This window comes from Gracilibacillus saliphilus (assembly GCF_010994085.1).
Taxonomy (GTDB): domain Bacteria; phylum Bacillota; class Bacilli; order Bacillales; family Amphibacillaceae; genus Gracilibacillus; species Gracilibacillus lacisalsi.
On the sequence record NZ_WJEB01000021.1, the window covers coordinates 1 to 56,197 of the forward strand.

Consider the following 56,197-nt stretch of genomic DNA (forward strand, 5'->3'; position numbering starts at 1 on the left):
ACGAGTTTTCTGGTGAACATTTATAAAATTAAATCACAGTATCAAAGCATTAATGAAAATTAGCATATTTTTAAAGTGAACCAGATAATATATTCTAAATGATCCCTCTAGGGGACTTTTTTAAAATAAGTGGTTCATCCTTCACCTATTAAATGTAGGATCAACCGCTTTGGCTTCCTTTGATTAAACTGACCCTTTTACTTAGAATCTTCTTGATTTTGTTGAAGCTGTTGTTGCCCCATCTTGACTAATTCTTGGACCATATTACCACCTATGTGTCCACCTATTTTTCCAGCATCTTTAGCCTTAATATTCCCATTATAGCCTTGCTCAAGTGATACATGTTGTTCTGCTGCCACTTCATACTTTGCTTTTTGGGGATCATTTGTATTAGCTATTTTTGCTTTTAATTGGTCTAATCCTTCTCGAGCTTCTGGAACAAGTATTTTATTCCTTTTTGCCATTTTATTCATATCCTTTCCTGGAATAGTTTCCACCAGCATGACTCGTTAGTTTATCATTTTTATTTTTTCATCAATCGTATTTTCTATCATCAGAATCCGGATTTTTTACATTTATTCGCTACTTTTCACTATCCTTCATTGTTTTCATTTACTCATTACCATATTGTAACCCTCTCTTTAATATTATGTTTTGCATTTAACCAGAATTTATGAGTATCATTTGGCTACATCAAGGTTAAAATAAGCTCTATAGAAGAGGAAAACAAGAAAAGCGCAGAGCGCCCGCTTAAAAACGTAGCGGCTGGAGCTAATCAACTGAGATAAAGGAATCACGGGGAGCTTGCGAACCGATGATGACTTATCGTAGTGCGATTCGTGAAGTCGCCTAGTTTTTGGGCGCTCGGAGCTGGACATCTGCGCAAATTTTATACTCTCCATACAAATAAGAAAAACCGGCAAACATCGCCGGTCATTATTAAATACTATTTAGATGTCGATTACTTTGGTAGTAATGATGGAATATTGGAACAGCTTGTGCTCCTTCTCATAGCGGAGAATAACGAATTTTTCTATTCCTTACACAGCAATCTCGCAAGTAGTCACGAAACCGTTCTGCTTCTTGTTTAGTTAAGAGTCTCCTCTTATCATTCAAAATGGCTCCGGCACCTTGACTACTATATTCATACAGCCGTGCTTCCATTGGAGAAAATCCACCCATCTCTGTCCATCCCTGAGCTTTGATATGAGCTTCCATGTTACAGTGATAAAACAATACACTAGCCTGGGCATCTGGATCTCCACCAGGATGCCATGGCCTTCCTAGGTATACTGTGTCATCTGCCATATCCGTTGATTCTTTTAATAGCTTACATGACTCAAATAAGTAACCATACGGAACATCAATGGAGGTGCTCGCAGCGGTAATAAAACCATTGTTTTCCGTTTCACCTCGATCTAATGACACAATATCACACGCTTCAAATACAGTCTGACCACTACCAAAAATAAAATCAACCGCACCTTCAATTACACAATTTGTAAAGTAATGTGTACCGGCATCTACAAGCAACGTATCTTGGTAACCTCGAAAGCAGCAATGTTCAATCATCACATTATCACTTTCATCTGTGGTACGAAAGGCAACTGCTTGGATATGAGAAACTTTTGTTGGATCATCATCTCTTTTTCGATATTCATTTATGTAATCAAAACTATTCTCAAAGGTCATATTAATCGCAGTAAAATTCGGTTCTCTAACGGTGACACTAGCACTGCCAAATGTGCCATATGTCGTACCATCATTTTTTTCTGTACCACTTGCCACATCATACGTTACAACGGTTTTGTCTCGGCCCTCACCTATTAATGTAATCGAAGGCTTTTCTATTACTATTTTTTCATAAAACACCCCCTCGGAAATAAATATGGTTGCAGAATCTTCTTTAACACTGTCTAAAGCCTTTTGTATAGAGGAGTATACTTCTTTTTCCTGATACTTTTCCTCTTCTTTTTCTGAATAATGTTGATCTACGACATAGTCGATTTGCAGACTATAACGCTGTTCTATAGTTTTTATTTTATTATTCATTCTTTTTCCACCTATCTTAATTAGTGTTGAAAGTTAATTGATACAACTGATCCTTTTTTGCATCAAACTCAACCAAACCTGTTTCCAGTTGAGAGATTTCTCCTTTATCAATGCTGACCTTAAATGGATGACTTATCCTAAGACGGCAGACCCTTGATTGTGACGCTTTTATATGGACATACATTAATTGATGATCCTGCCATTTGATTTCTAGCGTAAATCCACCTCTGGCTTTTATCCCTTTCACATAACCAGTTCTCCAATCATTAGGCAAAGCTGGTAATAGATGAATTTCGTTTTGATGACTTTGGACGATCATCTCAACGATTGCTGCTGTACCGCCAAAGTTCCCATCAATTTGAAACGGCGGGTGGTTGTCAAATAAATTCGGTAGAGTAGATGATTTTAACAACTCCTTAATATTTTCGTAGGCGTCCTCTCCTTTAAATAAACGTGCCCACATATTGATAATCCATGCTCGACTCCAACCTGTATGCCCACCGCCATGCTCTAATCTACGATTTAATGTCACTTCGGCTGCCTTCGCCAATTTCGGTGTCGTAATTGGCGATATTTGATTACTGGGATGTAAAGCAAATAAGTGAGAAATATGGCGGTGACCTGGTTCCGCTTCCTCATAATCTTCCAACCACTCTTGAATTTGACCATACTTTCCGATTTGAATTTCAGGTAGCTTTGACCTTAGATACAATAGGTGATCACGAAATTCATTGTCAGTTTCTAAAACCTCACTTGCTGCGATACAATTAGAGAAAAGTGCATGGAGAATTTGACTGTCCATCGCCGGTGCTTCACACATTTTCCCGATCTCTCCACTTGGTAACTTATATGAATTTTCTGGTGATACCGAAGGGGTGGTGATCATGTATCCGTCTTGATTTTCTACTAGGAAATCGACGAAAAATATAGCTGCTTCTTTCATCGCATCATAAGCTTTTGCTAAAAAATCTTTGTCACCGTTATATTCGTAATGCTCCCATAAATGAAGACAAAGCCATGCGGCTCCCATTGGCCAATAACTTGCTGGTGGGTAGATATCTTGCGGTGCGGTATCTCCCCAAATATCGGTATTATGATGAGCGGTAAATCCACGACAGTCATACATCTTCTGAGCTGTTAATCTCCCGGATTCCCGCATTTTTTCAATTTGTTGAAATAATGGCTCATGACATTCTGATAAATTACAAACTTCTGCCGGCCAATAATTCATTTGGGCATTGATATTTAGCGTATACTTACTATCCCAAGGCGGAAGCATGTTATCATTCCAGATTCCTTGTAATGTCGCAGGCAATGAATTTGGTCGACTTGATGAAATCATTAAGTAGCGACCAAAATGAAAATATGTATTGATCAAGTCGATATCTGTTTCCCCTTGTTTCATCCTTTCTAATCGCTCATTTATTGGCAATGATGTTATCCGCTGTTGATCCTCTAATTCCAGCTCCACTCGATGAAACAGGGTTTGATAATCCTTTATATGAGCTGACTTTAAGTCTTGATAGCTTTTCTTCTCAGCTGATGCTATTATATCTAAGCACCGCTTTTCTGGATCAGGGAATCGATAAGTCGTCGCAGCCGATAACAAAATAGTCACTGCACTCGCATTGTTCACACAAATACGATTACCAAGCGTTTGAACAGTCCCATCATCAGCACTCACCCTCATAGCGGCTGAAAAAGCAATGCCATCCCTTCCACCTGTTTCTCCATTCATTACTATACTATTAGAGAAAAGAGGTTTGGTAGAATCTAAGTTCCTTGTATTCCCTCTATCTATATTTGCTTGTAATGAAATGGCACTTTCCTCCGAAGCAGTAATCCTCATGATCATTACTTGATCTGGATAACTCGTAAACACTTCCCTTTGAAACTTTATGCCTTCCGATCGGTACTTTGTTTTTACTATTCCATTATTCAAATCTAATTCTCTATAATAATCAGTGGTATCTGCATTATTAAATTGGATGATTAGCTCACCTAATGGTTCATAATGACGTTGAGATTTTGGAATTCCAGAAAAACAAAGCTTTGCTAATTCTTCTGCTTCCGTTAATTTCCCTTGAGAAAGCAATTCTCTTACTTTAGATAGGTTAGGAAGCGCATCTGGATTAATTCGATCACGTGGTCCTCCATACCAAACCGTATCTTCGTTTAACTGTACTTTCTCTTTTGTCACTTGCCCGAAAACCATGCCACCAAGCCTGCCATTACCAATAGGTAACGCCTCATTCCAGTTCTTTGCCGGTTCTTTATACCACATTATTTTTTTCTGATCAGTCATACTTAACACCTCGTTTAATTTCTATTGTAAAATTTTAAAATATAATTAGGGTTCTTAATATTATTGTCTCAAGAACCCTAATGAATCTTGAATGGTTAAAGCTTATTGAAGAGCTTAGCTACTCACTCTGAAGCATTAAATTCTTTAATAATGTCATCACCACCTTGAGATCTCCAATCCTCTACGGCACTCTCAAAATCCTCTTTATCTATTTGGTCTAACATATATTGATAGGTTGCATCTGTTATAATCTCTTGCAACATAGAATTATCCTGTACAAACGTTTCGGAATACAATGGCTCGGTAGGATTATTAATTAAATAATTTTCATTATCCTTTATCAATTCTTCTGATTTTGCTTTCACATCATAGTCGATTAAGGCTTCATAACTACCTCTGGTTTCGGGCTCACCGATTAACAATGCTGCATATGGTTTGACTTCTCGATCAAACACACCCGAATCTACTATTGTTTTTGCTAAACCGTCTACAACTTCATAATGTTCCCCCTCTATTCCCCAATTAGCCAAATTGGATACTTCAGGTGTCATCATTTTATCAAAAAAGGAAAGAATTTTTTTCAAGTCATCTTCTGTTTCTACTGAGCTCTTTGGAAAAAGCATTAAGCTTCCATATCCAGGTAAAGACCACACACCATACTCTCCATCCGATCCTTCTACATAGTTATGCACATCAAATTCCACATTAGGATCATTAGCGACCGCATCATTGTATAGACTTCCTACATCACCCATTGCACCTATATACATACCTGCTGATCCATTTGTTATGAATTCTCTCTGATCAGTTTTACTCGTTACCGGAAAGTCTTGATTGATATATCCGTTTACACGTAGTTCTTTAAAAAAGTCCATTGTTTGCATATATTCATCAAACATAAATTCTGGTAATAACTCCCCGTCTTTTTCTCCCCAGTAGTTTGGTGTACCAAACCATGAAGAGACCGTTTTAAATGCACCATAAATTAAGTCTCCTCTGTCAGCTAAACCAAACGTGTCATCTTTTCCATTTCCATCTGGATCCTCCTCTGTAAAGGCTCGAGCCATTTCCATTATTTCATCGGTAGTTGTTGGTTTCTCTAACCCAAGGTTATCTGCCCAATCTTTACGATAAATTAATCCTTGTCTAGATAAAGAAATGCCATTGTATAGACCATACACTTTCCCATTAATTTTTGTGTTTTCTATAATATCATCTTTTAATTTCTGTAAGTTTTCATATTCTTCAAGGTATGGACCAATTTCCCAAAACTGATCATCTTCAATAGCATCACGATATTGGGTAAGTTCTTGAGAACCAACATTAATGACATCTGGCAATGAATTAGTTGCAAAAGATGAATTCAAACGATCATAATAGTTAGAAGCTGGAATCCATTGAACATCTATTTCCACATTCGTTTTTGCTTCAATCTCCTCTAACACCTTTTCCTTTGGTACTTCCGGGGTGTGAAGCCCCGCAATTATAGAGAATGAAAATGCTTCATCATCTCCGCTGCTGTCAGAAGTGTTATCACTACATGCTGAAATAATTAACAGGAGAGGTATCAAAAATACTCCTCCTAAATATCTCTTCCATCCTTTCAAGTGTATCACCCTCCAAAAATTATTTTATAATATTGCTTTGTACAACTTTCATGTTAAGAATGATTAATATCAATGTACATAATCATTTGTCTATGACTTTAAAACACGTTTAATAAAGCGTTTTCACGATAGTCTGGAGGGGGAATGATCATGAGTCAGCACTATATAACAAAATGATTATATTTTATATCTGATGATAGTTAAAAATAGAAGATTAACTTTATTACAAGTAAGACTATGATCAGTGGGGTTCTTACAGACGTTTAGCACCATAATAAAAACCCCACAGAATTAGATTTACTAGCTAAGTATTGGCGGTATTATTTTCCTTCGTTTCTTTTCTATATATAGCTCTATACCTCCCAGGTGTTACACCTTCCATCTTCTTGAAAGAACGGATAAAGTTCTGGGGATTATTATACTTTAGTTCTTCCGCAATATGCTTGACAGGCTTACATGTTGTTATCAGCCACTCTTTTGCTTTTTCCAAACGATAATGTAACAGGTATTCACTAAAGGTATATCCGGTTTCTTTTTGAAAAATGCTACTTAAATATTTTGCATTATAATGTAATTCTGCAGCAATAGCATCGAGATAGATCTCTTTATTGTAATTTTCATGTATCATTCTCATAATTGTATCCGAAATTTTTCTATCTTTATTATCATTTTTATATTTTAACTCTTCAATTAAAGGAAGCGTGATATCATATAGCACCCAATCCCTTATTTCCCTTAAGGAGCTTAAATGTTGATAATGTGTAATTTCCCTTGTGGAATCAAAGTGTTCTATCTGAACGCCAAGGAGTTCTTTTAATTCAAACAAATCATACAAAAATCTAGAAAGAATTACATCAAATTGGAAATCGTAAACATCATGTTGATCTATATATCTAAAGAAATCTATAACCAATTGGATGGCCTTTTCTTTATCAGTCATTTTTATAGCATCAAGAATTTGATGATTGATAGCAGCAGGGAATGGCACTAGATTGATAGGTTCTCGATTCAAATTATCATAGAATATAATAGAGCCTGGCCCCATTTTCAATCGATATTTTAGTGCTTCATCACTTTCTCTATAGGCTTTTTTCGTTTCATGAAGATACTTGTAGCGCCTGCTAATACCTATGCTAATAGTTAATTGAAAAAGCTCGTTCACCTTTTTTTGGATAAACTCTGCTTTTTGATTGATAAACCTTGTATATTCTGCTTCATTTAAATGATCTGTTAAAAGGATGGTTGATTGCGTATCATTCACGACAATAGGCGTAAATCTTTCATGCGGCGAAATAATATCTTCCATCAAATTATTTATAGCAAATAAAATTAACTCTTGGTCCATTTTATTAAATTTTTTATCTCCCATTTCTGTAAAATCAATTTTCAATGAAAATATCGTTAACCATGTCCACTCTTTTTTATATTGCAATGATCGTAATTTTGCAGAGATTTCATCCTCTTTTACCTTTCCTTGTATTAACCTTATCATAAACAATTGCTTTAATTGGGGCACATAATATTGTACGCGTTGTTCCAATTGATTATTTTTATTTAATAATTGCTCCAAATGCGTTTCAATAAGATCAAATTCGTCGTCTATTTCTTCTAATGATTGTTCTCCTTGATTAGAGTGAACTATTCTTTTCAACTTTTTCACCGGTTTGTATAGATGTTTACTTCCTAAAATAGCAAAAAAGATCGAAATACTGAGTAATATCAACAAAACAAGTATCGTAATAATAGCAATAGAACTAGATTTTTCGTGTATTTCACTTAATTTGACAAAAGATAAATATGTCCAACCATTATAATTAGATTTTTCATAATTTATTTGGTAAGTAACTCCATTTAATTCGTATTCAAATTGTCCATCAGAATCATTATGATTGATCTCATCCAGTAAAGAATTTGGAATACGTTCACTCTCGTTAATTTGCGTATTCGAAGTATTCTGAGCGATAATTTGATTATTTTCATCTAGTATTAAGTATGAATCAGTTTCACTTCGCTGATCAATTATTTTTGTTAACTCACAAGTAGGAATAAGTACTCCTATAATTCCAGAAGGTTTACTTGTTAATATAGGTAATTTCTTTACAAGGTTAATATAATGAGAGCAACTTTTTTGGGGGGCATTTGGAAACTTTATTTCATCTGCTTCCTCTAATATCCAATTTGTTTTTCCAGAAATTTGCATGTAACTTGTTCTTATATTTCCGTAGGTACTGTCATTTAAATGGGTTAACCCGTTATTATTGATTAACCATTTTTTGTTAAAATTAATAAACACAACATCTTCAATACTCTTTTCTAATGTTTGGATATGGCTTAAGTCACGCTTTAAATTACGTAAATCATTATAAGATGTTGCATCCATATTAGTTCTTAGAATACTTGATGTTTGGGAGGGACGCACAAAATAACTGGTAGATAAATCAATATACTGTAGGGCCTGTTCAATATTTGTTTTGACCTGGTAAATATTTTGCTTTTTTTCATCATTAGAATAATCGATGATAGCTTTAGATGATTGCCAATAAGAAAGAGTACCAGTAATAATAACTGGTACTGTGCTTAAAATAATGAGAAGAGCAATCAGTTTATAGTAATGATTATTAAAGATTTTACTCATAGGCATATATCCCCTTTTTCAAAATACCTTTATACATTGACCTAAGCGGATTAGTGAAGGTATTAACACATTTTGGATACGATTTATGTCACTATCGATTCTAAACTTCACTAGCCCATTAACAGGCTAAGACTTTTCAATTACTAATATCTATAGGTCTCATTTGCTTAGTTATAAAGATTATTCCAGTTCCAAGCTTCACTTTGGCATTCTTCAGTTAATTTCATCCCTTGATTCATTGAATTCTGCAATAATATCGTTCCCACCTTCATTCTTCCATCGTTCCACTGCATCATTAAAACCGTCTAAATCAATTTGACCTTGCATATATTGGTAGGTTGCATCGTCAATTATTTGTTGCAATCTATCCCCATCTCTAACATAAGTCGCAGAATCTAGAACAATCGTTGGATCATGGATTAAATAATCATTATTCTCACGAATTAATCGATCCGCCTTGACTTTCGGTTCATAATTTGCCACCAATTCGTGACGTCCATTTGTTTCAGGTTCCCCGATTTCTAAAGAAAGGTAAGGATGTACTTCTGAATCGATTTTGTGACGGTTTTCTTCTATAGGAAGAGCGCCACCATCAACCACTTCATAATGCTCTCCTTCTACCCCCCATATAAGAAGGTTAGCCACTTCTGGCGTCATTAACTTATCATAAAATGATAGAATGTTTCTCAAATCCTCTTCGGTTTCAACTGCAGCTTTAGGAAATAATATAACACTTCCGTAACCTGGGATTGCCCATATACCAAATTCACCATGTGGCCCTTCAATATGATTATGGACATCGTACTCTATATCCGGGATAATATCTTTTGCATCATTATACGTACCCATTACATCTCCCATAGAACCTACGTACATACCTGCAGTGCCATTTTTAAATAAGGCTGATTGATCCGTCTTACTTGTTACGGCAAAATCTTGGTTCATGTAACCATTTGAGTGCAGTTCTTTAATAAAATCCATAGTTTGAATATATTCATCAAACATGAATTCTGGTAGCAATTGGCCATCTTTTTCTCCCCAATTGTTAGGAGTTCCAAACCATGAGGATATTGTTTTAAAAGCTCCATAAATTAAGTCATTACGGTCCGTTAAACCAAATGTATCATTTTCTCCACTTCCGTTTGGATCATCCTCTGTAAACGCTCTTGCCATTTCAAAAAACTCATCGGTAGTTGTTGGTGCTTCAAGGCCTAAGTTGTCTGCCCAATCTTTACGATAAATAAGTCCCTGTCGAGATAATGGTCTACCCTGATATAGTGAATATATCTTTCCATCGACTTTTGTATTATTAAGTATATCTGGATTTAATTTGCTCAAGTTCTCATATTCCTCGAGATAAGGTCCAATTTCCCAGAATTGCCCTTCTCGAATGGCCTCCTTATATTGATTAAACATATTAAAACCCATCGGCAAAACTTGAGGTAATGAGTTAGTCGCAAAAGCCGCATTTAATCTTTCTTCATAGCTCGAGTCTGGAACCCACTGGATATTTAAGTTTGTGTTGGTAGCATCTTGAATTAGTTCTAATAAATATTCACTAGGAGTTTCAGGAGTGTGAAGATTAAACATTGCTTCAATTGTATAACGCTCCTCTTCTTTTTCTTCATCATTTTGTTTGATATTTTCGTTTCCTGTATTACCGTTGTTATTATTTCCGTCATTGTTTCCTTCACCACTTGTTGAGTCATTTTCAGTACATGCTGCTAATAATACAAACATGAAAAGAGCAACTAAAACAAATAAAAATTTACTCGATTTCATTAAAAGTAATCCCTCCTGTTTTCTAATTTCTTGATAAATTCTAATAATGTAACCATCCTCTCTTGAGATAACGCTTTCATTTTCAGAGATTTCAACTAGCTAGATTAAAAATGCTTTTCCTTCTTGCAATACCAAACTGATATCAAATTTCGGCACCCTCCAAAACAATTGCTAGCTATTGCTTTATATAACTTTATATTAAGAATAATTGCGATCATTGTATATAATCATTAGTCCACAACTTTAAAATATTGTATGACAACGTTTAAAAACTAATTTGATGAACCAATGATCACTAGTTCGGCATTTTGTTACTTAATGATTATTTTCAATTCTCAATGATAATTATCCTAATAGAAGGACATTAGACAATATCGGAAATAGGAAAATGCTTTTATCAAGCTTCATTTGGAAATGGTATTTGCTCACAATATTTCTTTAGTTAACGGCTATTTCCATTATATAGACTTTATCACATCTTATATTTTCTTACTTTTAGGCGGCTCGGCTACTTGTAAAAAGAAGGGTACCGTCCACTTATCCGGTACCCTTCTATCGACATTATATTAATTTCACAAGTATTCTCCCTCTAACTTGTCCCTTCAATAAGGTTGGCAAAATGTCTGGAAGTTCTTCTAAGCTAACTTCTTGAGAAACAAACTCCTCTAAATTAGCTAATTTTACATCAGTCGCTAAACGTTCCCATATTTTCAAACGTGTTGCCATCGGACAATAAACAGAATCAATCCCTAGCAAATTAACCCCTCTTAAGATAAATGGAAAAACAGTAGATGGCAGTTTTGTCCCAGCGGTTAACCCACTGACAGCAACCGAACCTCCATATTCGATTTGACTTAAGACAGAAGCTAGTGGTTCGCCACCGACTGGATCAACGGCTGCTACCCATTTTTGTTTTGCTAAAGCTCTTATTTTCCCGTCATATACTTCTTCACGAGAAACGATTGTATTCGCCCCAAGTTTACGCAAATAATCACGCTCAGATTCCTTCCCGGTACTAGCCTCTACTTGATAACCGAGTAAAGAAAGAATGGCTACCGCAAAACTGCCAACACCACCAGTTGCACCTGTGACAAGCACCTTTCCTTTTTCTGGTGATAGATTATTTTCTTCTAAACGTTGAACAGATAATGCCGCAGTAAAACCAGCTGTCCCGATAATCATGGCTTCTTTAAGAGAAAGCCCTGTTGGAAGTGGAACAATCCATTTGGATGGAATACGTGCATACTTACTGTACCCTCCATAATGGGATACGCCTATCTCATAGCTAGTCGCGATCACCTCGTCTCCCTCTTTAAACTGTGGATCATCAGATGAAACTACTACACCTGCTAAATCAATCCCAGGTATCATCGGATAATCGCTGACAACATTGCCGTTTGGAATCGTTGCGAGGCTATCTTTATAGTTTATTCCGGAATAATGAACACGGATTAGCACTTCTCCCTCCGGTAAATCCTGAAAGGTTAGCTCTTTCATATGAACTGAAAATTCTTCATCCTGTTTATTTACAACTAATGCTTGAAATTTTTCTGACATCATTAGTCCTCCTTGACAAACATATGCGAAATTTATCCAAAGCATATCATTTGTTGTGGTTGACATCAATTATGAGGGACCGTGATAAAGTAATGTATATTTTTTTAGAAGGAATAAACAATATGAACAAAAGGAGGAATTTGCATGAAACATGTAAGTGCTTTGTTGATTAAGTTTATAGCTTCTCTAGTTCTTCTATATCTTATCCTTGGATTAATGTATGGAATGACTTTCGGTGAGGTTTTCCTTTTGACTGCCGTGTTAGGATTAGCTGCTTATGTAATCGGGGACCTATTGATATTACCTAGAACAAATAATACACTAGCGACTGTAGCAGACTTTTTCATAGCATGGTTAATTATATTTATGTTTGTTGATGGTATGGCGGTAACTGATAACATTTTTACAGCTACTACGATTGCAGCATTAGCTGTTGGTGTATTTGAGGTATTCTTCCATCGCTATTTAGCTAATCAAATTTTGCCCGATAATGATAAAGGGCCAATGGATAGAAAGTTACAGTACCAAACTGAGATATCTGATGAGCTAGGAGAACAACCACCAAAAGATGAAAAATTCGATAAGTAATTAGGAAAACCTTAAGCATTTAAACTATAACTGCACAACAATGGTCAGACGATTCGATGGTTATCCCCAAGTATATACAGCCTGATTCACTTAGAAACTTAGGGTGTGTTTTACAGAAAATAGTAATATTATGTATTAATACATATTTTCTGTATTAATTACATTTTTCGACTTTAATCTGCAGTTTTTCTAGAGAAATCATCCAAAAATAAAACTGTCTAGGAAAGTAGCTCGCACTCTCACTAGACAGTTTATTATTTCTCTCGAAGTGTTCTATTTTATTTTGAAATGGATTCCCCTTAAAAATTAATGAGCAAAATGTACTTCCATTGGCGGATAATCTTCTTTGCTTCCCCAAGTAGATGGCATCCGTAATTCCAACTCACCATCTTCGAATTTGTCTAATATTTCTTTTTTCGTTGTCATCATGAAATAACCTTCTACTTTTTCATGCGAATCTAATGAAGCACGTTCTCCATATTCTATTAAATCATATTGTTCTGCTAAATCTAATGGAACCCCGTCATCCTCGTCTGCCAAGTGATGCGTCTCAAACATAACGTTTGGTACTTCACCTTCCGTATCCAGAATCTCTTCACTGTCAATATGAGCTAATTGCCATGGAATCAGTGATACATCTTCTTCATCTGTTAAATTTTCAATTTCGGCTTCAATAAATATTAGTGCATCATAATAACCACTTCCAAAGTCTAGATCCCAAACAGTTTCTTTCAACTCTTGCGGTATACCATCTAGGTAATAGGCATCTTTCAACTCATATGATACTTCTACATCATCAAACTCCTTATGTACTAAACTCGTTTCTCCTTCTAATGTTATATCTATCCGGTCAAAAGTACTATCGGATTCTTCTGTTTCTGCAGCTACTTCCTCTGTATCTGGTTCGTTTTCGTTTGTTGAGTTTTCACTGCTACTTTCATCATCATTACATCCTGTTAAGAATGCTGCTAATGCTATCAATATAAATAGTATGTATTTTTTCATTTTATTTCTCTCCTTGCATCATGCTTTGATAAACTCTCGTAATGGTGCTAGTAAATAGTTTCCTGGCAGAAAGATTTTACTTCAAGAGTACTTCATATTCGCCATACCTTACCTTCCCATAGAAGGAAATACAATCCAACAAATATTCTACCATGTATTGGAAGTGAAATAACATAGGATAATTCTACTATTTTTAGACAGCAATTCCAATTGAATACCAACCGATATATGTTTTCTTGCTAGATTCCGAGAAGCCAAAAAGGTTACCTCAATAAGAAAAACTGAGCCACTAAATGTTAAGCGGATCTCCGATTATTTTTAGTAGCTATTTTGAAATATATCAATCGCATAACCATCGCTTCGGCTTTCCGTGGGGTGTGGCATTCGCTATTATCAGACTCCACAACACTAGCACGAGGTAACACTTACAAGTAAAAAGAAACCTCTAAACTAGCATTAGGAGGTTTCATATCAAACACGATAATAAGGTTTATCTTTTATTTCTTTTTTTAATTTCTCACGTTTCATTTCTACTTTCTGAATTCGTTTAAAAGTAATAATAGACAAGATCGTTAATGTAACAAATTCAACACAATAGTCCTTCTCCAAACTTCTGTAGATAATATTCATGTTAATCTACCCACCTCGAGACTAGGAAGCTTATTCTCTATAGCCATCTGGCTTATAGACAAAAGAATTGATTAATTCAGTAACGCATTCTTCACATAACTCAAACTTCCAGTGTTCATCATCAAACTTGCTTCCATATCCAAACCTTAGGTCGAAAGATTGAAATAGGTCACGTTGCCAATCTTTTTCATAATCTTCTCCGTGAAGAACTTTTTCCGTACCACATTTATTACAAATGATAGATTCTAGTTCTGAGACCTCTGTTACTTTTTCGATAAGAGCATATTTTTTCAAGTGTATTCTCCTTTATTTTATAATTCCGTACAAAATTTAATTAAGATTTTTTATCACTATTTATTTTTCCATAAAATTCAATAAAGATCAATGAAGTCCTCTAAAAAGTCTTCCTCTTACACTTAATTTCTTTACAATAAACAAACATTAATGTGCTATACTTTTATAGATAAAATAATAAATGAAAGGTGTGATGTGTCGAATGAGTACATATGCGGTAGAAGCAACCGATTTAGTGAAAATCTTCGGTAAGGAGCGTGCTGTCGATGGCATTAGTCTTCAAGTGCCAAAAGGTATTGTCTATGGATTTCTTGGCCCGAATGGCGCTGGAAAGACAACTACAATTCGTATGCTAGCAACCTTGTTGAAGCCAAATGAAGGGCATGCCAAAGTGATGGGATATGATCTTACACAAGAAGCGGATAAAGTCAGACATTCTATCAGTCTAACCGGACAATTTGCTTCGGTTGATGAGGAACTGTCAGGTAGAGAAAACCTTATCTTTATCGGTAGATTAGTAGGTTATAGCAGAAAACAAGCAAAACAAAGAGCAGATGAATTATTGCAAGCCTTTCAGTTAGAAGATGCAGCAAAGCGCCAAGTAAAAAAATACTCAGGCGGAATGCGCAGACGGATCGACATTGCTGCAAGTATCGTTACCTCCCCAGAACTACTTTTTCTTGATGAACCTACCACAGGACTAGACCCGCGAAGCAGAAATCAAGTATGGGACATCGTCAGAGCACTAGTTAAAAATGGAACCACTGTATTTTTAACGACACAGTATTTAGAAGAAGCGGATCAATTAGCTGATTTAATCGGAGTAATCGATCGTGGAAAGCTGATTGCAGAGGGTACAAGTAAAGAATTAAAATCCTCCATTGGTGCCGGTAGCCTCACCGTTCACTTTGATGATCTCGATGAATTGAAAAAAGCACAGAACATTTTTGTTTCGCGATTTGAACAGCAACCTGACATTAACGAACAAGATATATCCTTAACCATTATGATCAAAGAGCATGCAAAAGCCGCAAAAGCAATTGGTGAATTAGCGAATACTAATGTGCAAATCAAAGACTTTTCGATGAGTCAGCCAAGCCTTGATGAAGTGTTTCTAACTTTAACCGGTAATGTGCCAGATCACGAAGGAGGCGACTCCTCAAATGAATAAACCATCTACAATTGAAGAAGTATTAACAAATCGAACCCGACCAAAAAGTCCAACAGCAATCCAAGCGTCTGCTACTTTCGCATGGCGAGCCTTATTACGGATTCGTTATGTTCCTGAACAGCTTTTTGACGTGACGATCTTTCCAATTATCTTTTTATTAATGTTTACTTATTTGTTTGGTGGAGCGATTTCCGGTTCTACAGGGGAATATTTAAATTTCGTTTTGCCAGGTATTTTAGTAATGACGGTTTCTATGATCACGATGTACACTGGCCTAGACTTGAATAAAGATATCGAAAAAGGCGTATTTGATCGTTTCCGTTCTCTACCGATATGGCAACCGTCTGTATTAGTTGGTGCTTTACTTGTTGACACACTAAGATACTTAATTGCCTCGACCATCATGGTAACATTAGGGTATATACTAGGATTTAGGCCAGAAGCTGGTTTTAGTGGTGTCATCACGGGAGTTGCTATTCTTCTTTTGTTCTCCTTTAGTTTATCATGGATCTGGACAATGCTCGGGATTATCGTTCGTTCTGAAAAGGCATTAATGGGAATTAGTATGATGTTTTTATTTCCACTCACCTTTTTAAGTAGTGTGTTTGTTGATCCTTCAACAATGCCAAACTGGTTACAGAAGTTTGTAGATATTAATCCAATAACATTTGTAGTTGATGCGGTTCGTACACTGATCCATGGTTCGGAGGCAAATGGAGATGTCATGATCGTCATCTATATATCGATTGCATTAATTGTGATATTTGGTCCTTTAACAATGTACTTTTTCAAAAACAAATAATGAGGTGTAGTTGGAGCAGAAGTATAGATTCATTTTTTCCTGCATAACCATGTAACAGATGAAGCACCTTTGTAACAAAATTTTACATTCCTATTGACTAAAAAAGCAAAACACCATAACATAATGATATAACTAAATATGAATCGGATGATTATTATGGGAGAGCGTATTGATTACCACCGAAGGAGCAAGTTCATAAAAAATCCTTATGAACCAATCTCTCAGGTTAAAGTACCATAATAGGACGAATCTCTGGAGAGCGCGTATCCATACGCCACCAAAGGGGAAGTTTTCTAACAGGCAAAAACTCTCAGGTAACCGGACAGAGAAGGGTCAACAGTTCATACTGCCCTTCTCTGTTTTTTTATGTCCACTTGAATAAAGAAGAATGGAATATTTTGACACCCAAATACTTTTGGAGGTGGTAGCATATGAGTGATCCAACTGCTTTAAAACGTACTCCGCTCTTTGCGTTATACAAGAGCTATGGTGCTAAAGTGATTGACTTTGGAGGATGGGCTTTACCGGTACACTTCTCCAGTATTATCGATGAACATCATGCTGTACGAAGTAAGGCAGGACTCTTTGATGTTTCGCATATGGGAGAAATACTGATTGAGGGACAAAATGCGGAAAGCTTTGTTAACTACATGATGACCAATGACACCACAAACATGGCAGTAAACCAAGCTAAATATACGGCAATGTGTTATGAAGACGGAGGTACTGTCGATGATTTGCTAGTTTATAAGTTAGCTGATCAGAAATTCTTCCTCGTTGTTAATGCGGCTAACACGGATAAAGACTTAGAGTGGATTAACAAGCATGCAACAGGGGATGTTTTGGTTACCAATATTTCTGATCAAATCGCACAACTTGCCATCCAAGGCCCTGACGCTTTACAGATTCTGCAACAACTTACAGATACAGATTTAAACAATATAGGCACATTCCGTTTTATGCAAAATGTAAAGGTTGCCGGAGTAACCAATTGTTTAGTCTCACGTACTGGATATACCGGCGAAGATGGTTTCGAAATCTATCTTACTAGTAACGAGGCGACAAAACTGTGGCAGGAATTGTTATCTCTCGAAGAAGCTCCACAGCCATGTGGTCTTGGAGCAAGGGATACGCTTCGTTTTGAAGCAGCATTAGCCTTATATGGTCAAGAACTAACTTCCTCTATCACTCCAATTGAAGCTGGTATCGGCTTTACGGTGAAGACACAAAAAAATAGCGACTTTATCGGAAAAGTACCACTTACGAAAGAGAAAGAAAATGGTCCTATAAGGAAGCTTGTAGGGCTAGAAATAATCGGGAAAGGAATCCCGCGGCATGGCTATCAAGTGTTTACATCAACCGGCAAAGAAGCCGGGTTTATTACATCAGGTACCCATTCTCCTACTTTAAAGAAAGCTCTTGGTCTTGCCTTAGTTCAACAACCATATACCGAAATAGGTACAAATTTGAAAGTAAAAGTTCGTAACAAATTGATCGATGCTGTCGTAGTCCATACGCCATTTTACCAAAGAAGGAGAGGATTAACATGACATCCACCTTTCGATATCTTCCTGATACAAAGCAAGATCAACAGGATATGTTAGATTTTTTAAACATTCAGTCGATCGATGACTTATTTGCCGATCTCCCGTCCAGCATTAGGTTAACTGAAGCGTTAGCCATTCCAAAAGCAATCCCTGAACCAGATCTAATCAAGAAAATGCAACATTTATCCTCACAAAACATCCATGCCAATCAATATCCATTGTTTCTTGGGGCCGGAACCTATGATCATTTTATCCCAAGCGTAGTCAGCCATATCATTAGCAGGTCCGAATTTTATACCGCCTATACCCCCTATCAACCCGAAATTAGTCAAGGCGAACTTCAAGCCATCTTTGAATTTCAAACCATGGTTTGTGAACTAACAGGAATGGATATCGCCAATTCCTCTATGTACGATGGCTTTACTTCTGTTGCCGAAGCTGCTGCATTGGCTGTATCTGCAACCAAACGTTCCAAAGTAATGGTCTCTCAAGCAGTTCATCCAGAATCCCGTGCCATTCTCAAAACGGCTGCTACTGGACCAAGATATCAAGTTGAAGAAATCGATTTAACCACTGACATCACCAATATCCGAGACATGCAGGAAAAAGCAGATGAGCAAACCGCTGCGATTATTGTTCAGTATCCAAACTTTTTTGGTTCTGTTGAGGATCTACTCGAAATAAAGAAAATTGCCCAAGAACACGGTTCACTGCTGATCGTTAGTGCGAATCCTTTAGCTTTAGCGATATTGCAACCTCCTGGCAAGCTTGGTGCCGATATTGTCGTTGGTGATATGCAACCATTCGGTATTCCAATCTCATTCGGTGGCCCCCATTGTGGCTATTTTGCAGTAACGAAAAAATTGATGCGTAAAATTCCTGGCCGTATCGTCGGGCAAACGACAGATGCTCAGGGGAATCGTGGCTTCACTTTAACTTTACAAACACGTGAGCAACACATCCGCCGGGAAAAAGCATCCTCCAATATTTGTTCCAATCAAGCATTAAATGCTCTAGCTTCGGCTGTCTTTATGTCTGCCCTTGGTAAACAAGGCATTCGCCAGATGGCAACATTAAATATCGAAAAAGCAGATTATATGGCAAGGCAACTTACTGAAAAAGGATTCAGCGTAAACAATCAATCTCCTTTCTTTAATGAATTCGTTGTGACATTACCTGTTTCTGCGAGCGAAGTCAATCACAAGTTATTTGAGGCTGGCATTATTGGAGGTTTCGATTTAAACAAGGATTATCGGATGAAAAATCAGATGCTCATCGCTGTGACAGAGCAACGATCAAAGCAGGAAATTGATCAATTCATAACGATATTGGAGGGATTATAATGGCGGAATATCATCAATGGATCTTTGAGATAAGTCAATCTGGTCGAACAGGAGCTGATCTTCCCGAAAGTGATGTGGATCCAATCGAGTTAGATGAAAAGTTTCCGAAGCATTTACTTAGAGAAACACCTGCAGAACTTCCAGAAGTATCAGAGCTTCAGCTTGTCCGTCACTATACGGCACTTTCTCACAAAAATTATGGTGTCGATAACGGTTTCTATCCGCTCGGCTCCTGTACCATGAAATACAATCCAAAAATCAACGAGGATGTCGCTCGGTTGGAAGGATTTAGTCGTATTCACCCTTATCAACCAGCAGAAACTGTACAAGGAGCACTTCAATTATTGTATGAGTTACAAGAAGATTTAGCCGCTATTTCGGGAATGGATGCTGTCACCTTACAACCATCTGCAGGTGCCCAAGGAGAGTGGACCGGCTTAATGATAGCAAAAAATTATCATCAACAAAATGGTGAAAACAGATCCAAAGTGCTTGTACCAGACTCTGCTCATGGTACTAATCCAGCAAGTGCTGCAGTCGCAGGCTTCGATACAGTAACGATCCCTTCTAATGAAAATGGATTAGTCGACTTGGAAGCATTAAAGAAATGCATCGATCAAGACACAGCAGTATTAATGTTAACCAACCCTAATACACTAGGTCTTTTTGAAAAAGATATAGTAGAAATTGCCGAAGTCGTTCATGAAGCAGGTGGTCTCCTCTACTATGATGGGGCTAACGCCAATGCGATTTTAGGTAAGACCACACCAGGGAAGATGGGCTTCGATATCGTCCATCTAAATCTGCATAAAACCTTCACTACCCCACATGGTGGCGGTGGCCCAGGAGCAGGTCCGGTCGGCGTAACAAAAAAACTGATCCCTTTTTTACCTGTCCCTCGTATCGAAAAAAATGGAGACAACTATATATGGAATGATGATGAACCATTATCCATTGGAAGGGTAAAAGGGTATTATGGAAACTTCGGAATTCTTGCTCGTGCATACACGTATATTCGGACAATGGGACCTGAAGGACTGCGACAAGTATCAGAATCTGCTGTTCTTCATGCCAATTATCTAAGAAAACGATTAGAGACACACTACGAGTCACCGTATGCCCAATATTGCAAGCATGAGTTTGTTTTATCAGGCTCAAAACAGAAAAAGCTTGGCATCCGAACAATGAATATTGCCAAACGGTTGCTTGATTTTGGCTACCATCCACCGACTATCTATTTTCCACTTAATGTGGAGGAATGTTTAATGATCGAACCGACCGAAACGGAAACAAAAGAAACATTAGATGCTTTTGCTGATTCAATGATTCAGATTGCAAACGAGGTGGAAGAAGATCCCGATATCGTATTAGATGCTCCTCATACAACTGTGGTTGGGAGATTAGACGAGACAAAGGCAGCAAGGAAACCGGTCTTACGCTATACAAAACCGGTTTAATGACGTTGTTGAAGGAGGATAATGTAAGGATGATCCATATTACCAAAGAAGCACAACAGACTTTATCATCCATCGAATTGCAAGATGGAGTATTACCTCGGGTTGATGCTAATGTTACTGGTGGTTGTGGACTCACGATTAATTATCTATTTATTTTTGATCAAGCGAGAAAAAACGATACTATCTATTATTCTCATGGTGTTTCCATCCGTGTCGATCATTTTACTATGCGCTATCTGGAAGTAAATCCTCTAACGATAGATTATTCTGATCCAGATGGTTTCCAAGTGATAAATGAGGTTGAATTTGACTCATGTTGATTAATCAGTAACTATCGAAAGGCGTAGTGTCCAATCAGGATACTACGCTTTCTTATTATGGAAAGATGACCGTGTTAAACGAAGTAGTTATTTTGAAATGTTTGGTGTATTTTCGCAACGCTCCGACTAATTACTTCGCTTTCCGCGGGCACGGCCTCAACTAACTTTGCAAAGAAACACTTTGCAAAGTGGATTTTCGGCACGAGCTATTCCCGCAGGAGTCTTCATAATTAGTCTCCGCTATGAAAAGGTGCAACAATTCTTGTCAGAAGTACTAGATTGGCTTTTTATAATGGTTAAAAATCGCTATTTGTCAGTAAAAACAACCCTTTTACCTCACGTTAGCGTTGTAGATCATGGTAGTTACGATGGCCGCCCACTTCCACTCCTGTGGGAATTGTTTGGCCTGAAGATCCGCTTTTTCGAGCGGGTTTTGCTTGAAAAAATTAGCTGAAGGACAGACCCCACGGAAAGAGAAGTGGGCAGCCGGAGTGGTGGTTAAGCTGTTTAAGCATTCTATAATGGATGCTAGAGAAATGATAAATCTTTAGCTTTTAGTCATAAAGACTGAGCGTTTTTGCTCAGTTTTTCTTAGATAATGAAGCACTTACATCATATTTCCATCTATACTAGAATGGCATATTACTTATCTCTACAGTCCCTATCTTCTCAAGTATAAGAAGTATATTATTTTTTCTTAGAGAGATACATGTTTATTCCGAATCATTTTAAGAAGTTATGAATTGAAATAGAAAGGGAAAAATGATTACGGTATGGGGAAAACATTACGGAAAAATCTAATGGACACTTAAAAGTTGGAGTCCTGGAGTGAGGAGGTTAACTGTTGTTGAAAAGTCATGTCTTGTTATCATACATGGGAGCTTTTGCTCTTTGTATATTAACCATATTGAATTTATTTTTAATAAACGCTCAAACATATATAGGAATTACTCTAATCCTATTCTATCTATCAGTGCTTGTCAGTGTTGGGGTTCATTATAAAAAGCGCCGCCTTAAAGTGATTCCTTTTACAAAGTTATTGTTGATTCTTTCTATTTTTGCCATAATTAGCGAATTAGTTTGGATAAGAGATCAAATTTATGGCTTTGCTATCCTTAGTAATTTATTACACTTAATAACATTTCTTTTTATGTTTTCTTTTGGTTTGAAATCTTCATTTTATCTAAAACCTTTCAAATTCCGGTCAATACTTGGCAAATGGAAGATGATTCTAGTTACACTAATTACTACTTTAGCAACAGTATTAATGGTGGTTCTACTCATTAATCAAATTAGCCCGCGCCCACTTGTATCAATCTTACAAGCAAGTAAGGGCATAACAAACTCATATAACGCCGAGGAATCAAAAGAAACTGTCTTAGACGATGGAAATATCTACATCAATGATATTCTTTATGATGATAAATATCCCAATAGTTATTTAGATATTTATCAAACCGTTCATAATCCTGATACAGCGCCGACTTTTATTCTTATTCATGGTGGTGGCTATATTTGGGGTGATAAAACTGGAGACGGTCAGAACGGAGATGATTCAGGAGTTATAACGTATATACAGAAAGTTTTAGACAGAGGATATAATGTTATTGCAATGAATTACACCTTTGCGCCAGAATATAATTATCCGATGCCTTTGAAGCAAGTCTCAGCAGCAGTGTCATTTCTAAAACAAAATGTTGAAAAGTATGATTTGAACATGAATAATATTGTAATAGTGGGACAAAGTGCTGGGGCTCAAATAGCTGGCCAATTTGTTAATATCCAGACAGATCCCACTTATGCTGATGAGATGGAGATACAACCTGTTTTAAGCGCCTCAGATATTAAGGCTGTAGTATTCAACTCCGGTTTATATGACCCTTCCCGATTTGATGAGACGGATAGTGTCGTATCTAATTATAGGTTTAATACAATGGGAAGAGCATACTTTAATGTGAATACTTTGGAAGGTAATAAGGAAGTAGAACAATCCAATGTCATTAAGCATGTTACCAAGGATTTTCCGCCTACCTTTATATCTGATGGAAACACTGGAACTTTTAACGATCAAGCGAAGGATTTAAAGGCTAAATTTAAAAAACTAGGTGTTAAACATCAATTAAATATCTATAGCAAAAATGTTATGGAGCTTCCCCATGGATTCGAAAAAAAGCGTAACAAATATGCAAAAGAAAATCTTAACATGCAAATGGACTTTTTAGATACTGTAGTTAAGCAGTAAGTTCACAATATATTCCAAGTAGCAGTCCATGTCTATTGCTGTTGCTATTGTAACTAAGAAAATGATAAAGACCAGTTGTTATAAATCCTGCGATCAAGTTAAAAACCGCAGACGCTCCAACGTCTACTGTTAGTGCATAGCCCTTTAAAGGGGCGACTCACATTAGTGAAGAAATAACCATCACTATTTGCTTGTCAGGCTATGGGGTGGTTATTTCTTTTGATGAAAAGACAACAGCACAATAATCAACATAGCGAACGCTATCATCAGTGTTAATGTTTCAAAAACACTCATCATCAAGGCACCCCCCCTTCTATAAAAATGAAAAACAAAAAGGGAATAAGCTACCATCCATATGCTCCATTATAGCATGTACCTGGTAAGCTTTTCATACCTTAGAACAACTCTATCAAATGAATAAGCTCAATATAACCCCTCCACTTGCGGCTTTCCACCTTCTATATTCCGACTTTTTCTTGTTGTTTTGAAGTGTCTCATACACCCACTTTGCACGACTCCCGTTTTTCTATCTTACTTGCTTTAAACAAATCGCATCTTGATTAAGAATATCCATATACCTACTTTTTACTCGCGACAATGTACATAAAATTTCTTACAATCATTTAATACTCTATTAATTAGCGCTTCATATTCTCTATTTATAATAGAGTTATCAAATTCAAAGGAGTGGTAATTAATATGAAGCGTTTCTTATCTATTTTCTTTATAACGAGTATTCTAATGACTAGTTTCGCAGTTCCAGCATTTGCGAATGAGAAGTCCAAACAAGACCAACAAAAGATGATTAATGTCGCTCACCGCGGAGCATCTGCACATGCACCGGAAAACACTATGGCCGCATTTCATAAAGGTGTGGAAATGAAGTCAGATTACATTGAAATTGATGTACAAATGACGGCAGATGAAGAATTAGTAATTATTCATGATACTACAGTAAACCGCACAACAAATGGTACTGGCGCTGTTGGTGATTTGACATTAGAAGAAATTCGTGCGTTAGATGCTGGTAGTTGGTTTAGTGAAGAATTTGCTGGCGAGAAAATCCCTACATTTGAAGAAGTACTAGATGCCTTTCGTGGAAAAGTAGGTATTTTAATTGAATTAAAGTCACCTGAACTTTATCCAGGTATGGAGGAGAAAGTTGCAAATGCTTTAAAGGAACGCAATATGGATCATGCCAAAAATAAAAAAATCATTATTCAATCTTTTAATCACGGATCGATGGAACTATCTAAAGAGCTTTTACCAGAAATTCCTCACGGGGTATTAGCAGGTCTCAGTTGGGCAGGTGTGACCGATGAACAATTAGAAGCGTTCGCTACATATGCAGATTACTTCAATCCTAATCAGAACATTGTAACACCAGCGTTAGTTGATCGCGTTCATGAAGTAGGAATGCAGATTATGCCCTACACTTCTAGATCACAAGAACAAGCTGACCGCCTGTTTAATTTAGGTGTAGATGGAATTGTCACTGATTATCCAGAGCATGTGTATCACCATCCGGTTAAAAATAACTAATAGAAAAGCAAAAGGAGAGTGAACGATGTTTCATCCCCAAAAAGAACTTTTCGGTAAATTTATTGGTTTAGTAGCCACTCTTGGACTTGCAGTGACACTGTTTAGTACCTTTCTAACAACATCCGCATATGCTAAAGGGGCGGAACAACCAAAATTAGAATTTGGGGTCGTACCAGATGCACAATATTGTGATTGTGAAATTAATGGCACTCGCTATTATCGCAATTCTGTATCAAAACTGATTGACGCATCCCAAGCATTAAATCAAGAGAATGTCGACTTTACTGTACAGCTTGGCGATTTAATTGACCGAGAGCTACAAAGTTTCTCTACCATTCTACCAATCTTTAATATGATAGAAGGCCCAAAATATCATGTCCTCGGCAATCACGATTTTGCTGTGAAAACGGACGAAGTAATTGACATTCTTGGAATGGAAAACCAATATTATGACTTTAAATACAAGAATTGGCGCTTCGTTGTCCTAGACACAAATGACCTTAGTTTCTATGCAAACCCAGAAGGCTCTGAAAAATACGAAGAAGCCGAGGCCATGTATAATCAATTAGTAGAAAAAGGGGCCACCCAAGCACAAACTTACAACGGTGGCGTAAGTACTGAACAGTTAACTTGGCTTCAGGCTGTACTGGATAAAGCGGCAAAGCGAAATGAAAAAGTGGTTGTTTTTGGGCACATGCCAGTCTACCCGAAAAATCACCATAATGTTTGGAATGCAGAAGAAGTGACTGAAGTACTTGAGGCTAATGGTAATGTCGTAGCCTATTTCAACGGACACAACCACGCTGGAAACTACGGTCTACAAAATGGCACTCACTACGTCAATCTTGAGGGAATGGTAGAAACTGAGGATACTACTGCCTACTCGATTATTCGCATCTATAAAGATCGATTAGAAATCGATGGCTATGGACGCCAAGGAGATCTTGTTTTGGAAATTCAATAAAGGTAAGAGAGGTAAAGGGAAAACCCCTTTACCTCTCTTTAGTTTGAATTAAGTCTGATTTTTCATAACATTATTCGTTATAATATTTTTCACATAATAAATAGTGGTGTTTCTCATGTATACCAAGTAAATCAATACTTTGGATTAAATTGGGATTGTTTGCGAGCGGATCTGGGAAGCGTATATGACCAGCAACATCATCCGTAATGTTTAAAACTATTTTTTCTAGTTGCTTTGTCTCCTTATCCAGTTGTTCTATCAGCCATTGAAAATCAACATCGTATTCTATATCTTTTGGTGGGACTAAAAGGAAAGGAGCTTTCATCGGCTTTTTATTTTTTTGTTTATATGCTGCATATACGTCAGTGCTATGTACTTTAAATGGTTTGTTTTTTCTTAATGTAGCGATAGGCAGAGATAAGGGAACATAACCTTTACTTAGCCTTCGAAACCATTTCATCATCAAGTATAGGTGATAATAGGTTTCTCCCCATGACCACTTGTCTTGATGCGCCCTCTTCCATTCCTGATTTCGAAAAATAGCTAATTCTTCCTTTATTTCTTCTCTTTGCTTGTATATCTTTTGAAAGTGATTCTTCATATGTAGGCTTTTCAAGATATTTTGCCCTCCCAGTCCGAATCTATTTTTTCTTTTGGCGATATAAATCCACTGATTTATACCCTTGTGATAATATATCAACCATTTGTGCCTGACGTTTTTCACGTGTTTTTTGCTGTTTAGCAGAAAAAATATAACGTGCCCAATCTCTTTGATAACCTGGCGTTAAATCTTGATAGAATTTAAGTTCGTTAGGGTAATTACCTAAAATTTCCTCAACATCTTTTACGTTATCCTCATAATCAGCTACAGACTGACTGGCTTTTGATGACTTATTCGTTTTCTTTTTTTCTCGTTTGATACCGACAACAGTAAATACATCATCCATACTTACCATGCGTGAAAATTTCACATCACTATTTTCGACATATCCATCTTCTCCAACTTTTAATGATGGAAAGATATCATCTCTGTGAATATATGTATCATACCGTTTGTTCCCTTTCTTCGGGTAGGCAAAAAATAAGTATCCTTTTTCAATTAATGCTTCCTCTTTAATTATCCGTTGAGTATGGCTTGCCATTTCATCAATTGTCTCTACAAAAATGAAAATAGCATCATGGTCTCCTGTTAATTCTGTTTGATAGTCATCAAATAGATCATAATCACTCGGTTGGTTAAGCACTGCAATATTTTTAAATTTAGTAAGATTTAGTTTATTGATAATAGTCATCTTATTCTCCTTTTTATCATTAAATTAGCCAGAACCTTTCACTCCTATTTTTTCCCGAAAGAACTAGCAGTTATATTTATTTTACCATATCCTAACATTTATATTACTTCGTTTAGTCCCTTTCCACCGAAATTTATATTTTGCCTACGATATCTAATTAGAAACAAAGTGATTTATATAGTTGAATAGGTATAATTTCGTTTTACACTGGAAAAATTGATAGTATCGTAATTTTTGAGTTTGTTCTGTTCATACATAGATCTATTATTTTTGTTATGGAAATTCTCTTAATTGGCCATTTTCATACGAGAAGATAATGTTTATGTAAAATTATTAAACTATATAAAGTAGAGAGTGGTGTGATAATGTTTGAATTTCTGCATGATATATCCTTAGTTCTTGGAAGAGTAATTACTATTTTACCTTTGCTATTGTTTATAACTTTATTTATGGGGAAACGGGCAATTGGAGAATTACCGGTATTCGACTTTCTAATTATCGTCATATTGGGGGCTATTGCTGGAGCTGATATCGCAGATCCGAATATTAAACATCTTCCAACTGCAATAGCAATAATTGGGGTTGGAGTTCTCCAAAGAGTTGTTGCAAAATGGAAAATTTCTAATCGAAAAATAGGTAGATGGTTAACATTCGAACCAACTATCATTATTCAAGATGGGAAATTTCTCGATAACAACCTTAAAAAAATTCGTTACTCTATTGATAATATACTGCAAATGCTTAGAGAAAAAAATGTTTTTGATATAAGAGAAGTTGAAACAGCCATTATCGAAGCAAATGGAGCTTTGAGCGTATTAAAAAAACCTCAAAAAAATACCGTTACGCTAGAAGATATGAATATAATTGAAACAAAACCAAAAATCGCATTTGCTATCATCATCGAAGGTACGCTTTACACCAATGTGTTAAAGGAATTTAATCTTGATGAGAAGTGGTTAGATCAGCAGTTATACCAGTTAGGAATTAAGGATATAGAAGAAGTTTTTTTTGCTTCCATTAATCAAAATCATGAGTTACATATTTCTTTATACGATGAAAAGAATGTAAAGATTCCACAGATTAGACACTAAGATGATTAGATATCTCGTTTTACTTTTGTCTAAAAGTTAATGCAAAGTAAGTTTAATTCACCTATATAAAAAGTAATTAGTGGGACAGGTGTACTGCTGCCCCACTAATTACTTTCTTTCTTTCATTATGCTACACTCATGTATGTCACAAGCGCAATAACAGAACCAATAATGGCGACAAGGTATATCATACTTAGAAATTTCAGGTGAGATCTACTTTTTTCCCGATAATTTGGATCACTCCTACCTAGCTCCCTATATGTCAAAACAAAAGAAATAATACCAATAATAAGAATTAGCATTATATAAACAATCACCACTAAGCCCTCCTTTATGTTTACTATATAAATCTATATCACAAAGTATAGGAGGATAAACTCTAGACATACTTCAATTACTGGTTATATATGAATATACTTTTTTCTATTCTTCTATGAATGGAGCTCCATTAGATACAAAACTGGCCTCAAAAGTTAGCTCAGTGGACTTTGGTATTATACTTCTGCATCTGCAATGACAAAACCACTACCTGCCATTTTATTACCTTTTACCGATGTTTGTTTCTCTTTTTGCTGCTCTGACTTCCTGATATTTAATGAATCGTTACTTAAAGTAATCAATCCATTCCCTTCCTCTCTTTTACTATACCCTAATGGGGATGTTGATTTTATAAGTTGAGCATACAGTTCTGGTTCCGTTAAGGTTCTGTCCAATTCTTGTTCCATTTGCTCAATCAGAATCGCTGCCGCTCCGGAAACATGCGGGGTTGCCATCGATGTCCCTGACAGCTTCGCATATTTTCCATTCAAATAGGTAGACATCACATCAACACCAGGTGCCACTAGATCGATCTCACTATTAATATTCGTAAATTCAGCCATATTCCCCTCCTTATCTACGGCACCTACTTGCACTACTTCTTTATAATAACCTGGGTAAATTCGTTCTGTTGTTCGTACGTCTCCATCGCCTTCATTTCCAGCCGCACATACAACTAAAATATCATTAGCGACAGCTTTTCGAATCGCTTGGTGAAGTTCTGGTACATCCCATTTTGTACCGAAGGATATGGAAATCACCCGAACTTTTTCCCCATTTCTACCACGCCATTTTATAGCATGTTGAATCGCCTGTATAATGCCATTAGAGTCTCCAGAACCTTTGCCATCAAATGCTTTTAATATTAATAATTTTGCTTCAGGAGCTACTCCGACTACCCCTTGACCATTGAGTACAGCCGCAATCGTTCCAGCAACATGTGTGCCATGTCCGTTTAGATCGGAAAAATTGCGTGGATTGCTATAATTTTCTGTAGTAAAATTTCTCCCGTCAATAATTCGGTTGCTTAAATCTGGATGATGTCGATCACACCCTGTATCAATTACAGCAACTACAACGTTGCTTCCTTTAAACCCTTCTTCCCACTTTTTAGGTGCCTGTATCATCTCGACACCAGCAGGAATTTCACTCGCGCCGTCAATCTGTTGTTCCATTTTATATGGAATTAAACGTACTCGTGCCATTGTTCTCCTCCTTGCAACATACATTTATTACTAGTTAATTCAACAAGAAGGAAAAGTGTACTAGACGTTTATCATGTTCGTTTAGATTATCTTAAATTAAGCAATTTTTCTCTCATCAGTTTCCTCATTCAACTTATTTAAATGTTGTCTTTTCACATCCCAGTAGTAAATCCGAGGTAGACCTGATAACAACCAATATTCATGCAATAATGTCGAGCTAGTAAACCATATCATCGTCCAATCTAATTGTCTCAAAAGAATCTCTCCCTTCGTAACTAATTTATGGCGAAGGAAAGTTGTCTCAGAACGTTTTCATTCAAAGGATACCATTTTAGTACCAAAATGATAATTTTCCGTTTGATTTTGGTACTAAAACCAACTTTAAGTACCATTTTTACTTGTTTGCTTTCCATTTTGGTACTTAATCGGCTTTTTGTTACAAAAGGCACCAACGAAATGATCCCTTTCGCTTAAGTGTATCCGTTTACAGTTTATTAAAGATTATATATTAAAAAACATATTATTTTTCTTTCTCTTCTTCAACTAAGAGTCTTCGCAAGGTTTTTCCGATTAATGATTTTGGGAGACTTTCGCGAAATTCGTATATACGTGGTATTTTGTATGCAGCAAGCCTTTCTCGACAGAACGTCTCCAGTTCTTTTTCGTCTGTTGTTGCACCTTTTTTTAAGACAATATAAGCCTTCACTGTTTCACCACGGTATTCATCTGGCGCTCCCGCCACAGCTGCATCGATTATTGCTGGATGTTCGAACAAGACCTCCTCCACTTCTCGAGGATAAATGTTAAATCCACCGGCAATAATGAGGTCTTTTTTACGATCGACAATGTAAAAGAAGCCGTCATCATCCATCTTTGCCATATCACCTGTATAAAGCCACCCGTTCTTTAAGGTTTTACTCGTTTCCTCCGGGCGTTTCCAGTAACCTTTCATAACCTGTGGTCCTTGAACGATCAGTTCACCCACTTCACCGTTTTCAACTTCTTCACCCGTTTCCGGATCGACAACCTTGGCGATTGTATTTGGAAAAGGGATCCCGATGGAACCGGACTTTCGTTTATCCCATATATTATTCGCATGGGTTACCGGAGAAGTTTCAGTTAGACCGTAACCTTCAATCAGCTTCCCACCGGTTATCTTCTCGAATGTTTCTTGGACTTCACCGGGGAGCGGCGCCGCACCACTGATACATATATCAATTGAAGATAAATCATAGTTTTTTATTTTTGGATGATTGATTAAAGACATATACATGGTTGGCGCTCCAGGAAATGCAGTGGGCTTCTGTTTATCAATTAACTTCAACGCCATGTCTACATCAAACTTAGGGAGGAGTAATAGCGTACCTCCTAATATTACGGAAAGATTCATAAGTGCGGTCATTCCAAACACATGGAAAAATGGGAGCATCGCCAGGTAGCGTTCTTTCGTCTCCTCACTCCGATACACCCAAGCTCTCGTTTGCAAGGTATTGGCAACAAGATTATAGTGAGTAAGCATAACTCCTTTTGACACACCTGTTGTACCACCTGTGTACTGAAGCAGAGCCAAATCTTCTTCTGCATCTATTTTAACGTTAATTGGATCAGTCGATGCAATGGATAGAAGTTTCTTAAACGAATGTGTTTGTTGATCGTAGCTGATCTCCATTGGTAATCCATCTTTTTTCGCTTTTATCGGGTATAATAAATTTTTCGGAAATGGCAAGTAGTCCTTGAATGAGGTGAAAATGGTATGTCTTACTTCTACTTTCGGCAATACGTTTTTGACACGCTTAAATAAATGATCCAAGGCGATAAGAACTGTCGTTTCGGAATCATTCAGCTGGTGCTCCAACTCTCTTTCCACATAAAGCGGATTGGTTTGAACGACAATCGCGCCAATCATTAATGCTCCGTAGTAAGCGATGACGGATTGAGGACAATTCGGGAGCATAATTGCTACCCGATCGCCCTTTTCAACCCCTAAATCTTTTAAAAAATTGCTAAACTGGTATGTTTCCTTTAATAACTGCTCATAGGTGACCTTTTTTCCATAGAAAAACAGGGCTGTATGTTGAGGATGTTTTTCTGCAGTATCTATCAAAAATTGAGCCAAATTTTGCTTTGGATATTCGTATGACGGTGCAACTTCTTCGGGGTAATACGCTAACCATACTTTTTCAGACATATCCAACTCTCCTTTTTGGCTATGACATGTTAAACGACATACTTCTCAGCTGAAATGACACGCTCTGCAATTTGTCTTTTCAATGCAACTGTATTGACAGGTGTCCGGCGAGTGAGTTTTTTTACTATAGACAATTGGGCTTGGAGCATATCACCTGACTCTATCGCGGCTAACGCATCCTTAGCAAAAGACTCAATTGTTTCAAACGATTCGTGAACAAATACTTGTGTCATCGCGATCGCATTTGCAGCTTTCTCTTCACCTTCGTTCGCGATCAATTTCTTCGTTCTAAGTAATGCACTTTCAGCTGCGTACACTTGAATCATGATATCTGCTAAATGACTTAGGATTTCTTGTTCTTTTTCAAGCTCTTGCTGGTATTTTTGTACAGCTAAACCACCAATCATGAGGAAGATTTTCTTCGCCATTTTAATCATGTATTGTTCTTGTTCTAAGAGCCCTTCAAACGTCCGTTGTGGCATAAACGTAAGTAATTCTTCTTGTAACTTTTGAGCTTTCTGCATCAGCGGAAGTTCGCCCTTCATTGCTCGCTTAATTAACGTACCCGGGATTAATAAACGGTTGATTTCATTTGTTCCTTCAAAAATTCGATTGATTCGCGAGTCGCGATAGATGCGCTCGATTTTGTATTCCTTGATAAACCCATAGCCCCCGTGAATTTGAACTCCTTCATCAGCAATATAATCTAATGTCTCAGATCCAAATGCTTTATTGATTGAGCACTCTAGCGCATACTCAGCAATCGCTTTGGCAGAAGCCACCCCTGCTTCAGAACTGTTAAGATCAATATCTTTCATACTCGAATCTATTAATCCAGCTGTTCGGTACACCATACTATCAAGAACGTACGCCCCTATATTCATTTCTGCTATTTTTTTACGAATCAGAGGAAAAGATGAAATGGACTGCTTAAATTGAACTCTTTCATTCGCATAGGCCGATGCTAGTTCAATCGTATCTTTTGAGGAACCAAGACAACCTGCTGCAAGCTTAAATCGACCAATATTCAAAATGTTAAAGGCGATAAGGTGACCTTTTCCAACCTCCCACAACAAATTCTCTGTAGGAACCTTCACATCTTCCAAAATTAGTGGACACGTTGAGGAGCCTTTGATACCCATTTTCTGCTCTTCTGGTCCAGTACTAACTCCTTCCATTGTTCTCTCTACAATAAATGTACTAAAATCTGTTCCATTTACTTTGGCATAAACAATGAAAATATCAGCAAAGGCTGCATTTGTAATAAACTGCTTTGTTCCATTTAAGATAAAGTGCTTACCATCCTCCGATAATGTGGCAGTTGTTTTGGCACCTAGAGCATCTGATCCAGAAGATGGTTCTGTTAGACAATAAGCTGCAATTTTTTCCCCACTAGCTAATGGAGGCAGATATTTTTGCTTTTGCTCTTCTGATCCGAAGTAAACGATCGGCAATGTACCAATCCCGACATGTGCCCCAAGAGAAAGACCAAAAGATGATGCCTTAGATAATCGCTCACTGATTAATGTTGAGCTTACTTTATCGAGACCAAGGCCTTCATATTGTTCTGGAACATCTGCACTAAGGAGTCCCAATTCTCCCGCCTTTTGCAGTAGTGTTACGGTAAGGTCGTAATTTAAGCTTTCAATCGCTTCATCCTGTGGTAGAATCTCTCCTTCGATAAAATCCTTTGTTGTTTCGGCAATCATTCGCTGTTCCTGAGTAAAATCCTCTGGTGTAATGACCGAGTTATAATCGACATCGTCAATAATAAAACTTCCACCAACTATTTTTTCCTTCATCATTGTGTTCCCCTTTCTATCATGATGCTGGTATTATTTTAGCTTGGATGCACTTCAAACACACTAGCTGCACCCATACCTCCGCCGATACACATCGAAACGACTCCGTACCCACCGCCTCGGCGTTTCAGCTCATAAAGTAAGGTGGAGGTTAACTTGGCTCCTGTACATCCCAGAGGATGGCCAAGTGCAATTGCTCCTCCATTTACGTTTACTTTCTCCTCATCTATTTTCAGTTCGCGAATGATTGGCAAACATTGTGCTGCAAATGCTTCGTTTATTTCAAAAAGTTCAATGTCATCCTGGCTAACTCCTGCCATATCAAGGGCTTTTGGAATCGCCTTGATCGGACCAATCCCCATTATCTCAGGTTCAACGCCAGCCACTGCAAAGGATTTAAAGGTAGCTAATGGTTTTAAACCAAGTGCTTCCGCTTTTTCTTTACTCATTACTACACATGCTGCTGCACCATCACTCATTTGCGATGAGTTACCAGCAGTTACAGTTCCTCCCTGCTTGAACGCTGGTTTGAGTCCTGCCAGTACGTCAACACTTGTATCCGCACGAACCCCTTCGTCCGTGTCGACAACGCTTTGTTCTTCCCAAGGATTCCCGTTCTCATCAACACCCTTACGCACTGTTTGTACGGAGACAATTTCTTCTTTAAACTTGCCTGCTTGCATAGCTGCTGCTGCTTTCTGATGGCTCATTGCGGCAAAGTGATCCTGATCGTTACGTGAAACATCAAATCGTGCTGCTACTTCTTCAGCCGTAAAGCCCATCCCCATATAGATTTCAGGCATTTCATCGACAATTTGTGGATGTGGAGACATCTTAAACCCTGACATCGGAACATGACTCATACTTTCTACTCCTCCGCCAATAACAACATCTGCATGGCCAAGCATGACACGCTCTGCGGCAAAGGCAATCGACTGTAAGCCTGATGAGCAAAAACGATTGATCGTTATCGCTGGAGTTATAGCCGGAAAACCAGCATAAAGGGAAATAATTCTTGCGACATTTAATCCTTGCTCTCCTTCAGGCATGGCACAGCCAATAATGATATCCTCCACATCCTCTTTCTTTAACCCTTGAGCCCGATCCATGACCGCATTTAAAACCGTACTACCTAGATCCTCTATCCGTGTTTGGGCAAAACTGCCTTTCTTTGCCTTCCCTACTGGTGTACGTGCAATCGATACAATCACTGCTTCTCTCACAAAGTCACCTCATTTCTAATTTAATTACGTAATGGTTTCCCTTTGCTTAACATATACTGCATGCGCTGCCTAGTTTTTGGCTCACCACACAAACTTAAGAAAGCTTCCCGTTCGAGATCGAGCATATATTGCTCACTCACTCGTGTCCCCGCAGGAACATCCCCTCCAGCTAATACGTGAGCCAGTTTATTGGCTATTAGTTGGTCATGATCACTGATATAACCAGCTAACTTCATTTGATAAGCACCTAACTTCAACAACGCCTTCCCTTCGCTTCCAACTACACGAATCTCTTCTTTTGGCTCTGGTGTATAGTCTTGCTCAACCAACCGCAGTGCAGCTTGTTTTGCTTCGTAAATTAAATGATCTTGATGAACAACAACAGTATCCTGATCACGCAAATAGCCAAGCTTTTTCGCATCTAGTGCACTTGTCGATACCTTTGCCATGCCGATCGTTTCAAATATTTGGTTGACATATGGTTGTAAATCAGCATCCGGATTCGTAACAGAGTTGCTAAGACGACAGATCAGTTCCTTACACCCTCCACCTGCTGGTATTAAGCCAACACCAACCTCGACTAATCCGTAGTACGTTTCTGCCGAGGCGACAACTTGATCGGCTGGCAGACAAACCTCAACACCTCCACCCAAGGTCATCCGATGTGGAGCTGCAATAACAGGCTTTTCAAACTGTTTTAAATGATACATCGTATTTTGAAACTGGCGGATAATATGGTCGACTTCATCCCATTCCTCATCCTGTGCTTCCATTAAAAGCATCATTAAATTAGCACCAACACAGAAATTCCGTCCTTGATTGGCAATGACGAGTCCATCGTAATTGCGACGGACTTCTTTGATGCTTTCTTCAATCATCATTAAAATATCCGCACCGATCGCATTGTTAGGGGAATGAAACTCCAAACAAGCTATTCCGTCACCAAGTTCAATTAGGCTGGCTCCACTGTTGGATTTTACAACCTTATTTTGCTCTTTAAGCGTACGTAGTGAAATCACTTCAGGCTTTGGCTCTATTTGCTTATAGACACTATCTGATGCAAAAAACATGGTACCTTCTTGCTTCTTGTAAAAGGATTGGTTTCCGGCTTTAATCCAATCTTTCACCCATCGTGGAACACTCTCTCCTTCACTTTCCATCCTCTTTACGGATCTTTCTAATCCAATCGCATCCCACGTTTCAAATGGACCAAGCTCCCAATTAAAGCCCCATTTCATTGCTTGATCAATTTCTAAAATCGAATCGGCAATTTCTCCTACTTTTTCTGCTGAATAAAGAAGTACTTTTTTGAGCGTATTCCAAGCTAGTTCCGAGTATTGATCTTGCGCCCCTAACAGTGCTTTTAACTTTTGTTTTGCACCTTTTGCCATTTTAGCCGCTTCCAAAGATGCACTGACAGTTTTCTTTTGTGGCTCATATTCCATCGTCTGGACGTTAAGGGAGAGAATCTCCTTCCCCTTTTCGTTTTTCACCTTTTTATAAAAGCCCTGCCCCGTTTTCTCACCAATCCATCCTTTTTCAACCAGCATTCGTAAAATCTCCGGTACCTTGAACACCTTTTTCTCTGCTTCATCGGTCAATTTATCGTACATATTGTTAGCAATATGTACAAACGTATCAAGTCCTACTAAGTCCAATGTTCGAAATGTCGCACTTTTCGGACGCCCGATTGCCGGTCCTGTACATGCGTCAATTTCTTCAACTGTATAGCCTTTATCAAGCATTTCGTTAAGTGTGATATGCAGACTGTACGCTCCGATCCGGTTAGCGATAAAGTTTGGCGTATCCTTCGCAACCACGACACCTTTACCGAGCTTTTTCTCACAAAATTGATTCATCCTATCTATGATTTCGGGTCGTGTTTGCTTGCCTGGAATAATTTCTAATAGTTTCATATAACGAGGCGGATTGAAAAAATGTGTGCCTAGAAAATGTTCTTTAAATGCATCGCTCCGACCTTCAACCATGGCATTGATGGAAATACCTGACGTATTAGAACTGACAACAATACCCTTCTCCCATACTTTTTCAATGCGCTCCAAAAGCTGCTTCTTAATGGCAAGGTTTTCAACAATCACTTCTACAACCCAATCTACTTCTTTGATTCGTTCGAGATCATCCTCTATATTGCCAAGAGATATAAACGACGCCAAATCCTCATCATACAGCGGGGCCGGCTTTGTTTTCTTCATTCTCTTGATTGCGTTTACAGCTAAACGATTACGGACTTCTTTACTATCTAGACGCAGTCCTTTGCTTTTTTCATCTTCTGTTAATTGATCAGGGACAATATCGAGCAAAAGACAAGGGATACCCACGTTTGCTAAGTGGGCTGCGATGCTTGCTCCCATAACGCCCGAACCAATTACAGCTGCACGTCGAATTTGTCTTTCCATACTATTAACCTCCTGTTCTATGTCATCCTGTCAGTTTGTTAGAGCTAGACTCGCCAAATACCGCTTGCTCTAAAATTTCGGCAATATCCTTTGCCTTCACACCATCCTCTACTTCGATTGCTTTCGTGCCATCATCTAGCATCGTGAGACAATACGGACAGGCACTACTAATCACTGTTGGATTTACATCAAGTGCCTGCTCTGTGCGAGCTAGATTTACCCGCTTTCCAGCGGTTTCCTCCATCCACATCATTCCTCCTCCTGCACCACAGCACATGCCATTCTCACGGTTACGATCCATCTCAACTAATTCGACACCTTTAATCGAACGGAGAATATCTCGTGGCTGGTCATATACATTGTTATAGCGTCCTAGATAACAGGAATCATGATACGTGATCCGTTCATCCAATTCATACGTTGGCATTAATCGACCATCTTTCACTAGCTGATTGAGAAGCTCCGTATGATGGAGGACCTCAACCCCGTCTAAACCAAACTCTGGGTATTCATTTTTCAATGTATTAAAAGTATGCGGACAGGCTGTAACGATTTTTTTCACGTTGTATTTCTTTAATATTGCAATGTTTTCCATGCACAACTCTTGGAAAAGTAATTCATTACCCATTCTTCTCGGCGTATCACCGGAATTCTTCTCTTCGTTGCCAAGAATCGCAAAGTTGACACCTGCTTCATTTAGCAATCTCACAAATGCACGAGACACTTTGCGACTGCGATTATCGTAAGATCCCATTGAGCCGACAAAATAAAGAATATCAAAATCAGGATTTTCCTTTACTGTCGGAACCGGAATCCCGTCAATGTCTTCCACCCACTTCGCGCGATCTTTGCGATTGATTCCCCATGGATTCCCTTGACGCTCAATGTTTTGCATCGCACGTTGACCCTCATGAGGAACACTACCTTCCATGAGCAGCAAATGTCGGCGCAAGTCTACGATTTTATCCACATGCTCATTCCCGACCGGACATTGATCCTCGCAATTTCGACATGTCGTACATGCCCAAATCTCCTCCTCTGTCATCACATCGCCAACGAGATTTAGCTCCTCTACATTGTTATCACTTGTCGACCACATTTGTTGCTGGAGTGTCATCGTCGGTTGAATCGTCGTCCCTTTCCCCCACTCGACCTGCTCTCTATCAACATCTTGAATGCTGTGTATACCGTAATTAGTCTGCGGTACCCATGGTGATTTCGATGTGATCGCTGCACCTTTTTCAGTAAGGTGATCACGCAACTTTACAATAAGATGCATTGGTGAAAGCACCTTGCCCGTATTAGAAGCTGGACAAGCATCCGTACAGCGCCCGCATTCAACACAGGAATAGAAATCGAGCAATTGTTGTTGTGTGAAATCCTCTACTTTTCCAACACCGAATGATTCCGCATTTTCATCTTCAAGATCAAGGCTTCTCAATTGACCAACCGGTTCAGTTCGTCTTAAAAAAATGTTGATCGGAGCAACCATCAGATGAAAATGTTTTGATTGCGGAACATATACTAAAAACGCTAATAATATCAACAAATGTGCCCACCAAAACGTGTAAAAAAGAATCTGTGCCGTCATCTCTTCAACTGACATAAAAGTCGCTGCAATCATAGAGGAAAGCGGTGAGTACCAAGAAAAAGAGAGATCATGTAGAACCCGCTCTAACCCTAGTGTCAAAAGAACTGATAACATTAAGGAAAAAATAAAATAAATAACGATGCTCGGTTTCTTTCCTCTTTTTAATCGAGGTAGTTTCTCCCCATAACGGCGATAGGCTGCATAACCAACTGCAAGAAATATGAGAAAGACTGTTACTTCTTGGAAGAGGTTAAAGACGTGATAGCCTGGAATCGGAAGTCGATCTGCCCCAAGGCCCTTGACAAGGATATCCAAGGCACCAAATTGTAAGATGATAAAGCCATAAAAAATAATCACATGCATGATCCCACTTTTTTTATGCTTCAATAATTTCGATTGGCCGAATACTTGCGAGACAAACGTTCGCAAGCGTTCATCGAAATTCTTTTCGATTTCCACCCGCTTTCCTAACTTAATATATAAGTAACGACGATAAACCACTTTCCCAAATAAATACAAGAAGTAACCAGTTACTAGAAGAAATGCGAGAAATTGAATCCATTGCCAAACCACATTAATCGCTCCCTTCCTGATACTTAGTAGGCTTAGAGAAGCTTTTGAGCCACCCTTTACCTTACAAGAAACATACATGAAAGTGTAAGGGCTCTCATATTATGGATATGAACGTGATTATAAGAAAATGCTTACCATTTATGTTGGAAAGGAGAATGATAAATGGATATCTATGTCATTCTGAAACAGACCTTCGACACCGAGGAAAAAATTATCGTTGAAGATGGCAATATTTCCGAAGATGGCGTGCAATATGTCATCAACCCATATGACGAATATGCCGTAGAAGAAGCAATCCAAAAAAGAGAGGAACTTGGCGGAAACGTTTATGTTATTGCTGTAGGTCCAGAGCGAACAACTGAAGCCCTTCGCACAGCATTAGCAATGGGAGCTGATGAAGCCGTACTAATATCAGATGAAAGAATTGGATCAGATGAAAACACCATCTCAAAGGTATTAGCTTCATACTTAGAAAGCCAAAATGTTGATTTCATTCTGGGTGGATACTTCTCAGTTGATAATGGTGCTGGTCAAGTAGCCATACGATTAGCACAACTCTTAGACATTCCACATGTCGGATCGATTACAAAGCTTGATATTAGTGATAACAAAGCACTAGCAGACCGTGATGCAGAAGGCGATCTTGAACAAGTTGAAGTCACACTTCCTGCAGTTTTCACAGCACAACAAGGGTTAAATGAACCACGTTACCCAAGCCTTCCAGGAATTATGAAAGCGAAAAGAAAACCGCTACAACAATTAACATTAGATGATCTCGATATAGAAGAAAGTGAGCTAGTTCCAAAAACTGCTAGAACAGCCCTTTCTCTTCCTCCGCAAAAAGAAGCAGGTCATATTCTGAAAGGCGAGACTGCTGAGCAAGTGAAAGAACTCGTTGAAAAACTACAGCATGATGCAAAAGTATTATAATAAGGAGGCATTCTTATGAGTAAAACCACTCTAGTCGTTGCTGAGCACCGCGGTGGAGCATTGCGTCAAGTAACCTATGAGTCACTACATGCAGCAACATTATCCTCAAGCGAAAACGACCAACTCCATGTCGCTGTGATCGGTCATCAATTAGATAGCTTAACAGAGTCCCTTTCTAGTATTGGTGCCGAGAAAATTTATCTTATTGATCATCCAGATTTACAGCAATATAACCCTGAAGCGTATCTTGCTGCTGTAATGCAAGTGATTGATGCCTCCAATCCAGACGGAATCATTTTGGGACACACCGCTATTGGTCGTGATCTAGCACCAATGATTTCAGCAAAGATCGATGCCGGACAAATTTCGGATGTCACAAACATCGAAAACATCGACGAGCAAGTTGTATATACCCGACCAATCTATGCAGGAAAAGCATTTGAAAAGAAAGTTTTTCAAAGCTCCCCATGGGTTGTCACCATTAGACCAAATAATATTTCAGGTGCTGATTCAAGCGGAGGTAAAGCAGAAGTTGAACATATCGAATATACTACACCAGCTGCTTTACGAACTGTTATCAAAGACGTCGTACAGAATACATCTGGAAAAGTCGATTTATCAGAAGCGAAAATTGTTGTATCAGGCGGGCGCGGAGTCAAAAGTGCGGACGGATTTAAACCTCTACAAGAGCTAGCTGACGTACTCGGCGGAGCAGTCGGTGCCTCTAGAGGTGCTTGCGATGCTGATTACTGTGACTATTCACTGCAAATCGGGCAAACCGGTAAAGTTGTTACACCAGAAATCTATATTGCATGCGGGATTAGCGGTGCAATTCAGCATGTAGCCGGCATGAGTCAGTCAAAGATTATCGTTGCCATTAACAAAGATCCAGAAGCACCGATTTTCAACATCGCTGACTATGGAATCGTTGGCGACCTTTTTGAAGTTGTACCATTACTTACAGATGAATTTAAGAAGGTTTTAGGTTAGAAATGTGTATAGGTGTCATTCAAAATAGTGACACCTATGTTCACCTTTTTTCTCATAGTATTGTTGTAATATTCGAAAGATTCTTCTTCTAGATATCATCCCATCACTCCAATTATAAATGGAGGTTGAGGTTATTTTTCGTTCCGGGAACAAAAACTGATATTCACTGCAAATACGCATAATAACTTCACTCCCCTTTTCCAAGTTACCGCATAAACGACATTCGATGCCTTGTTTCTGCGGATATGTTGCCATTTCCCCACATTGATAACATGGAATTCCTTTTTCTAATTGATCATATTGATAGGATGGAAACTGATTAAATGGATAATGTTCGATGTGATTTGCTGCCAGCTTTTCTGAAGCTTCTTTTTCTTGCGAGGTAATGTTTGCGGTAATAGGAAATTGCTTGATGAAGCGATTCATTTGCGTTGGTAAAATAATCTGTTTATCTAAAGGGGCTTGAAAGATAGAACATTCGGGGTTCACAAATATTAAGTAGGAAACTAAGGGGAGTCTTATATCAAGCGACTGTAGTAAGCGCCGTAGAATGGAATGGGCTCGATCACGTTGAACTAGCGGATTATCGATTTCTACTTGGTTCAACATAAATAAATTATCATCGTCCCAATAGTATTCTCCGATGAAATTTTTTATTTCGAATAAGTAAATCTTGCCATTTTTTAATAAAATTGAATCGATTTGACAATATTTATTATGATGTATTAGTAAATCTTTTAATATGATATGCTCTCCTGCTAATTTATCTAAATAAGTATCAAACATAACCTCCCCTTCAAAACCTTTAGCTAAACTTCGGTATCGTCTCTTTTCTTGCTCACTTAATTGTTTGCGTTTAGATAATAGTTCATAAGCGATTAATTCGTCAGGCTTTTCCCTTTGCTTTGCTATCATGAAATCCCTCCCATTTTTACATATTATAACATGTTTCATAATTAGTATTTAAGTACCAAAATGGTGTTCATGGGGAGTCATTTTGGTACTTAATCGTGCATTAAGTACCATTTTAATCAGATAATTTTTATTTTTGGTACTTAATTGTCTTTTTAGTACCATTTTGACTTCATGCGAGTGAATTTTGGTACTTAAATTATCCCTTCTCCAAAAGTGTCAGATAGTTCCACGATCGCATAGGCTAATGTGTAAATCTTTTTTTACAAAGGGGTGATGATTTTGTCGGGGAAAGTGATTAACTACTATGCTGGTGGCAACACGGCAAAGGGATTCTACAACCTGTTTGAGTCAAATATGCAAGGGTTAGAAAATATATATCTATTAAAAGGTGGTCCTGCAACAGGAAAATCTACAATGATGAAAAAGCTAGCAGATGCATGGGGAAAGCAAGGTTATAATATTGAGCGAATTCATTGTTCATCAGATAATGATTCTTTAGATGGGTTTATTATCCCCACGCTTCATTTTGGAATTTTTGATGCAACTGCTCCACATGTTTTAGAGCCAAAGGCCCCTGGGGCAATTGAACAGTATGTTAATCTCGGAGTTGCTTGGGATAATACAAAGCTAAAAGCAAATAAAGATGACATCGTTGAGTTGCAAACACAAATAAGTGCTGCATTTCAAACAGCTTATGACTGTTTTGCAGATGGGCTTCACCTTCACGATTACTTAGAGGAAATATATATTAATGAGATGGATTTTGACAAAGCTAATCAAGTCACTGACGAATTAATTCAAAAGATTCTGCTCGATAAAGCAAGTATTCACGGAAATGGTATCGTGCGACATCGCTTTTTCGGTGCCTCTACCCCTGAAGGTGTGGTTGATTTTATTCCCTCCATTACCGAAGAGTTGACAAAACGTTACTTTATCAAAGGGCGTGCTGGCACTGGTAAATCAACACTACTAAAAAAAGTTGCCACTAATGCGGAGGAAAGTGGCTTTGATGTGGAAATGTATCACTGCGGATTTGACCCGGAAAGTATCGATATGGTTGTTATCCGAGAGCTAGGTGTCTGTGTATTTGATAGTACCGATCCGCATGAATATTTCCCTGAGCGTCAAGGTGATGAAATTGTTGACCTATACGAGCAAACCATTACTCCTGGTACGGATGAAAAATATGAATCAGATATTACTTATTACACCAAACGCTACAAGCAACGAATGAAAGATGGCATCACTTATTTGAAGGAAGCCAAGGCCTTACATGATAAATTAGAAGCTATTTATATCGATGCAGTAGATTTTACGGTCGTCGATAAGATTTATTCTACTATTTATAAAGATATTGAACAAATAGCAGCAGATACTTAATCATTTTATATGTGCTTCTATACATGGAGCGGACTATCAACAATAAATCCGCTCCTTTTGCAAAAAGAAGATTCTATACCTCCATCGCTCCTCCACTCAATCTTTTAAAACCACGCAACTTACTAAGGTCTTCTATGAGCTTTAAAGCTGCCCTATCCTTCGCTTTCGCTTCAATCATGATATCTGCGGATTTTCCAAACGCTTTTAAAGGTTTTATGAAATTTTTGGCAAAATCAATATCTACATAATCAGCATGTGCTCTGATCTGCTTTTCCGATTTAGGAGAAGATAAGTGAAATTTAGGTGGGTGGCCTGTTCCTTCCCAAGTAGCGAAAATTTTCGGGAGTAACTCCTCCCATGACTCTTTTCCGGAGTTCACCCAATGGTGATGATAATCGAACACAAAAGGGAGACCGTTCTTCTCACAAATCTTTAACGTTTCTTTTGCTGTATAGGTCTTATCATCGTTTTCTAAAGTCGTTTGCATACGTATATTCTTATCAAGCTTTAAAAAATTTTGACTAAATTGCTCGATCGCCTCTTCTTTGTTACCATAAGCACCACCTACATGAAGGTTTATAGTTGCTTTACTTTCTAATCCCATCGCTCTCAATATATCATAGTGATAAGTCATATCCACAATCGCATTCTCTGTGACATGGTTCTTTGAACTAGTGAACAAAGTAAATTGATTCGGATGAAAACTGACACGTAGCTAATGTTTTTGTACTAGTACACCAATCTCCTTAAAAAGGGCGGTAAAAGGAGTTATAAAGTCCCATCTTACCTCTGGGTGTGTAGCGAGTGGTACAAGTGAGGACGACATTCGATAAACATCTATACCATGTGCAATATTATAATGTAATATACGAATGGTATTTCTTAGGTTTTGTTCTGTAAGATAATAAAGTTTTTCTCTTCTTGCCTCTTTACTTAATTTCTTCCAATTCGTAAACGTTAACGTTCGAGAAGGAGATGCTTCCCAAAGTGAAAGCGCAGTTGAGACATAACCGAACCTAAGGATCATTGTTTGACACCAACTTTTGATTGTATATGGAATTAGTTTGAAGCAAAAAGACAGTCTCATTCATTATCATGGCATAAGGATTGATCGGCACTTTCCCTGATTATAAAAACAGGATCAGTTCGGCATTGCCGTGCACTTCCACTCCTACGGGATGATTTTCGACTAAGATCCACTTTGGTAAGCGCTCTTTGTTTACCAAAGTTAGCTTAGGCGAAAATCCCCTGGAAAGGGAAGTGGACAGCCGCAGCGATGGTTTCCTGTACAAGCTATTTCAAAATGGCTACTCTGCTTACAAATGCGTTGATACTGCGGATACTTTCCTATATTACCAAAAAGGCAATGTTTCTATTTAGTAGAACATTGCCTTTCATTCGGTCATAAATTGTCTATTATAAAATTCTTACAACTTAAAATTTTTAATTAATTCATTTAAATTATTCGATAGCTTATTTAAATGATTAGCACTTAAGGTCACTTGCTCAATTGAGTTCCCTGTTTGATCAATGGTTGCTGAGGTTTCTTCAATTCCTGCAGCTGATTCTTCAGATACAGAAGCAATATCTTCAATTGACTTATTGATCTCATCACTGTTTCCTGCAATATCTCTTAAATTCTCAGAAATATATTTAATTCCGTTCGCCATTTCAGAGAGAGAACTATTAATTCCTTCAAAGGTTTTCCCAGTAGAGATAATTGTATTTCTTCCACTTTCTACTTCTTTATAACCATTTTGTAAAGATTCTGTCACAGATCCAGTTTCCTGTTGAATATCATTTACTATTTGTGTTATATCTGTGACAGATAAGGATACTTGCTCTGCTAGTTTCCGTACTTCATCAGCAACTACTGCAAAGCCCTTCCCTTGCTCCCCGGCACGTGCAGCTTCAATTGCTGCATTTAATGCCAACAAATTCGTTTGTTCAGCAATGTCCTTAATAACATTGACGAGCTTAGAGACTTCTTGTGATTGCTTATCTAGTCCATTTACCTTATCAACTGATTCTTTTACAATTGCATCAATGATCCCCATTTGATCAATAGATGAATTCATCAGTTCACTACCTTCATTTGTTAACTGAAGAACCTCTTGTGAAGAAGAATAAACAGTCTCACCACTATTATTTGCTTCCTTTACTTTATTACTAAAATCATTCATCGAATTAGCTAGATCACTGGTTGTATTTGCTTGCGATTCTGAACCACTTGCTAACTCTTGCATAGTACTAACTACTTGTTCGCTACCCTCTTTCACATTGTTAGATGATTGCATTAATTCATAACTTTGATCATTGAGAGTTTTCGATACGGTAGTTATTTGATTCAACATGTCTTTCAAATTATTATTTACACGATTAGACGCCTCAATTAAGTCAGCAATCTCATCTTTTGATTTTGTAATTAATGGTTCACTGCTTAAATCGCCACTCGCAATTAAGTCCATTCGTTCTTTTAATTGGATAATTGGTTTAGCAATGACTCTTGGAACAAAAATTGATAATAAAACAATAATAATAAGTAACACAATGCCGGAAATAATTGCGATGATTGAATTGGATTCAGCATGTTCCAGAGCTAACTGACTACTTTCTTTACTCTCTGCCTCTCTAGTCAGAGCTAAATCTAAAAACCCATTCGATGTTTCTTCAATTAATGGATCTATTTTCTCTTCCAATAACTGAGCAGCTTCTTCCGTTTCTCCTGCATGCATTGCCGGAAGGAATTCCTCATCTACTATATTATATACTTGATCAATGTTCTCGGTTAATTCCATAGTAGTATTATTATTCGTTATGTCTAATAAGTCCTCTTTAAAACCTAATGCAGCTTCCCGCATACCTATAAAAGCTTCTTCATGGCCTTCATCTCCAGAAATTAAATATCCTCTTAATTCATTTTGCTGACTAGTAAGCACACTCAACAATTTAAAATCTGTCGCAAGTAATGGAATTTCCTTATTAGCCAGTTGTTCCGTTTCTTTTGTCATATCACTAATCGAATAAATTAAATAAAAACCAACCCCTAAAACTAAAATCGTTATCAGGGAGAAAAATGCCATTATCTTCGTTTTAATGCTCTTAAATTGAAATATTTTTTTCATACCGTTTTCCCCTCCATGCTTTATAGTTGTAAGTACAAATAAACTTTGACTTACTTACTATATCGACAAAATTCTAGGTTTATTGTAGTTTTTTCGACAAAATATCCTATTTTTTTAAAATGATGGAGTGATGAATCTGGCAATAAAGCACCCCTGTTAGAGCAGATATCAGGTTTGAGGATATCACTATAAAAAAGCTGCCTTAAGATATAAAAGGCAGCTTTTCACTATTTTCTATTAATAATATTTTGCTCTTTCGCCATTTGCTTCGCTAGCCTTGGTGCATCCCATAGTGATGGGAGAAGAAGTAATGATACTGGAGCTGCTGTTACGACAATAAAGTTTTGCAGTGTACCGACTGATTCCTCGCCAATCGCTAACAGGGAAACAGCAACCCCTCCAAACATTAGGGCCCAAAAGACTCGAATGAATCGATTAGGCTCATTAGTACCACTTAAAGTCACCGCAACAGTATAAGACATGGAGTCAGCCGTTGTCGCAACAAAAATAACCGATACAATGATAAAACCAATCGCTAGTACGATTCCAAATGGGATTTGATCCATGATTGCCATCACAGTTGCCGGCATACCACTTTCATTTAGTGCGGTTGAAACAGAACCCGGGTTTTCCCTTTCATAAAAAATACCTGAACCACCAACTACAGTGAACCAAAAATTACTAACAATTGGAGCAATAAGGGAGACAGCGATAATCAATTCTCTTATTGTTCTTCCTCGAGATATTCTGCTGATAAAGATAGCCATCATTGGACCATAACCAATAAACCAACCCCAGAAGAAAATTGTCCATGAACCAAGCCAAGCCTGATCTACTCGATATAAACTCATCGTCAAAAAGTTTTGTAGATAGAAGGCTTCTGAACCGATAAATAAGTCGATAATGTACAAGGTCGGACCGAGAATTAACATGGTGGCCATTAAAACAACAACCAAACTAACATTCACTCGGCTGAGCAATTGAATACCGCGCTCAATACCAGTGGCCGCCGAAATTGAAGCAATTACAACTAAAAAGATAATGATCAAAGACTGTGTAGTAAAAGTATTTGAAATCCCCCATACCGCTTCTAATCCATAACCGACCTGAAGTCCTAGAAAACCGATTGGTCCTATTGTTCCAGCCGCTGTTGCTATAATGGATACAATATCAGCCAAAGAGCCAAGAAAACTATTTTTAAAAATTTTCTTACCAAACATTGGGTACAAAAAGGTTCGTGGCTTAAGTGGATAGCCTTTGTGATAATGGGCATACATAAGCACAATCACTGTCAAGGTACCCAAACTTGCCCAAGCTGAGAAGCCCCAGTGCAGATAACTTTGTGCCATTGCAGGAAATGTTGCAGACACTGTCCCTTCTTCAATACCTGTAAACAGCGGAGGTGTTGTCAAATAATGATACATCGGTCCAGCCGCAGCCCAAAAAACTCCTCCACTGGCTAACAATGTACATAAAATCATAGAAATCCAACGAAAATTGCTATTCTCCGGCCGCTCCATTTTGCCCAGTCGTACTTTTCCATATTTGCTAAAAGCTAATATCAATCCAATGACAAACATTACGAGCAGTAACACTTGCCAATATGCTCCAAAATATTTCGCTGTAAAAGAGAAGGAATCACTGATCCACTTCCCCACTAATTTTTCATTAAAAATGGAAGCGATGACGAAGAGTAAAAGCAGTCCTCCACTTACAAACAACGTCATCCAATCTAATTTTTTCTTCTTCCTAGTACTTTCATCCATTCTTGTCCTCCTATAATAATGCCACATAACTTTTTATCATTTATTATTCATGTCCTATATCCATAAACTTATTAATTCAAAAAAGTAACGAGAAATTTTTGTGTATGTAATCACAGACACTCAATTATAGGTTAGTGAGGAAAATAAGTCAAAAACATCTTACACTTTCAACCATGAGCAGCTTGTTCTTAATGAGGATTAGTAAACCAGATTATTCGTATGCTAGGTATGCCGATAACATCCATACATATTTTTCATACTTCCCTTGTAAAGCAATTAATAAATCAGCTGTTGGCTCATCGTTATTTTCACTTGCTAGAGGTAATCCATCATTCTGAATTTCAGCAATAATTTGCTTATAATCATCCATTAGTTGTTGAATAATCTCATTCTCTTTATCATCAGCGTTCGCTTCCACTAATGTAGCTTCTTCTAAAAACTTTGACATGACTGCCAGAGGCTTTCCATCAATTGCTAAAATTCTTTCTGCCACTTCATCTAAATCTTCAGCAATTTGATTGTACATTTCTTCAAAAGTAGCATGGAGCTGAAAGAAATGCCTCCCTTGAACAAACCAGTGATAGCGATGTAACTTAACGTATAACACGAAATGATTTGATAATAATTGGTTCAAAAAATTAATTAATCTTTGATTATCCATATAAACCCACCTTTTAACACATTTTATAAACCTTATTTTCGCGAAGTTTTATGGATTTATACATAAGATACTACACTCGCAAATTTTTTTTGGCTAGCTCATATAAAGATACTGTTTCTTCCTTGATACAGAAACACTCACTAAAATGCTTCCAACATTTGTGAGTGTTTCATCGTAGAATTCAGATCATCCTACTAATTAGTTCTGATCAATTTTAATCCCAATAAATTTTATTTCTGTCATGTCTTCTATCGCGTATTTTACGCCTTCTCTTCCAACACCACTTTGCTTCACGCCACCATACGGATGATTATCCTGCCTATACGTTGAGATTTCATTGATCCAAACTCCACCCATTTCTAATCGATCTGCAACACGTAATGCTCGGTTAATATCTTTTGTAAAAACACCAGCTTGTAGTCCGTAAATGGAATCATTGGAATACTGGATTGCTTCTTCTTCTGTATTAAATGGGATGACCGATACAATAGGAGCAAATACCTCTTCTGCAATGATTTTCATATTTTCGTCCACATCAGTCATGATCGTAGGTGATAAAATCGTGCCATTTCTTTCACCACCAACCGCAATCCTCGCACCCTTGTCTACTGCATCATCAATCCACTCTTTAGCCCGCTTAGCTTCTTCTTCATTAATCATCGGACCAATGTCGGTTTCCTCACTGATGGGATCACCCATTCGTAATGCTTTTGTTTTTTGGATATAGGCCTCCAAGAATGCAGCATAAATTTCCCTATGGACATAAATACGTTGTGCAGAAATACAGACTTGACCAGAGAATGCAAAAGCACCTTTTACTAATTCTGTTGTAGCATAATCAATGTTGGCATCCTCAAATAATAGGTTTGGTGAATTAGAACCAAGCTCTAAAGTAACCTTCTTAAATCCTGCTGTTTCCCTGATGTTCTTACCTACTGGAAGGCTGCCAGTAAAGCTGATTTTAGCAACTTTGTCATGTGTCACAAGCGGTGAGCCAACTTCTTCACCAGTTCCAATAAGTAGATTAATGACACCTTCTGGCAATCCTGCTTCTTGAAACAGCTTTACGAGCATATAGGCGGAAATCGGTGTTTTTTCTGCCGGTTTAAATACGACTGTGTTACCCGCTGCTAGAGCAGGTGCAAGTTTATGAAGGGAAAGGTTTAATGGGAAGTTAAACGGTGTGATGGCTCCTACTACACCTAAAGGCTCACGCTTGACTATACCCATACGATGTTCGCCACCAATAGCAGCATCCATAGGTATTATTTCCCCGGGAATATTTTTGGCTAATTCAGAAGCAAATCGGAGAACTTGAATAGACCGCTCGACTTCACCGCGGCTATACTTAATTGGTTTACCTGCTTCCTTGCTAATAATGGTTGCAAAATCCTCCGTTTTATCTATTAACAAATCGGCAGCTTTTCGTAAAATATCAGCACGTTGATGGGCTGGCATAACCTTCATTTCGGAATGAAACTTCTCAAAGCTAATGGTTACAGCGTCTTCGAGGTCTTTCTTAGTGGCAAGTTTTAATTCCGCTACTTTTTCATTATCAAAAGGATTGTGGACAGCTACTATTTCACGATTATCTTCTATTCGTTCTTGACCGTTGACAATGGAACCTATTTTCATCATAGTATGACCTCCGTTAACAAATAATATTTCCTAGCTTTTCGGTAAGCTTCATATTTTCACGATAATCAACTGGACAATCAATAAGTACAGGCTTGTTCAACGATAACGCTTTGTCTATGGTTGATTTCAATTCTTCAGTCTTTTCAACAGTCAGTCCTTCGAATCCATAAGACTTTGCTAACTGAACAAAATCTGGATTGCCAAATTTAATATGGGATGAACGGTTGAAAGCTTTCATTTGATGCCATTCAATTAAACCGTAACCTTCATCACGCCATAAAAGAATCACAATCGGTAAGTTTAAGCGTTTCGCAGTTTCTAATTCTGCACTCGTCATTTGAAATGATCCATCACCACATACAGCAACTACCTGACGTTCTGGGTGAACCATTTTGGCAGCAATGGCACTAGGCACTGCAACACCCATTGATGCTAAACCATTCGAAATTAAGCATGTATTCGGTTGATAACAATGGTACATTCTAGCGATCCACATTTTGTGTGCTCCTACATCAGAGATAACAATACTGTCTTCCTCCAATACAGAACGCAAATCAGCAATAATCTTTTGTGGTTTCACAGGAAATTCGATGTCGCTTTTAGACGTTTCTAGTTCAGTTAGTGCTTCGTTGCGAACATGTGACACCCAAGTTAAATCTCTTTCTTTTTCAGTAATTGCCTTGTTTAGATTTTTGATATTCTCTTTAATATTACCTACAAGATTTAATTGTACAGGATAGCATGCATCAATTTCTGCTTCCTTTGTATCAATGTGCAGGATAGGGGTTTTGCCCTCAGGATTCCAACTTTTTGGTGAATACTCAGCCATATCAAAACCAATAGCAATGATCAGGTCAGACTCGTTAAATCCACAAGCAATATAATCATTACCGCCTATCCCTGCAGTGAGTAGACTATGTTCATCAGTCCACGGTATTGCACCTTTTCCCATGAAAGTATGAACAACAGGGAGATTTGCCGTCTTTACTAGAGACCTCAACTCATCAGCAGCATCCCCTCTTGTTACACCATTCCCAACTAATAGGAGTGGGTGCTTCGCTTGTTCTATTATTTTGGCCGCCTCATTAGTTACTGGTTCATCCGCCTCTGAAAGATGATGAGGCACAATATTTAGAGGTGAACTCTCAATATCCATCTTTGCAACATCTTCTGGGAGTTCAATATGCGTTGCTCCGGTCTTTTCCTCCGTAGCAACTTTAAATGCTTTCCGTACCACTTCAGGAACTACGTCAGGCGTTTTTATCTGGGTATTCCATTTAGTTACTTCATCATAAACAGATACCATATCGTAATGTTGATGGGAAACCTTATGCTGACGACCTAGACCAGCTTGTGCTGTGATCGCCACGATCGGACAGAGATCCATGTTGGCATTGGCAACACCGGTTAATAAATTGGTTGCACCTGGGCCAAGTGTTGCCAAACATACACCTGGTTTCCCCGTCAATTTTCCGTATGTTCCCGCCATAAATGCTGCACTCGTTTCATGACGTGTTACAATAAATTGAATCGTGGAGTCATGAAGGGCGTCCATTACATCAATATTTTCTTCACCTGGTACCCCAAAAATATATTCGACTCCTTCATGTTCTAAACTTTTGATCAATAGTTCTGCTACTTTCATTAATTACACCTTCTTCTTTTAAGAAATATCGTTTATATCCTTCGGCCGTACCATTGCTTGATAGATATCGTCTAATGACCATGTCCTACCCTTTTCGTCTCGATAAACAATGTGTTCTCGTGTGAATTTAGTCGGTGAATCTAAGCCTGCTGCTGCAGCTAACCGGAATAGACCTTTACGCATGGTAATTAAATAATTTGCCGTACGCCATTTTTTCTCTTCAATCACAAGCCCTTTTTGCAGATCAGGATCTGTCGTTGCGACGCCGACCGGACATGAATTGGATTGACACTGTAATGCTTGGATACATCCAACTGTTATCATAAACGCTCTAGCGATATTGACAAGATCTGCTCCCATAGCAAGTGCAATGGCAATCCGGTCGGGTGAAAACATTTTCCCAGATGCAATAATCTTTAACTTATCTCGCACACCATACTTCCGAAGGGCATTATCGACTAATGGTAACGCCGACCGAATCGGTAATCCCACACTGTCCGCTAATTCTTGATAGGATGCACCTGTTCCGCCCTCCCCACCATCTATTGTGATGAAGTCTGGTCCCATCCCCGTATCCTTAATCGCTTTGGCGAGTTCATCAGCCTCCTGACTACTTCCAATGACAACCTTCATGCCTACAGGTTTTCCCGTATGTTCACGAATCTTTTCTAAAAACTTAAATAAGGAAGGTAAGTCACTGAATTCACGAAAACGATTGGGACTGTCAATCGACTTATAAGGCTCCACCATTCTTATCCTGGCAATTTCTTCGGTCACTTTCTCTGCGTCAATATGGCCACCACGTGTTTTGGCACCTTGCCCTAATTTAATTTCAAACGCTTTTACTTCTGGCATGTTGCTTTTCTCTAGTATTGCATCCCAACTAAAGTTTCCTTCCTTATCTCTTACACCAAATAAACCGGGCCCGATTTGCATAATAATATCTACCCCACCCTTGAGATGGTAATCAGAAATCCCACCTTCACCGGTATTCATCCATGTTCCTTTCGCAATACCTAATCCTTCTGATAGAGCAGTAATAGCTCTATCACCTAAGGAACCGTAACTCATCGCAGACATACCGATCTGTCCTTTAGCCTTAAATGGATGCCTTGTTTGTTCACCGATCACAATTGCATCATCATCTTCCAATAAATAAACTGGGGAATCATCCTTATCCAACCGCTCTTTTCTTTGAGCAAACAAAGGTTCATTAAGCAACAGGTAGCGCTCTGTTGTCACTTTTGTCTTACGATCTATCTTTAATTCTTCCGTTAATTTAGGGAAGAGAGAATTACGAATATAATATCCAGGCTCGTCAAAATCGCGTTGTGATCCATACCCAAGGACATCTCGTTTGTATTTTGCCTTTTTCACTATATGCTGATAGTCGTCTCGTGAAAAAGGCTCACCCTCGCGGTTATTATGAAATAAATATTGGCGTAACTCAGGTCCGATATTCTCTAAGAAATATCTAGCCCTTCCAATTAAAGGATAATTACGAAGAATAGGATGTTGTTTTTGTCTTTTGTCTATTGTAAATAAATACAATCCAACCACTAAGAGTAGAAGTATTACAACCGTACAAACTACAAATCCTATGATCGTCATAAAGTTGGCGATATTCACATACCATTCCTCCCATAAAGTGAGACTTCCATCAGTGGGGGAACCACCCACACTGATGGATAGCGAAACTTATTAGGGTGTTAGCGTCTGTTATCCCCCTCCTAACATCCTTGTGTTACTTGAAGTGGGGGGCATACAGGCGATTAACACCGTGATCATATTGCTAACTTTAGTTTGACCTGTTGTTTCATTATTATGAATGGCCGAAACTAAGACAGAAAGTTAGTTTAATAAAAAAAGTTACAAATTGGCGGTATATTAATTTATTCAGCAAAAAAAGACAGGCTAATTTGCCTGTCTTTTTACAATAATTATGTTTGGCTAACCATTAAGATGATTACACTTTATTAAGTAATATAATAAGCTTATTATATTGATGATTGGCAGAATTTCTCTATGATTTGTGTTTTAATCTCTTCAACCGGAAATTTCTGAGGATAAGTGGCAATCATCAACATTACACCTTGCAAGGAAGACGAAAAATATAAAGATCTCTCTCGAGGATTGGCAACTCCTAGATTTTCAAACATTTCACATTGTAACTCAAACTGCCTTGCATTTTCCTCGACAATCCGTTTACTATATTTAATTAACTCTTTATCAGCCTCTGGTTGTGTTTGTAAGTGTAGAAAAAAGCGATGAACTTGAGGATTTGTGTAAACATTATCAATCGCATGATTTACAACATATCTTAGTTGGTCAGCTGGTGTATCAAGTGCTAAAGCAGCTTCCATCACTTCGATTAATTTTATAATCCGTTCTTCCACAATCGTTGCGAGTAGGTCTTCTTTTCCTTTGAAGTAATTGTAAAGTAAGCCTTTAGAGATTTCTGCTTCTTTCGCTATATCACTAATAGAAGTCGCATGATATCCTTGATTAATGAACAGTTTCATCGCTTTGTTTCGGATATTTTCTTTTGCTTTTTGACGAATTCGTTCATTTTCTTCGGGTGTTCTTGGCATAAGTACAGATCATTCCTTTATAAGATTATCAATCTTTACAAATAACGTATCTGGATGCGTAAGTGTTACCATGTGGTCTGCATTCGCTATTTCGGATAAACTGACATTGGGAACTTTTTTAAAATGTTCTGCTACACGATGATTATCTTGAAAATCTTTTTCACCTATAATAAACAATGTATTCATCGATAATTCATCTAATCTCTCAACAGCAGGTGGTTGCGGCCAGATCATTTCAAAATGAGGCCATGTTAAAATCCGATTAAAGTAATCTCGATGCATTTGAATCATTCTATCTCGATGTGGCCCTGACATGACAACTTGATACAACGAACCACTCAAAGAGACATCAAGCATTTGATCGATGTCTGGAGTAACCCGATTAATGCTGTTAATATACTCATTAAATGCTTCAGAATAATGGAAACCTGATAAAGATGGTGCTATTAAAATCAGATTTTTTACTTTTTCCGGGTAATGCAACGCAAACTCTGTTGCAATTTGCCCTCCTATTGAATGACCAACAAGCGTCGCCGACTCTAGCTCTAGGTGATCCATAAGTAATAATAAATCCTCAACATAATTGACACTGCCATTTGGTGATGGTGATTTTCCAATTCCACGCACGTCAAAGGTAACGACTTTATAATATTGAGCTATTCGTGGAGCTAAAAATGTCCAGTCTCTCCGATCTGTCCCTCCACTATGTAGCAGTACAATAGGATGCCCTTCTCCAGTTACTTGATAATACAAATCCATGGTAAACCCTCCATCCAATTTATATTTCATAACCATATCCATTTTATTATTGACCGAACGTTTAGTCAATAATAAAACAGGAAGAACGAAAAATCCTTTTAAGAAAAACCGGGAAAGCCCACCCGGTCCTGTCCAAAGTAGTTATTTTGACATGAATAATAGGCGCAACAACCGCTGCGGCTTGTCCACTTCCACTCCTACGGGATGATTTTCGACTAAGATCCACTTTGGTATGCGCTCTTTGCTTACCAAAG

At 37.9% G+C, this 56,197-nt stretch carries 44 protein-coding genes, 1 pseudogene and 2 riboswitches; of the genes and pseudogenes, 14 read left to right on the top strand and 31 right to left on the bottom strand.

All coding sequences use genetic code 11. From position 1 onward, the window contains the following. Positions 1-197: 197 nt before the first annotated feature. From GHT08_RS14020 to GHT08_RS14050, 7 genes are all read right to left on the bottom strand, one after another. Complete coding sequence (locus GHT08_RS14020) at positions 198-464, bottom strand: alpha/beta-type small acid-soluble spore protein (protein ID WP_018933005.1); 267 nt, start codon at positions 462-464, stop codon at positions 198-200. 544 nt (positions 465-1,008) lie between these two features. Next, entirely contained in the window at positions 1,009-2,052 is a 1,044-nt protein-coding gene (locus GHT08_RS14025) for a pectinesterase family protein (RefSeq protein ID WP_163582014.1), read from the bottom strand. 16 nt (positions 2,053-2,068) lie between these two features. Continuing rightward, on the bottom strand, positions 2,069-4,357 hold the full coding sequence (locus GHT08_RS14030; RefSeq protein WP_163582015.1) for a glycoside hydrolase family 95 protein: 2,289 nt from the start codon (positions 4,355-4,357) through the stop codon (positions 2,069-2,071). A 122-nt stretch (positions 4,358-4,479) separates the two neighbouring features. Then, entirely contained in the window at positions 4,480-5,928 is a 1,449-nt protein-coding gene (locus tag GHT08_RS14035) for an extracellular solute-binding protein (protein WP_238343580.1), read from the bottom strand. Positions 5,929-6,268: 340 nt separating this feature from the next. Beyond that, complete coding sequence (locus tag GHT08_RS14040; protein ID WP_163582017.1) at positions 6,269-8,599, bottom strand: helix-turn-helix domain-containing protein; 2,331 nt, start codon at positions 8,597-8,599, stop codon at positions 6,269-6,271. A 213-nt stretch (positions 8,600-8,812) separates the two neighbouring features. After that, positions 8,813-10,381: an extracellular solute-binding protein gene (locus GHT08_RS14045; RefSeq protein ID WP_163582018.1), complete on the bottom strand. Its 1,569-nt coding sequence runs from the start codon at positions 10,379-10,381 to the stop codon at positions 8,813-8,815. 561 nt (positions 10,382-10,942) lie between these two features. Continuing rightward, positions 10,943-11,938 carry an NADPH:quinone oxidoreductase family protein gene (locus tag GHT08_RS14050; RefSeq protein WP_163582019.1) on the bottom strand — a complete coding sequence of 332 codons (996 nt, stop codon included), beginning with the start codon at positions 11,936-11,938 and terminating at the stop codon, positions 10,943-10,945. A 144-nt stretch (positions 11,939-12,082) separates the two neighbouring features. Between GHT08_RS14050 and GHT08_RS14055 the strand changes: the two genes are divergently transcribed. Then, complete coding sequence (locus GHT08_RS14055) at positions 12,083-12,526, top strand: YndM family protein (RefSeq protein ID WP_163582020.1); 444 nt, start codon at positions 12,083-12,085, stop codon at positions 12,524-12,526. Positions 12,527-12,832: 306 nt separating this feature from the next. Here GHT08_RS14055 and GHT08_RS14060 read toward each other — a convergent pair whose 3' ends face one another. The 3 genes from GHT08_RS14060 to GHT08_RS14070 form a co-directional block, all read right to left on the bottom strand. After that, positions 12,833-13,531: a membrane lipoprotein lipid attachment site-containing protein gene (locus GHT08_RS14060; protein ID WP_163582021.1), complete on the bottom strand. Its 699-nt coding sequence runs from the start codon at positions 13,529-13,531 to the stop codon at positions 12,833-12,835. Between the two features lie 471 nt (positions 13,532-14,002). Further along, positions 14,003-14,161: a hypothetical protein gene (locus tag GHT08_RS14065; RefSeq protein WP_163582022.1), complete on the bottom strand. Its 159-nt coding sequence runs from the start codon at positions 14,159-14,161 to the stop codon at positions 14,003-14,005. 30 nt (positions 14,162-14,191) lie between these two features. Next, positions 14,192-14,455: a hypothetical protein gene (locus GHT08_RS14070; RefSeq protein ID WP_163582023.1), complete on the bottom strand. Its 264-nt coding sequence runs from the start codon at positions 14,453-14,455 to the stop codon at positions 14,192-14,194. 202 nt (positions 14,456-14,657) lie between these two features. On the opposite strand from GHT08_RS14070, the gene GHT08_RS14075 reads away from it, so the two are divergent. From GHT08_RS14075 to GHT08_RS14105, 7 genes are all read left to right on the top strand, one after another. Then, on the top strand, positions 14,658-15,626 hold the full coding sequence (locus tag GHT08_RS14075; RefSeq protein ID WP_163582024.1) for an ATP-binding cassette domain-containing protein: 969 nt from the start codon (positions 14,658-14,660) through the stop codon (positions 15,624-15,626). Then, positions 15,619-16,428: an ABC transporter permease gene (locus GHT08_RS14080; RefSeq protein ID WP_163582025.1), complete on the top strand. Its 810-nt coding sequence runs from the start codon at positions 15,619-15,621 to the stop codon at positions 16,426-16,428. The genes GHT08_RS14075 and GHT08_RS14080 overlap by 8 nt, the downstream gene beginning before the upstream one ends. Before the next feature lie 147 nt (positions 16,429-16,575). Further along, positions 16,576-16,675: riboswitch (glycine riboswitch) on the top strand. A 2-nt stretch (positions 16,676-16,677) separates the two neighbouring features. Then, a riboswitch (glycine riboswitch) is annotated at positions 16,678-16,757 on the top strand. 102 nt (positions 16,758-16,859) lie between these two features. Then, the gene (gene gcvT, locus GHT08_RS14085; protein WP_163582026.1) at positions 16,860-17,978 is read left to right on the top strand and encodes a glycine cleavage system aminomethyltransferase GcvT; all 1,119 of its coding nucleotides are present in this window, start codon (positions 16,860-16,862) and stop codon (positions 17,976-17,978) included. After that, the gene (gene gcvPA, locus GHT08_RS14090; protein ID WP_163582027.1) at positions 17,975-19,318 is read left to right on the top strand and encodes an aminomethyl-transferring glycine dehydrogenase subunit GcvPA; all 1,344 of its coding nucleotides are present in this window, start codon (positions 17,975-17,977) and stop codon (positions 19,316-19,318) included. Before gcvT ends, gcvPA begins: the two co-directional genes overlap by 4 nt. Beyond that, the gene (gene gcvPB / locus GHT08_RS14095; protein ID WP_163582028.1) at positions 19,318-20,775 is read left to right on the top strand and encodes an aminomethyl-transferring glycine dehydrogenase subunit GcvPB; all 1,458 of its coding nucleotides are present in this window, start codon (positions 19,318-19,320) and stop codon (positions 20,773-20,775) included. Before gcvPA ends, gcvPB begins: the two co-directional genes overlap by 1 nt. Before the next feature lie 29 nt (positions 20,776-20,804). Continuing rightward, complete coding sequence (locus GHT08_RS14100) at positions 20,805-21,095, top strand: hypothetical protein (RefSeq protein ID WP_163582029.1); 291 nt, start codon at positions 20,805-20,807, stop codon at positions 21,093-21,095. 844 nt (positions 21,096-21,939) lie between these two features. Further along, complete coding sequence (locus GHT08_RS14105; RefSeq protein WP_163582030.1) at positions 21,940-23,337, top strand: alpha/beta hydrolase; 1,398 nt, start codon at positions 21,940-21,942, stop codon at positions 23,335-23,337. Between the two features lie 210 nt (positions 23,338-23,547). Here GHT08_RS14105 and GHT08_RS22610 read toward each other — a convergent pair whose 3' ends face one another. Beyond that, entirely contained in the window at positions 23,548-23,688 is a 141-nt protein-coding gene (locus GHT08_RS22610) for a putative holin-like toxin (protein ID WP_420370979.1), read from the bottom strand. Between the two features lie 348 nt (positions 23,689-24,036). Between GHT08_RS22610 and GHT08_RS14110 the strand changes: the two genes are divergently transcribed. After that, positions 24,037-24,879, top strand: coding sequence for a glycerophosphodiester phosphodiesterase (locus GHT08_RS14110; RefSeq protein ID WP_163582031.1), 843 nt, complete (start codon positions 24,037-24,039; stop codon positions 24,877-24,879). A 25-nt stretch (positions 24,880-24,904) separates the two neighbouring features. Then, a complete protein-coding gene (locus GHT08_RS14115) occupies positions 24,905-25,843 on the top strand; it encodes a metallophosphoesterase (protein WP_163582032.1) in 939 nt (312 codons plus the stop codon). Positions 25,844-25,913: 70 nt separating this feature from the next. On the opposite strand, the gene GHT08_RS14120 is transcribed toward GHT08_RS14115, so the two are convergent. Together GHT08_RS14120 and GHT08_RS14125 are read right to left on the bottom strand one after the other, a co-directional pair. Then, on the bottom strand, positions 25,914-26,459 hold the full coding sequence (locus GHT08_RS14120) for a DinB family protein (protein WP_238343581.1): 546 nt from the start codon (positions 26,457-26,459) through the stop codon (positions 25,914-25,916). A gap of 25 nt (positions 26,460-26,484) precedes the next feature. Further along, complete coding sequence (locus tag GHT08_RS14125) at positions 26,485-27,135, bottom strand: YdeI/OmpD-associated family protein (RefSeq protein ID WP_163582033.1); 651 nt, start codon at positions 27,133-27,135, stop codon at positions 26,485-26,487. A 365-nt stretch (positions 27,136-27,500) separates the two neighbouring features. Between GHT08_RS14125 and GHT08_RS14130 the strand changes: the two genes are divergently transcribed. Beyond that, positions 27,501-28,226 (top strand): DUF421 domain-containing protein, encoded by a 726-nt coding sequence (locus tag GHT08_RS14130; protein WP_163582034.1) that lies wholly within the window; start codon positions 27,501-27,503, stop codon positions 28,224-28,226. Between the two features lie 125 nt (positions 28,227-28,351). Here the strand turns inward: GHT08_RS14130 and GHT08_RS14135 are convergent, their stop codons facing one another. From GHT08_RS14135 to GHT08_RS14170, 8 genes are all read right to left on the bottom strand, one after another. Then, positions 28,352-28,543, bottom strand: coding sequence for a hypothetical protein (locus GHT08_RS14135; RefSeq protein WP_163582035.1), 192 nt, complete (start codon positions 28,541-28,543; stop codon positions 28,352-28,354). 177 nt (positions 28,544-28,720) lie between these two features. Continuing rightward, complete coding sequence (locus GHT08_RS14140) at positions 28,721-29,749, bottom strand: S8 family peptidase (protein ID WP_163582036.1); 1,029 nt, start codon at positions 29,747-29,749, stop codon at positions 28,721-28,723. Positions 29,750-29,845: 96 nt separating this feature from the next. Next, a complete protein-coding gene (locus GHT08_RS14145; protein WP_163582037.1) occupies positions 29,846-30,004 on the bottom strand; it encodes a hypothetical protein in 159 nt (52 codons plus the stop codon). Between the two features lie 265 nt (positions 30,005-30,269). Beyond that, complete coding sequence (locus GHT08_RS14150; protein ID WP_193568308.1) at positions 30,270-31,937, bottom strand: long-chain-fatty-acid--CoA ligase; 1,668 nt, start codon at positions 31,935-31,937, stop codon at positions 30,270-30,272. A 29-nt stretch (positions 31,938-31,966) separates the two neighbouring features. Beyond that, entirely contained in the window at positions 31,967-33,739 is a 1,773-nt protein-coding gene (locus GHT08_RS14155; RefSeq protein WP_420370980.1) for an acyl-CoA dehydrogenase family protein, read from the bottom strand. Between the two features lie 38 nt (positions 33,740-33,777). Then, positions 33,778-34,962, bottom strand: a complete 1,185-nt coding sequence (locus tag GHT08_RS14160; RefSeq protein ID WP_163582040.1) for an acetyl-CoA C-acyltransferase — start codon at positions 34,960-34,962, stop codon at positions 33,778-33,780. Between the two features lie 20 nt (positions 34,963-34,982). After that, positions 34,983-37,379, bottom strand: a complete 2,397-nt coding sequence (locus tag GHT08_RS14165) for a 3-hydroxyacyl-CoA dehydrogenase/enoyl-CoA hydratase family protein (RefSeq protein ID WP_163582041.1) — start codon at positions 37,377-37,379, stop codon at positions 34,983-34,985. Positions 37,380-37,401: 22 nt separating this feature from the next. Beyond that, positions 37,402-39,543 carry a (Fe-S)-binding protein gene (locus GHT08_RS14170; protein ID WP_163582042.1) on the bottom strand — a complete coding sequence of 714 codons (2,142 nt, stop codon included), beginning with the start codon at positions 39,541-39,543 and terminating at the stop codon, positions 37,402-37,404. A 162-nt stretch (positions 39,544-39,705) separates the two neighbouring features. Between GHT08_RS14170 and GHT08_RS14175 the strand changes: the two genes are divergently transcribed. Next, the gene (locus tag GHT08_RS14175) at positions 39,706-40,473 is read left to right on the top strand and encodes an electron transfer flavoprotein subunit beta/FixA family protein (protein WP_163582043.1); all 768 of its coding nucleotides are present in this window, start codon (positions 39,706-39,708) and stop codon (positions 40,471-40,473) included. Between the two features lie 15 nt (positions 40,474-40,488). Next, positions 40,489-41,463, top strand: a complete 975-nt coding sequence (locus tag GHT08_RS14180; RefSeq protein ID WP_163582044.1) for an electron transfer flavoprotein subunit alpha/FixB family protein — start codon at positions 40,489-40,491, stop codon at positions 41,461-41,463. Between the two features lie 15 nt (positions 41,464-41,478). Here the strand turns inward: GHT08_RS14180 and GHT08_RS14185 are convergent, their stop codons facing one another. Then, positions 41,479-42,378, bottom strand: coding sequence for a nuclease-related domain-containing protein (locus tag GHT08_RS14185; protein ID WP_163582045.1), 900 nt, complete (start codon positions 42,376-42,378; stop codon positions 41,479-41,481). Positions 42,379-42,657: 279 nt separating this feature from the next. Here GHT08_RS14185 and GHT08_RS14190 point away from each other — a divergent pair, with 279 nt between their 5' ends. After that, entirely contained in the window at positions 42,658-43,758 is a 1,101-nt protein-coding gene (locus GHT08_RS14190) for a PRK06851 family protein (RefSeq protein WP_163582046.1), read from the top strand. 73 nt (positions 43,759-43,831) lie between these two features. Here GHT08_RS14190 and uvsE read toward each other — a convergent pair. The 9 genes and pseudogenes from uvsE to GHT08_RS14235 form a co-directional block, all read right to left on the bottom strand. Next, a pseudogene (gene uvsE, locus GHT08_RS14195) lies at positions 43,832-44,785 on the bottom strand (UV DNA damage repair endonuclease UvsE). A 400-nt stretch (positions 44,786-45,185) separates the two neighbouring features. Further along, on the bottom strand, positions 45,186-46,883 hold the full coding sequence (locus GHT08_RS14200) for a methyl-accepting chemotaxis protein (RefSeq protein WP_238343582.1): 1,698 nt from the start codon (positions 46,881-46,883) through the stop codon (positions 45,186-45,188). Positions 46,884-47,110: 227 nt separating this feature from the next. Next, complete coding sequence (locus tag GHT08_RS14205; RefSeq protein ID WP_163582047.1) at positions 47,111-48,649, bottom strand: BCCT family transporter; 1,539 nt, start codon at positions 48,647-48,649, stop codon at positions 47,111-47,113. A 211-nt stretch (positions 48,650-48,860) separates the two neighbouring features. Next, the gene (locus GHT08_RS14210) at positions 48,861-49,310 is read right to left on the bottom strand and encodes a Dps family protein (protein ID WP_163582048.1); all 450 of its coding nucleotides are present in this window, start codon (positions 49,308-49,310) and stop codon (positions 48,861-48,863) included. A gap of 198 nt (positions 49,311-49,508) precedes the next feature. Beyond that, on the bottom strand, positions 49,509-50,948 hold the full coding sequence (locus GHT08_RS14215) for an aldehyde dehydrogenase family protein (RefSeq protein WP_163582049.1): 1,440 nt from the start codon (positions 50,946-50,948) through the stop codon (positions 49,509-49,511). A gap of 13 nt (positions 50,949-50,961) precedes the next feature. Beyond that, a complete protein-coding gene (locus GHT08_RS14220) occupies positions 50,962-52,593 on the bottom strand; it encodes an acetolactate synthase large subunit (protein ID WP_163582050.1) in 1,632 nt (543 codons plus the stop codon). Between the two features lie 18 nt (positions 52,594-52,611). Further along, positions 52,612-54,222 (bottom strand): FMN-binding glutamate synthase family protein, encoded by a 1,611-nt coding sequence (locus GHT08_RS14225; protein WP_163582051.1) that lies wholly within the window; start codon positions 54,220-54,222, stop codon positions 52,612-52,614. 368 nt (positions 54,223-54,590) lie between these two features. Then, positions 54,591-55,184, bottom strand: a complete 594-nt coding sequence (locus GHT08_RS14230) for a TetR/AcrR family transcriptional regulator (RefSeq protein WP_163582052.1) — start codon at positions 55,182-55,184, stop codon at positions 54,591-54,593. 9 nt (positions 55,185-55,193) lie between these two features. Then, positions 55,194-55,943 (bottom strand): alpha/beta fold hydrolase, encoded by a 750-nt coding sequence (locus GHT08_RS14235; RefSeq protein WP_163582053.1) that lies wholly within the window; start codon positions 55,941-55,943, stop codon positions 55,194-55,196. Positions 55,944-56,197: the final 254 nt, after the last annotated feature.

Coding starts and splice junctions, on each gene's coding strand:
- GHT08_RS14130 (WP_163582034.1), top strand. CDS start 27,501: ATGTTTGAATTTCTGCATGATATATCCTTAGTTCTTGGAAGAGTAATT.
- GHT08_RS14205 (WP_163582047.1), bottom strand. CDS start 48,649: ATGGATGAAAGTACTAGGAAGAAGAAAAAATTAGATTGGATGACGTTG.
- gcvT (WP_163582026.1), top strand. CDS start 16,860: ATGAGTGATCCAACTGCTTTAAAACGTACTCCGCTCTTTGCGTTATAC.
- GHT08_RS14155 (WP_420370980.1), bottom strand. CDS start 33,739: ATGAAGGAAAAAATAGTTGGTGGAAGTTTTATTATTGACGATGTCGAT.
- gcvPB (WP_163582028.1), top strand. CDS start 19,318: ATGGCGGAATATCATCAATGGATCTTTGAGATAAGTCAATCTGGTCGA.
- GHT08_RS14065 (WP_163582022.1), bottom strand. CDS start 14,161: ATGAATATTATCTACAGAAGTTTGGAGAAGGACTATTGTGTTGAATTT.
- GHT08_RS14115 (WP_163582032.1), top strand. CDS start 24,905: ATGTTTCATCCCCAAAAAGAACTTTTCGGTAAATTTATTGGTTTAGTA.
- GHT08_RS14215 (WP_163582049.1), bottom strand. CDS start 50,948: ATGATGAAAATAGGTTCCATTGTCAACGGTCAAGAACGAATAGAAGAT.
- gcvPA (WP_163582027.1), top strand. CDS start 17,975: ATGACATCCACCTTTCGATATCTTCCTGATACAAAGCAAGATCAACAG.
- GHT08_RS14165 (WP_163582041.1), bottom strand. CDS start 37,379: ATGGAAAGACAAATTCGACGTGCAGCTGTAATTGGTTCGGGCGTTATG.
- GHT08_RS14150 (WP_193568308.1), bottom strand. CDS start 31,937: ATGTCTGAAAAAGTATGGTTAGCGTATTACCCCGAAGAAGTTGCACCG.
- GHT08_RS14180 (WP_163582044.1), top strand. CDS start 40,489: ATGAGTAAAACCACTCTAGTCGTTGCTGAGCACCGCGGTGGAGCATTG.
- GHT08_RS14020 (WP_018933005.1), bottom strand. CDS start 464: ATGGCAAAAAGGAATAAAATACTTGTTCCAGAAGCTCGAGAAGGATTA.
- GHT08_RS14025 (WP_163582014.1), bottom strand. CDS start 2,052: ATGAATAATAAAATAAAAACTATAGAACAGCGTTATAGTCTGCAAATC.
- GHT08_RS14200 (WP_238343582.1), bottom strand. CDS start 46,883: ATGAAAAAAATATTTCAATTTAAGAGCATTAAAACGAAGATAATGGCA.
- GHT08_RS22610 (WP_420370979.1), bottom strand. CDS start 23,688: ATGGTAGCTTATTCCCTTTTTGTTTTTCATTTTTATAGAAGGGGGGGT.
- GHT08_RS14100 (WP_163582029.1), top strand. CDS start 20,805: ATGATCCATATTACCAAAGAAGCACAACAGACTTTATCATCCATCGAA.
- GHT08_RS14060 (WP_163582021.1), bottom strand. CDS start 13,531: ATGAAAAAATACATACTATTTATATTGATAGCATTAGCAGCATTCTTA.
- GHT08_RS14040 (WP_163582017.1), bottom strand. CDS start 8,599: ATGAGTAAAATCTTTAATAATCATTACTATAAACTGATTGCTCTTCTC.
- GHT08_RS14220 (WP_163582050.1), bottom strand. CDS start 52,593: ATGAAAGTAGCAGAACTATTGATCAAAAGTTTAGAACATGAAGGAGTC.
- GHT08_RS14175 (WP_163582043.1), top strand. CDS start 39,706: ATGGATATCTATGTCATTCTGAAACAGACCTTCGACACCGAGGAAAAA.
- GHT08_RS14045 (WP_163582018.1), bottom strand. CDS start 10,381: ATGAAATCGAGTAAATTTTTATTTGTTTTAGTTGCTCTTTTCATGTTT.
- GHT08_RS14230 (WP_163582052.1), bottom strand. CDS start 55,184: ATGCCAAGAACACCCGAAGAAAATGAACGAATTCGTCAAAAAGCAAAA.
- GHT08_RS14030 (WP_163582015.1), bottom strand. CDS start 4,357: ATGACTGATCAGAAAAAAATAATGTGGTATAAAGAACCGGCAAAGAAC.
- GHT08_RS14185 (WP_163582045.1), bottom strand. CDS start 42,378: ATGATAGCAAAGCAAAGGGAAAAGCCTGACGAATTAATCGCTTATGAA.
- GHT08_RS14080 (WP_163582025.1), top strand. CDS start 15,619: ATGAATAAACCATCTACAATTGAAGAAGTATTAACAAATCGAACCCGA.
- GHT08_RS14075 (WP_163582024.1), top strand. CDS start 14,658: ATGAGTACATATGCGGTAGAAGCAACCGATTTAGTGAAAATCTTCGGT.
- GHT08_RS14110 (WP_163582031.1), top strand. CDS start 24,037: ATGAAGCGTTTCTTATCTATTTTCTTTATAACGAGTATTCTAATGACT.
- GHT08_RS14050 (WP_163582019.1), bottom strand. CDS start 11,938: ATGTCAGAAAAATTTCAAGCATTAGTTGTAAATAAACAGGATGAAGAA.
- GHT08_RS14055 (WP_163582020.1), top strand. CDS start 12,083: ATGAAACATGTAAGTGCTTTGTTGATTAAGTTTATAGCTTCTCTAGTT.
- GHT08_RS14210 (WP_163582048.1), bottom strand. CDS start 49,310: ATGGATAATCAAAGATTAATTAATTTTTTGAACCAATTATTATCAAAT.
- GHT08_RS14125 (WP_163582033.1), bottom strand. CDS start 27,135: ATGACTATTATCAATAAACTAAATCTTACTAAATTTAAAAATATTGCA.
- GHT08_RS14140 (WP_163582036.1), bottom strand. CDS start 29,749: ATGGCACGAGTACGTTTAATTCCATATAAAATGGAACAACAGATTGAC.
- GHT08_RS14235 (WP_163582053.1), bottom strand. CDS start 55,943: ATGGATTTGTATTATCAAGTAACTGGAGAAGGGCATCCTATTGTACTG.